The organism is Pseudomonas sp. Z8(2022) (assembly GCF_025837155.1).
Classification (GTDB): Bacteria; Pseudomonadota; Gammaproteobacteria; order Pseudomonadales; family Pseudomonadaceae; genus Aquipseudomonas.
In genome coordinates, this window is sequence record NZ_CP107549.1 from 113,077 (window position 1) to 170,747 (window position 57,671).

42 protein-coding genes and 1 pseudogene (2 of these 43 only partly in view) are annotated in these 57,671 nt (G+C 62.5%); 22 read left to right on the top strand and 21 right to left on the bottom strand.

Annotated elements, in window-relative coordinates:
* The 16 genes and pseudogenes from tssH to OEG79_RS00595 all read left to right on the top strand — a co-directional run.
* Positions 1-2,335, top strand: partial view of a type VI secretion system ATPase TssH gene (gene tssH / locus OEG79_RS00520; protein ID WP_264146960.1) — the 3' portion only. The gene continues 266 nt to the left of window position 1, outside the view; 2,335 of the gene's 2,601 nt are visible here — the last part of the coding sequence; the start codon falls outside the window, past its left edge; it ends in the stop codon at positions 2,333-2,335.
* Positions 2,336-2,345: 10 nt separating this feature from the next.
* Positions 2,346-3,875 carry a sigma 54-interacting transcriptional regulator gene (locus OEG79_RS00525; protein WP_264146961.1) on the top strand — a complete coding sequence of 510 codons (1,530 nt, stop codon included), beginning with the start codon at positions 2,346-2,348 and terminating at the stop codon, positions 3,873-3,875.
* Positions 3,876-3,922: 47 nt separating this feature from the next.
* Positions 3,923-4,057, top strand: coding sequence for a type VI secretion protein (locus tag OEG79_RS00530; protein WP_264146962.1), 135 nt, complete (start codon positions 3,923-3,925; stop codon positions 4,055-4,057).
* Positions 4,058-4,077: 20 nt separating this feature from the next.
* Complete coding sequence (gene tagH, locus OEG79_RS00535; protein ID WP_264146963.1) at positions 4,078-5,274, top strand: type VI secretion system-associated FHA domain protein TagH; 1,197 nt, start codon at positions 4,078-4,080, stop codon at positions 5,272-5,274.
* Positions 5,275-5,279: 5 nt separating this feature from the next.
* Positions 5,280-5,762 carry a type VI secretion system lipoprotein TssJ gene (tssJ, locus tag OEG79_RS00540; RefSeq protein ID WP_264146964.1) on the top strand — a complete coding sequence of 161 codons (483 nt, stop codon included), beginning with the start codon at positions 5,280-5,282 and terminating at the stop codon, positions 5,760-5,762.
* Positions 5,759-7,090 (top strand): type VI secretion system baseplate subunit TssK, encoded by a 1,332-nt coding sequence (tssK, locus tag OEG79_RS00545; protein ID WP_264146965.1) that lies wholly within the window; start codon positions 5,759-5,761, stop codon positions 7,088-7,090. The genes tssJ and tssK overlap by 4 nt, the downstream gene beginning before the upstream one ends.
* 2 nt (positions 7,091-7,092) lie before the next feature.
* Positions 7,093-7,974 (top strand): type IVB secretion system protein IcmH/DotU, encoded by an 882-nt coding sequence (gene icmH / locus OEG79_RS00550; RefSeq protein WP_264146966.1) that lies wholly within the window; start codon positions 7,093-7,095, stop codon positions 7,972-7,974.
* Positions 7,971-11,510, top strand: a complete 3,540-nt coding sequence (gene tssM, locus OEG79_RS00555; protein ID WP_264146967.1) for a type VI secretion system membrane subunit TssM — start codon at positions 7,971-7,973, stop codon at positions 11,508-11,510. The genes icmH and tssM overlap by 4 nt, the downstream gene beginning before the upstream one ends.
* Entirely contained in the window at positions 11,510-12,238 is a 729-nt protein-coding gene (locus OEG79_RS00560) for a PP2C family protein-serine/threonine phosphatase (protein WP_264146968.1), read from the top strand. The genes tssM and OEG79_RS00560 overlap by 1 nt, the downstream gene beginning before the upstream one ends.
* Positions 12,235-13,206, top strand: a complete 972-nt coding sequence (locus OEG79_RS00565; RefSeq protein ID WP_264146969.1) for a serine/threonine-protein kinase — start codon at positions 12,235-12,237, stop codon at positions 13,204-13,206. Before OEG79_RS00560 ends, OEG79_RS00565 begins: the two co-directional genes overlap by 4 nt.
* Positions 13,207-13,244: 38 nt before the next feature.
* A complete protein-coding gene (tssI, locus tag OEG79_RS00570) occupies positions 13,245-15,332 on the top strand; it encodes a type VI secretion system tip protein TssI/VgrG (RefSeq protein ID WP_264146970.1) in 2,088 nt (695 codons plus the stop codon).
* Positions 15,333-15,391: 59 nt separating this feature from the next.
* Complete coding sequence (locus OEG79_RS00575) at positions 15,392-17,710, top strand: pesticin C-terminus-like muramidase (protein WP_264146971.1); 2,319 nt, start codon at positions 15,392-15,394, stop codon at positions 17,708-17,710.
* Positions 17,711-17,720: 10 nt separating this feature from the next.
* Positions 17,721-18,122, top strand: coding sequence for a lysozyme inhibitor LprI family protein (locus OEG79_RS00580; protein WP_264148760.1), 402 nt, complete (start codon positions 17,721-17,723; stop codon positions 18,120-18,122).
* Positions 18,123-18,314: 192 nt separating this feature from the next.
* A pseudogene (gene tssI / locus OEG79_RS00585) lies at positions 18,315-20,558 on the top strand (type VI secretion system tip protein TssI/VgrG); the annotation flags it as partial.
* A gap of 12 nt (positions 20,559-20,570) precedes the next feature.
* Positions 20,571-22,322, top strand: coding sequence for a peptidoglycan-binding domain-containing protein (locus OEG79_RS00590; protein WP_264146972.1), 1,752 nt, complete (start codon positions 20,571-20,573; stop codon positions 22,320-22,322).
* A 2-nt stretch (positions 22,323-22,324) separates the two neighbouring features.
* The gene (locus tag OEG79_RS00595) at positions 22,325-22,831 is read left to right on the top strand and encodes a hypothetical protein (RefSeq protein ID WP_264146973.1); all 507 of its coding nucleotides are present in this window, start codon (positions 22,325-22,327) and stop codon (positions 22,829-22,831) included.
* On the opposite strand, the gene OEG79_RS00600 is transcribed toward OEG79_RS00595, so the two are convergent.
* The 6 genes from OEG79_RS00600 to zwf form a co-directional block, all read right to left on the bottom strand.
* A protein-coding gene (locus tag OEG79_RS00600) for an IS5 family transposase (RefSeq protein ID WP_264145361.1) occupies positions 22,828-23,681 on the bottom strand; the annotation gives its coding sequence in 2 pieces (ribosomal slippage) (positions 22,828-23,339 and positions 23,339-23,681; 855 coding nt in all). The genes OEG79_RS00595 and OEG79_RS00600 overlap by 4 nt on opposite strands.
* 201 nt (positions 23,682-23,882) lie before the next feature.
* On the bottom strand, positions 23,883-25,106 hold the full coding sequence (locus OEG79_RS00605; protein WP_238338882.1) for a hypothetical protein: 1,224 nt from the start codon (positions 25,104-25,106) through the stop codon (positions 23,883-23,885).
* The gene (locus OEG79_RS00610) at positions 25,103-28,306 is read right to left on the bottom strand and encodes a hypothetical protein (protein ID WP_182369264.1); all 3,204 of its coding nucleotides are present in this window, start codon (positions 28,304-28,306) and stop codon (positions 25,103-25,105) included. Before OEG79_RS00610 ends, OEG79_RS00605 begins: the two co-directional genes overlap by 4 nt.
* Positions 28,303-30,417, bottom strand: a complete 2,115-nt coding sequence (gene tssI / locus OEG79_RS00615; protein WP_264146974.1) for a type VI secretion system tip protein TssI/VgrG — start codon at positions 30,415-30,417, stop codon at positions 28,303-28,305. Before tssI (OEG79_RS00615) ends, OEG79_RS00610 begins: the two co-directional genes overlap by 4 nt.
* Before the next feature lie 186 nt (positions 30,418-30,603).
* Positions 30,604-31,122, bottom strand: a complete 519-nt coding sequence (locus OEG79_RS00620) for an Hcp family type VI secretion system effector (protein ID WP_003241180.1) — start codon at positions 31,120-31,122, stop codon at positions 30,604-30,606.
* A gap of 283 nt (positions 31,123-31,405) precedes the next feature.
* Positions 31,406-32,830: a glucose-6-phosphate dehydrogenase gene (gene zwf / locus OEG79_RS00625; RefSeq protein WP_264148761.1), complete on the bottom strand. Its 1,425-nt coding sequence runs from the start codon at positions 32,828-32,830 to the stop codon at positions 31,406-31,408.
* 291 nt (positions 32,831-33,121) lie between these two features.
* On the opposite strand from zwf, the gene hexR reads away from it, so the two are divergent.
* The 4 genes from hexR (at position 33,122) to OEG79_RS00645 (ending at position 37,212) form a co-directional block, all read left to right on the top strand.
* Entirely contained in the window at positions 33,122-33,988 is an 867-nt protein-coding gene (hexR, locus tag OEG79_RS00630) for a transcriptional regulator HexR (RefSeq protein WP_264146975.1), read from the top strand.
* A gap of 96 nt (positions 33,989-34,084) precedes the next feature.
* Entirely contained in the window at positions 34,085-34,288 is a 204-nt protein-coding gene (locus OEG79_RS00635; protein WP_264146976.1) for a PA3496 family putative envelope integrity protein, read from the top strand.
* 213 nt (positions 34,289-34,501) lie between these two features.
* Positions 34,502-34,960 carry a (2Fe-2S)-binding protein gene (locus OEG79_RS00640; protein WP_264146977.1) on the top strand — a complete coding sequence of 153 codons (459 nt, stop codon included), beginning with the start codon at positions 34,502-34,504 and terminating at the stop codon, positions 34,958-34,960.
* Between the two features lie 14 nt (positions 34,961-34,974).
* Complete coding sequence (locus tag OEG79_RS00645) at positions 34,975-37,212, top strand: xanthine dehydrogenase family protein molybdopterin-binding subunit (RefSeq protein ID WP_264146978.1); 2,238 nt, start codon at positions 34,975-34,977, stop codon at positions 37,210-37,212.
* Between the two features lie 271 nt (positions 37,213-37,483).
* On the opposite strand, the gene OEG79_RS00650 is transcribed toward OEG79_RS00645, so the two are convergent.
* Complete coding sequence (locus OEG79_RS00650; protein ID WP_264146979.1) at positions 37,484-38,671, bottom strand: XdhC family protein; 1,188 nt, start codon at positions 38,669-38,671, stop codon at positions 37,484-37,486.
* 71 nt (positions 38,672-38,742) lie between these two features.
* Positions 38,743-39,717, bottom strand: a complete 975-nt coding sequence (locus OEG79_RS00655) for a LysR family transcriptional regulator (RefSeq protein WP_318840826.1) — start codon at positions 39,715-39,717, stop codon at positions 38,743-38,745.
* A 153-nt stretch (positions 39,718-39,870) separates the two neighbouring features.
* Here OEG79_RS00655 and OEG79_RS00660 point away from each other — a divergent pair, with 153 nt between their 5' ends.
* Together OEG79_RS00660 and oadA are read left to right on the top strand one after the other, a co-directional pair.
* Positions 39,871-41,286 carry an acetyl-CoA carboxylase biotin carboxylase subunit gene (locus OEG79_RS00660; RefSeq protein ID WP_264146980.1) on the top strand — a complete coding sequence of 472 codons (1,416 nt, stop codon included), beginning with the start codon at positions 39,871-39,873 and terminating at the stop codon, positions 41,284-41,286.
* Between the two features lie 8 nt (positions 41,287-41,294).
* Positions 41,295-43,100, top strand: coding sequence for a sodium-extruding oxaloacetate decarboxylase subunit alpha (gene oadA, locus OEG79_RS00665; protein WP_264146981.1), 1,806 nt, complete (start codon positions 41,295-41,297; stop codon positions 43,098-43,100).
* A 251-nt stretch (positions 43,101-43,351) separates the two neighbouring features.
* On the opposite strand, the gene OEG79_RS00670 is transcribed toward oadA, so the two are convergent.
* The 13 genes from OEG79_RS00670 to OEG79_RS00730 all read right to left on the bottom strand — a co-directional run.
* Positions 43,352-44,080, bottom strand: coding sequence for a carbonic anhydrase (locus tag OEG79_RS00670; protein WP_264146982.1), 729 nt, complete (start codon positions 44,078-44,080; stop codon positions 43,352-43,354).
* A 160-nt stretch (positions 44,081-44,240) separates the two neighbouring features.
* Positions 44,241-45,905: a glucose-6-phosphate isomerase gene (gene pgi / locus OEG79_RS00675; RefSeq protein WP_264146983.1), complete on the bottom strand. Its 1,665-nt coding sequence runs from the start codon at positions 45,903-45,905 to the stop codon at positions 44,241-44,243.
* A 13-nt stretch (positions 45,906-45,918) separates the two neighbouring features.
* Complete coding sequence (locus tag OEG79_RS00680) at positions 45,919-46,872, bottom strand: carbohydrate kinase family protein (RefSeq protein ID WP_264146984.1); 954 nt, start codon at positions 46,870-46,872, stop codon at positions 45,919-45,921.
* A 29-nt stretch (positions 46,873-46,901) separates the two neighbouring features.
* The gene (gene xylB / locus OEG79_RS00685) at positions 46,902-48,401 is read right to left on the bottom strand and encodes a xylulokinase (RefSeq protein ID WP_264146985.1); all 1,500 of its coding nucleotides are present in this window, start codon (positions 48,399-48,401) and stop codon (positions 46,902-46,904) included.
* Position 48,402: 1 nt separating this feature from the next.
* Positions 48,403-49,365 (bottom strand): transaldolase, encoded by a 963-nt coding sequence (tal, locus tag OEG79_RS00690; protein WP_264146986.1) that lies wholly within the window; start codon positions 49,363-49,365, stop codon positions 48,403-48,405.
* 16 nt (positions 49,366-49,381) lie between these two features.
* A complete protein-coding gene (locus tag OEG79_RS00695; RefSeq protein ID WP_264146987.1) occupies positions 49,382-50,857 on the bottom strand; it encodes a mannitol dehydrogenase family protein in 1,476 nt (491 codons plus the stop codon).
* A 26-nt stretch (positions 50,858-50,883) separates the two neighbouring features.
* The gene (locus OEG79_RS00700; RefSeq protein ID WP_264146988.1) at positions 50,884-51,987 is read right to left on the bottom strand and encodes an ABC transporter ATP-binding protein; all 1,104 of its coding nucleotides are present in this window, start codon (positions 51,985-51,987) and stop codon (positions 50,884-50,886) included.
* Positions 51,988-52,002: 15 nt separating this feature from the next.
* Complete coding sequence (locus OEG79_RS00705) at positions 52,003-52,836, bottom strand: carbohydrate ABC transporter permease (protein WP_264146989.1); 834 nt, start codon at positions 52,834-52,836, stop codon at positions 52,003-52,005.
* Between the two features lie 10 nt (positions 52,837-52,846).
* A complete protein-coding gene (locus OEG79_RS00710) occupies positions 52,847-53,779 on the bottom strand; it encodes a carbohydrate ABC transporter permease (RefSeq protein WP_264146990.1) in 933 nt (310 codons plus the stop codon).
* 79 nt (positions 53,780-53,858) lie between these two features.
* Positions 53,859-55,169: an ABC transporter substrate-binding protein gene (locus tag OEG79_RS00715; RefSeq protein ID WP_264146991.1), complete on the bottom strand. Its 1,311-nt coding sequence runs from the start codon at positions 55,167-55,169 to the stop codon at positions 53,859-53,861.
* Positions 55,170-55,396: 227 nt separating this feature from the next.
* Positions 55,397-56,302: an AraC family transcriptional regulator gene (locus OEG79_RS00720; protein ID WP_264146992.1), complete on the bottom strand. Its 906-nt coding sequence runs from the start codon at positions 56,300-56,302 to the stop codon at positions 55,397-55,399.
* Positions 56,303-56,363: 61 nt separating this feature from the next.
* The gene (locus OEG79_RS00725) at positions 56,364-57,425 is read right to left on the bottom strand and encodes a PA0069 family radical SAM protein (RefSeq protein ID WP_264146993.1); all 1,062 of its coding nucleotides are present in this window, start codon (positions 57,423-57,425) and stop codon (positions 56,364-56,366) included.
* Between the two features lie 211 nt (positions 57,426-57,636).
* Positions 57,637-57,671 carry the 3' end of a bile acid:sodium symporter family protein gene (locus tag OEG79_RS00730; RefSeq protein WP_264146994.1) on the bottom strand. The gene runs 961 nt beyond the window's last position, so 35 of the gene's 996 nt are visible here — the last part of the coding sequence; its start codon lies off the right edge, out of view; it ends in the stop codon at positions 57,637-57,639.

Consider the following 57,671-nt stretch of genomic DNA (forward strand, 5'->3'; position numbering starts at 1 on the left):
GGTGCAGTGGCTGCAGGACGCGCTGCTGGTGGCCAACCTGGAACTGGGTGCCAGCCAGATCGATCAGGCTGCGCTGATCCTCGCCCTGCTGCGCAACCCCATGCGCTACGCCGGTAGCCGCTATCAGGCGCTGCTGGGCAAGCTCAACGCCGAGCGCCTGCGCGACTTCGCTCTCAGCCAGCAGCCGCAGAGCGCGGGCGGCAAGCCGGCGGCCGGTGGTGAATCGAACCTGGCGCGCTTTACCCACAACTTCACCCAGCAGGCCCGTGACGGCAAGCTCGACCCGGTGCTGTGCCGCGACGGCGCGATCCGCCAGATGATCGATATCCTCGCCCGCCGCCGCAAGAACAACCCCATCGTGGTTGGCGAGGCTGGTGTCGGCAAGACCGCCATCGTCGAGGGCCTGGCCCTGCGCATCGCCACCGGCGAGGTACCGCAGGTGCTCAAGGGCGTCGAACTGCTGTGCCTGGATCTCGGCCTGCTGCAGGCCGGTGCCAGCGTCAAGGGCGAGTTCGAGCGCCGCCTGCAGGGCGTGATCGACGAAGTGAAGGCCTCGCCCAAGCCGATCATCCTGTTCATCGACGAAGCCCACACCCTGATCGGTGCCGGTGGCCAGGCCGGCAGCGGCGACGCCGCCAACCTGCTCAAGCCGGCTCTGGCCCGTGGTGAGCTGCGCACCATTGCCGCCACCACCTGGAGCGAATACAAGAAGTACTTCGAGAAGGACCCGGCCCTGGCCCGCCGCTTCCAGCCGGTGCAACTGCACGAGCCTACCGTCGATGAGGCGGTGACCATCCTGCGTGGTCTGGCACCGGTGTACGAGAAGAGCCACGGCATCTACCTGCGTGACGACGCCGTGGTCGCCGCCGCCGAGCTGTCGGCGCGCTACCTGGCCGGGCGCCAGCTGCCGGACAAGGCGGTGGACGTGCTCGACACCGCCTGCGCCCGCGTGCGCATCAGCCTGGCTGCCGCGCCCGAAGCGCTGGAGCGCCTGCGCGGCGAAATCGCCGAGGGCGAGCGTCAGGGCGAAGCCATGCGTCGCGACCTGGACGCCGGTCTGAATATCGACCACGAAGCGCTGGATGTGCTGGAAAGCCGCCTGGTCGCTGCCCGTGCCGAGCTGGAGCAGGTGGAAACCCGCTGGGCGGTGCAGCGCGAACTGGCCGAACGCCTGCTGGAGCAGCGCAAGGAATGCGCCGCCGCGCGTCTGGGCAGCGATGAAGACAGCAGCGACGAACCACGCCCGACCCTGGAGGAACTGGAAGCCGAATTGCGTGCCATCCAGGCCGAGCTGGCTGCGGCTCAGGCCGGCGAGCGCCTGGTCAGCTTCGAGGTCTGTCCGCGCCTGGTGGCCGAGGTGATCAGCCACTGGACGGGCGTGCCGCTGAGCCAGCTGGCGCGTGAGCACAACACCAAGGTCATTACCTTCGCCGACGACCTGCGCCAGCGCGTCCGCGGTCAGGAGCAGGCGATCCAGGCGCTGGACAAGGCCATGCGCGCCACCGCCGCCGGCCTCAACAGGCCCGATGCGCCGGTCGGCGTGTTCCTTCTGGTCGGCCCCAGCGGTGTTGGCAAGACCGAGACTGCCCTGGCTCTGGCCGACCTGCTGTATGGCGGCGAGCGCTTCCTCACCGTGATCAACATGTCCGAATTCCAGGAGAAGCACACCGTCTCCCGTCTGATCGGTGCGCCGCCCGGCTATGTCGGCTACGGCGAGGGCGGCATGCTCACCGAGGCGGTGCGGCAGAAGCCCTACTCGGTGATTCTCCTTGACGAAGTGGAGAAGGCCGATCCGGACGTGATGAACGTCTTCTACCAGATCTTCGACAAGGGCGTGGCCAACGACGGCGAAGGGCGCGAGATCAACTTCCGCAACACCCTGATCCTGATGACCAGCAACCTGGCCAGCGAACGCATCGCCAGCCTCTGCGCGGGTGGCCAGCGACCGGCCGCCGAGGATCTGGAGCTGGCCATCCGTCCGCAGCTGTCGCAGCACTTCAAACCGGCGCTGCTTGGGCGCATGCGCGTGGTGCCCTACTACCCCATGGACGGCGATCTGCTGCGCCAGCTGGTCGGCCTCAAGCTGGCCCGCTTCGGCGAGCGCCTGGGGCGTCGCCAGCTCGCCTTCAGCCACTGCGACGGTCTGGTCGAGCATCTGGCCGAGCGCTGCACCCATGGTGAAAGCGGTGCGCGGCTGATCGATCATCTGATCGACCAGCACCTGCAGCCGCTGGTGGTCGATCGCCTGCTCGATGCCATGGCCGCCGGCGAAAGCCTGCAGCGCGTGCATGCCACGCTGGACGCCGATTCGGCAGTGACCTGCGAGTTTGCCTGAGGTGCTGCCGATGTTCGCCGAAGTCCCGCAACCGCTGCGCTACGCTGAAGCCCTGCTCGGCCGTTACGCCGAACTGGCAGGCGCTGCCAGCGCCGAGCGCCTGCTTGCCGATCTGGTGCGTGCAGCTGCCGAACTGGCCGACTGCGCGCTGGGCCAGCTGTACCTGCTGGACCACACCAATACTCGCCTGACCCTGTCCGCCGAATGGCTCGACGGCCTGCTGCAGCCGCGCGAGGCTGCCAGCCTGCCGAGCGACTACGACGGCGAACAGCTGCTGCAGTACTGCCTGTGCCAGAACCAGGTGTTGTGCATCGACGAGCTAGACCGTGGCCTGCACAGCATTGCCTGCCTGCCGGAAGACAAGGGCTCCTGGCGCAGCCTGCTGTGCCTGCCACTGCATGACGGCGCCGGTCATACCCGCGGCCTGCTGCTGGTGGCCAGCCACGAGCGTCGTACCCTGCAGGGTTTCAGCGCTTCCTTCACTCAGCTCGGTGGTTTTGCCCTGGCCCAGCTGCAACTCCTGCAGCGCCTGCGCGCCCCGGCCGCCGAGGGCGAAGGTGAGGCCGAAGCGGTTGCATCCGCACCCGGTACGCCCTGCGCCAGCGGTTACGGCCTGCTGGGTCAGAGCCAGGCCATGCGCCGCGTCTACCAGTTGATCGGCAAGGTGCTGCACAGCCCGGTCAGCGTGCTGCTGACCGGTGAGACCGGTACCGGCAAGGAACTGGTAGCCCGTGCCATTCACGATTGTGGCGCACGGCGCAGCAAGGCATTCATCGTGCAGAACTGCGCGGCGCTGCCGGAGAACCTGCTGGAGAGCGAACTGTTCGGCTACCGCAAGGGCGCCTTCACCGGAGCCGACCGCGACAAGCCCGGCCTGTTCGATGCGGCCGATGGCGGCACGCTGTTCCTCGACGAGATCGGCGACATGCCGCTGACGCTGCAGGCCAAGCTGCTGCGCGTGCTGCAGGAAGGCGAAGTGCGCCCGCTGGGCAGCAGCGAGACGCACAAGGTCGACGTGCGCATCGTCGCTGCGACTCATCAGGAGCTGCGCAAGCGTGTCGAGGAAGGGCGTTTCCGCGAGGACCTGTTCTATCGCCTGTCGCACTTCCCCATCGAACTGCCGGCCCTGCGCGAGCGCGATGAGGACATCCTGCTGCTCGCCCGCCACTTCGCCAGCACTGCCAGCGGCCTGCTGCAGCGTGACGCCTGCCGCTGGAGCGACGCCGCGCTGGAGCATCTGGCCGGCTACGCCTTCCCCGGCAACGTCCGTGAGCTCAAGGGCCTGGTCGAGCGCGCCGTGCTGCTCTGCGAGGGCGGCGAACTGCTGCCCGAGCACTTCAACCTGGAGCAGACGCAGAGCGAGGGCAGCGCACCGCTGAGCCTGCGTGAGCGCATGGATCGCCTCGAACGCAACCTGCTGCTCGACTGCCTGCGCAAGAACCGCGGCAATCAGACCAATGCCGCCAACGAGCTGGGCCTGCCCCGGCGCACCCTGCTGTACCGCATGCAACGGCTGAAGATCAGTCCGAGCGAGGTTTGAGCATGCCTACCCATCTTCCATCCACTTTCACCCAAGGAGCGCCTTCCATGCTGCAACGCTACCGGACCGCCGCCCTGCTGGCGCTGGCCATCGCCCTGGCCGGTTGCACGGGCAACTACAAGTTCAGCGACGACCAATACCGCCCGCTGGGCGACCCGCAAGCCGAAAAACGCGGCCACTGACTGCAAGGAGTAGGTTCACCATGGAACTGGTATTCGATGTGGTCAGCGCGCAGCAGTTCGTGCCAGGTCTGTTGACCACCAAGACCTTCAAGCAGGCCGGCGGCGTGATCGGCCGGTCCGAGGATTGCGACTGGGTGATCCCTGATCGCAAGCGCGTACTGTCGAGCCGGCATGCGGAGGTGAGCTATCGCGATGGCGCCTTCTATCTGACCGACACCAGCAGCAACGGCATTCAGCTCAAGGACAGCGGTGCCAGCCTGGCCAAGGGCAGCCCGCAGCGCATCGAGCACGGCAGCGTGTACTGCCTGGGCGACTTCGAGATCCGTGCGCGACTGGTGCGCGACCCGGCCATGTTCGAGGGTGACATCGGCTTGCCACAGGCAGCCGGCAGCATCATCCCCGACGATGCCTTCCTCGACCTCGACCCGCTCACCGCGCTGGATCAGCAGGAGCGTGTGTACGCCGAAGTGGACGATCTGACCGCCGTGCTGCGCCCCAGCACCGCCCAGGCGCAGCAGCGCGACTACGCGCAGATCGACGAGGAGAACCTGCTGGTGCCCGAGCTGGTGGTGCCGCCGCCCGCGCCGCAGCCCAAGGCCGCGCCGGAGCCCGAGCGCCTGCCGCCGACTTTCTGGGAGAAGTTCTCCGATGCCCTCGGCGTGCGCCTCGACGATCTCGACGACGACGCCCGTGAAGCCCTGGCGCTGAATGCGGCCAGGCTGCTCAGGCAGAGCGTGGGCAGCCTGCAGCAGGCCCTGCGTACCCGTAGCGAGCTGAAGAACGAGCTGCGCCTGGCCCTGACCACGGTACAGAGCACCGGCAACAACCCGCTCAAGCACGGCATGGACACCAGCGAGACGCTGACCGCCCTGCTGCGTGGCGGCAAAGCCGGGCAACTGCCCGCCGAGCAGGCCATCAGCCGCAGCTTCCGCGACCTGCAGGCCCACCAGGTGGCGTTGCTCGCTGCCAGCCGCGCCGCAGTTCAGAGCGTGTTCGAGCAGTTCTCTCCGGAGCAGTTGACGATGCGTTTCGAACGCAGCGGTCGCAAGCCGTTGCTGTCGACCGATGGCGGCCGCTGGCGCGCCTATCGCCGCCTGCATGCCTCGCTGGAGGAGAACGACGACTGGAGCGATCGCCTGTTCGCGCGTGATTTCGCCAGTGCCTACGAAGAGCAGGTTCGCCTGATCGCCACCCTCAATACCGACCTCCAAGGATGAACACCATGCCTCGCCTGCTTTCCCTGGCCCTGTGCACCGTGCTGCTGACCCTCGCCGGATGCGCGGCTCTGTCGCCCTACTCGACCATGACCAAGCTGGATCTGAGCCTGGTCGGCAGCGACCAGCTCAACCCGGACCTCAACGGCCGCCCGTCGCCCATCGTCATTCGCCTGATGGAGCTCAAGCACCCGGTAGCCTTTGAGAACGCCGATTTCTTTTCGCTCTACCAGCGCCCCAAGGAAGCCCTGTCGCCCGACCTGGTGGCATTCGAGGAACTGGAGCTGCGCCCGGGCGAAACCCGCGACCTGAAGCTCTCGGTGCAGGACGGCAGCCGTTACGTCGGCGTGCTTGCCGCATACCGCGACCTGCCGGAGGCCAACTGGCGCTATGTGATCCCGGTCGAGGCGGTACAGCGCAACCGCGCCCGCCTGAGCCTGAACGAGCGTGGCATCCGCAACTTCGCTGACCTCCAGGAGCAGGATCAATGAGCCAGCATAAAGTCGTCTGGCAGGAAGGCATGCTGCTGCGCCCGCAACATTTCCAGCAGAACGATCGCTACTTCGATCAGCAGCTCAAGGTGCGCACGCAGAAGCTGGCCAGCTACGCCTGGGGTTTCTTCGAGCTGGAGATCGACCGCCAGTTCCTCAACATGGGCAAGCTGGTGGTCAGCAAGGCCAGCGGCGTGCTGCCCGATGGCAGCCTCTTCGACCTCGGTGCCGAGCGTGAACCGCTGGGCCTGGATGTGCCGCCAAACACCGGCAACGTACCGGTGTACCTGGCTCTGCCACTGGTCACCGGCAACCACATCGAGAGCCGTCGCCCGGAGCAGAAGGACGTGCTGGCGCGCTATGTCGCCTTCGACGAGGAAGTTGCCGACTCCAACGCCGGCGACAGCAGCGTCAGCCAGGTGAGCACCGGCCGTCAGGACTTCCGTCTGCTGCTCGGCGAGCAGCAGAGCGATCAGGGCTACGTGAAGATCAAGCTGTGCGAGGTGCTCGACACCACGCCGGACGGGGTGATCAGCCTCGACCCGGAATTCAGCCCGACCTACGTGAACTTCCAGGCTTCCGGTTATCTGCTGTCGTGCCTCAAGGAAGTCATCAGCATGCTCGCCCACCGCGGCGACATCCTTGCCGAGCGTATTCGCGCCACCGGCAAGGTCGGCGGCGCCGAGGTCGGTGACTTCATGATGCTGCAGCTGATCAACCGCTACGAACCGATCCTGCGCCACCACCTGGGTGTCGAGCAGGTGCATCCGGAGCAGATCTACCGCGAGCTGGTCGGCCTGCTCGGCGAGCTGGCCACCTTCTCCAGCGAGACCAAGCGCCCGCGCCTGGAAGGTCGCTACCTGCACAGCGACCAGGGCATGAGCTTCCGCAAACTGATGGACGCCATCCGCCAGGTGCTGTCGATGGTGCTCGAACAGCACGCCATCGAGCTGCTGCTGCAGCAGCGCCAGTACGGTATCCAGGTCTCGCCGCTGCACGACCACAAGCTGCTCGGCACCTCCAGCTTCGTGCTCGCCGCCAGCGCCCAGTGCGACTCCGAGGAACTGCGCCAGCGCCTGCCGGCGCACCTCAAGGTCGGCCCGGTCGAGCGCATCCGCCAGCTGGTCAACCTGCACCTGCCGGGCATCAAGGTCAAACCCTTGCCGGTGGCACCGCGGCAGATCCCCTTCCATTCGGGCAAGACCTACTTCGCCTTGGAGCTCAGCTCCGAGGAGCTGGCGCAACTGGAGCGCTCCGGCGGCTTTGCCTTCCACGTGTCCGGCGAGTTCACCGGGCTTGAGCTGAAATTCTGGGCGATCAGGAACTGACCATGACAACCAAGGAAATGGAATACGGCCAGGATGACAAGACGGTCATCCTCAACCGCAAGGGTGAATCGCGCGCAGAAAGCCCGCTGACCGATTTCAGTGCGCCGCCGAAATTCGAGCAGCTCGAAGAACGCATGATCTTCGCCGCGCGCCTGCGTCCGGCGGAGAGCTTCAACATCAGCCTCAATCCGCTGGTGGCGGCCGCCTCCGACCTGCTTTCGGAAGTGGTGCGCCTCAAGCACAGCTTCGAGAGCGAGGATCTGGACGCCCTCAACCAGCGTCTGAGTCGCGAGATCAAGCTGTTCGAACATCGCGCCCTGCATGAGGGCGCCGAGAGCAGCCAGGTGATGGCCGCGCGCTACGTGCTGTGCACTGTGGTCGACGAGGCCGTGGTGACCACGCCCTGGGGCAACGAGAGCCAGTGGTCGCAGATGAGCCTGCTGTCTTCGTTCCACAACGAGACCTTCGGCGGCGAGAAATTCTTCCAGCTGCTCGAGCGTCTGTCGCGCAACCCGGTCAAGCACCTGCCGATGCTGGAGCTGATGTACCTGTGCCTGTCGCTCGGCTTCGAGGGCAAGTACCGCGTGCTGCAGCGCGGCATGCTCGAGCTGGAAGCGGTGCGCGACAGCCTCTACCGGCAGATCCGCCAGTTGCGTGGCGATGTGCCGCGGGAAATCTCGCCGCACTGGCAGGGGTTGAAGGACACCCGCCGGCGTCTGGTGCGCATCGTGCCGTGGTGGCTGGTGGCGCTGTTCACCCTGATGTGCCTGGTGATGATGTACGCCGGCTTCGCCTGGGTGCTCGGCGAGCAGCGCGACACCATCCTCAAGCCGTATCAGCAACTCGACCCGGCCTCGGGTGTCAGCATGGATGACGTGAAATGAAGAGCTTCTTCGCCAAACTTGGCGCCTTTTTCCGCAAGACCTGGGTCTGGAGCCTGTGCCTGGTTCTGATCCTCGCGCTGCTGGTGTGGTTCGCCGGCCCGCTGCTGGCCGTCAACGACTACAAGTTCTGGGAGTCGTCCACCAGTCGACTGCTGACCATCAGTCTGATCTTCCTGCTCTGGGGCCTGGCCATGGTCTTCGCCAGCTGGCGTGCCACTGCCCGCAAGAAGGCCGAAGAGAACGACGCCGACGCCCAGGAGCGCCTGCGCCGCGAGGAGCAGATCAACGAGGAGCAAGCCGAGCTGCGCCATCGTTTCAAGGACGCCCTGCGCACCCTCAAGCGCTCCAGCCTGTATCGCGGGCGCAGCGAGAAATGGCGTAACGATCTGCCCTGGTACCTGCTGCTCGGCCCGCAGGGCAGCGGCAAGACCAGCCTGCTGGATTTCTCCGGTCTGGACTTTCCGCTCAACCGTGGCGACAACCAGCGCCTGACCAAGGATGTTTCCGGTACCCGTTATGCCGACTGGTATTTCGCCGACCACGCGGTGCTGATCGACACCGCCGGCCGTTACCTGACCCAGCCTGACGCCCAGGTCGACGGTCGTGCCTGGGGCACCCTGCTCGGCCTGCTGCGTCAGCGCCGGGCCCGCCCGCTCAACGGTGTGCTGGTGAGCATTCCGGTCGAGCAGTTGCAGGGTGGCAGCGAAGTGGAGCTGGAAGCCCTGGCTCGCCAGACCCGTCAGCGTCTGCAGGAAATCCATCAGCGCCTCGGCGCCGATGTGCCGGTCTATCTGGTGCTGAGCAAGGCCGACAAGGTGCTGGGTTTCGACGAGTTCTTCGACCAGCTGTCGCGCGAGGAAAGCGAACAGGTACTCGGCGCCAGCTTCCGCAAGGATCAGAACGCCACCGAGGTGGCCGTTGTGCGCCAGGAGTTCGAAGAGCTACTGCGTCGCCTCAACAGCCAGGTGATCCTGCGCATGCACCAGGAGCGCGATACGCAGCGCCGCGGCCGCATCCTCGACTTCCCGCACCAGCTCGGCCAGATCGGCGAGCGCCTGTGCCTGTTCGTCGAGCTGGCCTTCGCCGGCAACCGCTACCAGCGCGCCAGCAAGTTGCGCGGTTTCTATCTGACCAGTGCGCCGCAACTCAGCGAACAGCTCGATCCGTTGACCGCCGGTATCGGCCGCAACCTCGGCCTGGCCGGCAGTGCGCTGCCAACCTTCCGCAGTGGTCGCTCGCGCTTCATCAATCACCTGCTCAGCCGGGTGATCTTCCCCGAGGCGGAGCTGGCCGGTCTGGATCAGAAGGAAGTGCGTCGCATCGACTGGGGCCAGCGTGCCATGTACGCCACCGCCTTCGCCGTGCTGGCGCTGTTCGGCGTGCTCTGGGCCACGGGCTTCTCGGCCAACCACGGGCGCCTGGAAGAGCTGCGCGAGATCGCCCAGAAGCTCACCCGCGAGCACGGTGCGATCAATCCGCAGGATGATGCCCAGCAGGTGCTCAAGGCCTTGGACAGCAGCTATTCCGCCACTCAGGTATTCCCGCCCAAGGACGACGTGTCCTACCTGCAGCGCACCGGTCTGTTTCAGGGCGAGGCGGTCAACCCGGCGGTTAATTCGACCTACCGCGCCGAGCTGGAAAACCTGCTGCTGCCACGCGTGGCCCGTCAGCTGGAAGCGCAGATCCGCGCCAACCTGGGCGACCGCGAGCGCCTGCTCGGCAGCCTGCGCGCCTACCTGATGCTCAATCTGGAAGAGCGCCGCGATGCCGATTTCCTCAAGGAGTGGGTCGCTGCCGACTGGTCGCTGCGCTATGCCGGCAACAGCCCGGCCCAGCACGGACTGAATACGCACTTCGCACGACTGCTCGACGAGTCGTTCGCGCCCTATGCGCTCAACGCCCAGCTGGTCGCCCAGGCGCGTCAGGTGCTGCGCAGCGAGTCGCTGGCCAATGTGGTCTACCGCATGCTGCGTGAACAGGCACGTAACCTGCCGGAGTATCGTCTGAGCCAGAAGATCGGCCCGCAGGCCGGGGTGATCAACGGCAGCGATTACGCCATCCCCGGGTTCTACACCCAGAGTGGCTACAGCAAGACCTTCCTCGCCCAGGGCGGCAATCTGGTGCGCGAGATCCTGCGTGACAACTGGGTGCTGGGCGAGGGTGAAACCCTCAGTGCCGGTGACCTGGGGCGCCTGATGGTGGAGCTGGAGCAACTGTACTTCCGCGATTACGGCAACTACTGGGGTGAGGCCATTGCCCAGCTCGGCGTGGGGCCCATCGGCAGCGCCGGTCGCGGTGCCAGTCTGCTGAGCAGCCTGACCGCTGCCAACTCGCCGCTGCTGCAGCTGCTGGTGGAAGTACGCGACAACACCCGCTTCAAGGGCCTGGCCGAGGCGGCCGATGACGTAGGCGGCGCTGCCGAGGCGCTGGAAGGCGCCAAGGGCAAGCTGGGCAAGGCCGCCAAGCTGGCCAGCGCTGCCGCCGAACAGGCGCAGCAGGCCCTGGCCAAGAATACCCCGGACACCGCGCGCAAGACCCTGGAACGCCGCTTCGAGAGCCTGCACAAGCTGCTCGACGACAACGGCGGTGCTGGAGTCGACCTGGCCGCCGGCATGCAGGCGCTGGATGAACTGCAGCGCCAGTTGGCCAGCCTGGCCAATGCCGGCGCCAGCGACCAGGCCGCGTTCGAGATGGCCAAGGCGCGCATGGCCGGTAAGCGCGATGCGATCAACCAGGTGCGCAGCGCTGCGGCACGCTTGCCGCAGCCGGTGGGCAACTGGCTGGCGCTGCTGGCCGAGGACAGCTGGACCTTGGTGCTCAACGACGCCTACCACTTCCTCAATCAGCGTTATCAGAGCGAGCTGTACGCGGCCTACGACAACTCGCTGAAGCAGCGCTATCCGTTCTCCGCGCACAGCGAGAGCGACGTGGCGGTGGCTGACTTCCGCGAGTTCTTCAAGGCTCAGGGCATTGCCGAGCGCTTCTTCGACCAATACCTGCGGCCCTTCGTCGCCGGCAGCGCCGACGAATACCGTCTGCGTCGCGTCGATGGCCGTGGCCTGCCGCTGTCGCGCGAGTTCCTGCTGCAGATGAGTCGCGCCCAGGTGATCCGTCGCAGCTTCTTCGCCGAGAACCCGGCCGAGCCGCAGGTGCTGTTCAAGCTCGAGCCCTACTCGCTGGACTCCAGCCTGAGCCGCGCCGACTTCCGCTTCGGCAAGCAGCAGATGGAATACCGCCACGGTCCGATCGTCGCCACCGCGTTCCGCTGGCCGGCAGCGAGTGACGAAGACCGCACCAGTCTGGTGGTCGAGGAACTGGGTGGTCGCCGCGTCGGCATCGAGAAGAACACCGGCCCCTGGTCGCTGTTCCGCCTGCTCGACCTGATGGACGTCGACTACCACAGCGGGCGTGACGTGCTGATCCTCAAGGCCAACCTCGGTGGCCTGCACGCCAACTACCTGCTGCACAGCCAGCGCTCGCCGAACCCGTTCGACATCGGCCTGCTGCGCAGCTTCAAGCTGCCGGCGACGCTCTGATGACGACAGTCGCCAACGCCTGGCGCAGCGCCGCGCGCACCGACACCGGCAAGGTGCGGGCGCGCAACGAGGACGCCTTCCTGGCCCTGCCCGAGGAGGGCCTGTGGGTGGTGGCCGACGGCATGGGTGGGCACCAGAACGGCGCTCTGGCCAGCCGCCTGATCGTCGAGCAGCTGGCCGAATTGCCGGAGGGCAGTCTCGACCAGCGCCTGGTGGATTTGCGTCAGTGCCTGCACCGGCTCAACCATCGCCTCGGCCAGGAACTGACCGTTACCGCCGATCGTTCGGACACGGTGATCGGCAGTACCGTGGTCGCCCTGTTGCTCGACGGTGAACGTGCCGTCTGCGTCTGGGCCGGCGACAGCCGCTGCTACCTGTGGCGTGGCTCGCGGCTGTATCAGCTCAGCCGCGACCATTCGCTGGTACAGCAACTGATCGACGAGCAGGGCCTGGCGCCGCAGGAGGCTGCGCGCCATCCGGCGGCGCACGCCCTGACCCGCGCCGTCGGTGCCAGCGAAACCCTGCAACTGGACATCCTCGAACTCGACGTGCTGCCCGGCGATGTCTTTCTGCTGTGCAGCGACGGGCTCTACCAGGGCGTTCCTGCCGATGAACTGGGGGCCTGTCTCAACCTGCCTTCGCCGCACCTGGCCGTGGAGCGCCTGTTTCAGCGCGCGCTCGATGGCCCGGCCCGTGACAACCTCAGCGCCGTGGTGATCCGTCGATGAGCGAAATCGCCGAAGCCAGTGACCTCACCTACTTCGCCCTGGCCGCCACCGCCGCCAGGGAGCCTGTGCGCGAAGTACAGCGTCGTGCCCCGGGCGAGCTGCCGGACGTGCTCGGTGGCCGCTACAAGATCGAGCGTCTGCTCGGCGTCGGCGGCATGGGGGCGGTGTATCGCGCACGCGACCTGCTGCGCGAACAGTTCGGCGATCCCGAACCCTATGTGGCACTGAAGACCCTCAGCGACGACTTCGCCGAGTACCCGGACGCCAACGCCCTGCTCTATAGCGAATTCGCCCTCACCTCACGGCTCAACCACCGGCACGTGGTGCGCCTGTTCGGCTTCGAGGTGGATACCAGCTGCGAACGCGCCTTCATCACTCTGGAGCTGCTGCGCGGCCTGACCCTCGATCAGCTGCTGTGCGAGCGTCCCGAGGGGCTGAGCTGGGAGGAACTACGCGATATCGCCATTCCGCTGCTCGACGCCCTCGTCTATTCCCATGATCTGGGCGTGCTGCATGGCGACCTGAAGCCCAGCAATGTGATGTTGGCCGACGACGGCCTGCGCCTGTTCGACTATGGTCTGGGCCAGCCCGTGGAAGGCCTGCTGCCGGGCCTGCCGCGCCTGTGCCGCAACCGCATTGCTGCCTGGACGCCGCGTTACGCCGCCCTGGAGCTACTCGAAGGCTCTGCGTTGTCAGCCGCCGCCGACGTCTACGCGGTGGCCTGCGTGCTGGTCGAGCTGGCCAGCGGGCAACACCCGTTTCGCCGGCTCAGCGCCAAGCAGGCCAAGAACATGGAGCTGGACAAGCAGCTGCAACGTCCGGCGCAGGTGCCGCTGCACTGCTGGCAGGCGCTGCGTACGGCACTGGCCTTCGAGGAAAGCCAGCGGCAGATCGACTGCCGTGAACTGCTCGATGCGTTTCGCCGGCCACCGGCTTCGCGCCTGCAACGCTGGCTGGGCAAGGCATGACAGGCTGTTGAAAAGGACTCTTTCGAAAGGATACGCATATGTTCAACCCGGCCAACGAAACCCATTTCAGCCTGAGCATCGAGGGCGTCGAGCATGACCTGCAGGTGCTCGAGTTCAACGGCCGCGAGGCCATCAGCCAGCCCTATCGCTTCGACGTCGAGCTGATCAGCGAGCGTCCGGATCTCGATCTGGCCAGCCTGCTTCACCAGCGTGCCTTCCTCGCCTTCAGCCCCAACGGCGACGGTATTCACGGTCTGATCCATCGCGTCGAACAGGGTGAATCCGGCAAGCGCCTGACCCGTTACCGCCTGGCCATCGTGCCGCAGCTGGCCTATCTGGCGCACCGCACCAACCAGCGCATCTTCCAGCATCTCACCGTGCCGCAGATCGTCGCCCAGGTGCTCGAAGAGCACGGCATTGTCGAAGGCGGCTACCAGTTCCAGCTCGGCCCCACCGTCTACCCCGAGCGCGACTACTGCGTGCAGTATGACGAGACCGATCTGCACTTCATCCAGCGCCTGTGTGAAGAAGAAGGCATCCACTACCACTTCCAGCACAGTGAAGGCGGCCACGTGCTGATCTTCGGCGACGATCAGACCGCCTTCGCCAGGCTCGGCCGGCCAACACCTTACATTCAGGACAGCGGCATGACCGCCGATGATCCGGTGATCAAGCGCCTGGCCCTGCGCCTGGAAACCCGCACCCGCCGTACCACACGCCGCGACTACGATTTCGAGCAGCCGCGCCTGCTGCTGGAAGCGGCCTACCAGGGCGAACAGGCCGGTGAGAACGACGGCCTGCCCGATCTGGAGGACTACGATTACCCCGGTCGCTACACCGACCGCACGCGTGGCAAGCACCTGGCCAAACGTGCCCTGGAGCGCCACCGCGCCGACTATCGTCAGCTCGACGGTCAGAGCGACCAGCCGCGCCTGGTCAGCGGGCACCTGCTGGAGATTTCCGAGCACCCGCGCAGCGACTGGAACGACCTCTGGCTGCTCACCGAAGTGCTCCACGAAGGCAAACAGCCGCAGGTGCTGGAAGAGTCGGTGCTTAATCTCCCTTCTCCCATTCATGGGAGAGGGGCCGGGGGAGAGGGTTCATCGGGCGACACCGACTTCACCCAAGGCTACCGCAACCGCTTCCTCGCTACGCCTTGGGACGTGCCGTACAGACCTTGCCTGTCTCACCCGAAACCTCGTGTTCTGGGTAGCCAGCGCGCCGTGGTCACTGGTCCAGCCGGCGAGGAAATCCACTGCGACGAATATGGCCGGGTCAAGGTGCAGTTCTTCTGGGATCGCGAAGGCCAGGCCGACGAGAAGACCAGCTGCTGGCTACGCGTCAGCTCCAGCTGGGCCGGTGATCGTTACGGCGCCATCACCATCCCGCGCATCGGCATGGAAGTGCTGGTCACCTTCCTCGAAGGCGACCCCGATCAGCCGCTGATCACCGGCTGCCTGTACCACGCCGAACACGTGGTGCCCTACGACCTGCCGGCGAACAAGACCCGCAGCGTGTTCAAGACCCTCAGCAGCCCCGGCGGTGGCGGTTACAACGAACTGCGCATCGAAGACCGCAAGGGTGCCGAACAGATCTACATTCACGCCCAGCGCGACTGGGACGAGAACATCGAGCACGACCAGAAGATCCGCGTCGGCTTTGAGCGCCACGATACCGTGGAGAAGAACAGCTACACCGAGCTGATGGCTGAGGAGCACCTGACTGTCACCGCCGACCGCAAGGTCGAAGTCAAACCGCAGGATCACCTGACGGTGGGCATTGATCAGCACATCAAACTCGGCACCGCGCAACTGACCAAGGCCGGCCGCGAGATACATCTGAAGGCCGGGCAGAAAATGGTCATCGAAGCCGGCATCGAACTGACCATCAAAGCCGGCGGCAGCTTCATCAAACTCGACCCCGGCGGCATCACCATCAGCGGCCCACTGGCCCGCCTCAATGCCGGCGGTGCGCCGGGCAAGGGTTCGGGTATCGGCATCAAACCGCCGGTATTGCCGGGGGTGGCGGATAGCGACAAGGCCGGGGAGGTGCTGGAGCAGGGGCAGCCGGGTGAGCCGGTCAGTACGCCGACGAAGCGTAAACGGACGCTCAACTTCTCCGGTTAAGACAGGGATAAACGCCGGTCGTCAGACTGCCGGCAGTCAAGGTACAGGACACATTGAAGATGGCCGAAAACAAACCGATCAACTGGGCTTATCCGTTCCCCAGCAAGGAAACGAACAGCAATCCGCTGCAGCTTCTGACCCATATGGCCAAGGCCAAGGGCGGCTACTACCCGACCGGCGAGAATGGCCTTTGGCACGGCGGCGTGCATTTCGACGACGGCACTGCAGCCGTATTCGATCAGTCGAGTGTGCGCTGTATCGCCGATGGCGAGGTAATTGCCTATCGTATCGACGAGCGCTATCCGGTCAGCGAGTTCATCGATGAGGTTCCTCGCATCAAGCGAGCGTCATTCTCTACGGGGTTCGTACTGGCCAAGCACAGTCTGTGTCCGCCGCCGCTCGACAATGCAGCCGGTGCATCTTCCAGCGAACAATCGCCGCCTGCGCTGACGTTCTACAGCCTGTATATGCACCTGCAGGACTGGGCTGGCTATCAGGACAAGCCTGATCTTGCCCGTCCCGCATTCTGGGCTGGCGATACTTATATCGTCGATACGCAGGGTGATGAGCTGCTGGTCCGTAGCCAACCCAACCGAGGCGGAGCAGAGCTGGCCAGGTTGGCCAAAGGCACCCAGGTCAGAATCAGAACCCTGGATGGCGAGTACTGCAAGCTGGTAGCGGTGCTGGGCGCCACTACGAATCCTGCGCTTGTCGCCGGGGAGGATGAGGAGCTTCCGGGCTATGTCGCCTTTAAATATCTCAAGGCGCAAAAAGAGCCTCAGACCAAGGATCAAGTGGTCATTCTTGAACAAGGTATCCCTATCAAGGCTGGTGAGCTGATCGGCCACCTGGGGACATACCAGAATCACAACAGTGCCGCTCACCCTCTGGTTCACCTTGAGGTATTCAGTTGCGACGACGTGCCCGGCTTCATTGGCAGAAGCCGAGCCTGGGCCAGCAGATTGCCGGACAGCCAGAAGACCTTGCTCAAGGTCTATAAAGGCGCCAGCAAACTGATTGCTCATCGCGACGATATCAAGGCAGACAACCCGCCCAAGCTAAGCGACAGCGGCAGCCAGATCGGTGTCGACCTGATCATCCCCCAGGCTCTGTTGGATGGCTTGCCGGCAGCGAGCAAGATCCAGGTCAAAACTCCAGTCGAAGGCAGTGGCACACCGAGTACAACCTACTGGTGGCGGCTGGATGGACTATTCGCCGACGAAAACGGCAATGCCATCGATGGCTGGCTCGCCGAGCAGGAACTGATCACCACCCGCCATAGCCCCTGGGAATGGCTGGATTTCCAGTGCATCGAAGACACCGGCACCCCCTTGGAAAAACTGGCCTATACCTTCAACGCCAGGGGCATGTTGAGTGCAGACGAACAGCACAACTATCGCGCCCAGATCAGCAAGGCCGATGGCGGCCCCATCGTGGCGCTTGCCCGGCTCTACGACATTGTCGATACCGACGAGGATGGCGTACTGACCAGCAAGGAAATCCAGGCCGCCCTGGCAAAGCCCTGGCACGCTCAGGTGCTCGGACAGCTGATTACCCGTTACGAAAGCGAATGGTTCTGGAACAAGGCCAAATGGGATGAGCTTGATCTACTGCTAGCAGACGAGAACGGCCAGAAGAGCCCGGCCTGGGAAGTGGAAAAACAGCGGATCGAAACGTTGAGTTGGTGGAAAGAGTTGGCGGGGAAGCATGGGATTAGTGGGGATGGGAAAGCGTGGTATCTGCAACCGCTAGCTCTTACCGGGGTATTCAGTTCAGCGACTAAGGTTGATCCCACTATTAAAGAAGGACAAATTACATTTGACGCTGAAGGGAATAACATTCCCACCTCCCCATTCTTTAGTCGTGTCATTCACTGGCCAGGAAATGATCTTTCAGGGGTTACGTTGGGTCGCGGCTATGATATGGGTTCCAGAAGCGAATCAGAAATTTATAATCATATGAGAAATGCCGGAATCGAGCACGATCAGGCAACCAAGATTGCTCAGGGGTATGGGAAAAAGGGCACGACTGCGCAGCAATTTGTAAGAGACAATAAAACAAATATTGGGGAGATTTCCACCGAGCAGGAAATAATTCTTTTCAATACTATCTACCCAGACTACGTAGAGCGTGCTGTTAAAAACTACAATCACTGGACTGCGAGCGAGCCTGATAGAACCGAATGGAGTGCCCTTGATCAGGTTATCAGGGATGTGCTGGTAGATTTTGTGTATCAAGGCTTCACCAAGGGGCCAAATCCAATGAAGGCCGGGATGAGAAATGATAAGGAAGAATTGATACGCTATATAGAGAATACACCTGCTATTAGCCAATACGAGCTAGGTCGAAATAGAGCTCGCTACCTCAGGAGCAACTAGAGTGTTCGGTATGAAAAAAATATGTCCATTTTCCTTGCTCTTTCTTGCACTTCCAGTATTCGGCGGCGCTGCTGGGGATCCATGTGAAAGAATTGAAACGTCCCAGCAGGTAGCACAATGCGCAGAATATAAAAAAGATCAGTCGGATAAGCTTCTGAATTTATCGTACAAAGCAACCCTGGATCGAATCAGGCACCAGTACGAAAAAGCCCCCTCGTTGGCGGATCAATACATTTCTCTGTTGAGAGGGGCGCAGCGAGAGTGGATCAAACTACGAGGCGCCGATTGCAAGCTCGAAGCTTTTGAAATAGAAGAAACCGCAGAGGCGTATCAGGTAACGATTAATAATTGTATTTCAAGGATGAGTAGTGATAGGGCGAGTTATTTGGATCGCATTGCTCCTGATATATGAATACCTCCCGGTGTGAATAAATTTAGCCCATTTTTTCTTTTTGGGCGTCAACACATAATGTGCTGTCGGATAGGTTCATTGAAAATCAATGGGGTCAGTGTCATTGATGCTTGGAAATTCCGACCCTTTCGCACTCGGCACCGCAACGTACTTGGCGTCATCTGACGCCAAGTACGAGGCCATCAGTCAGCTTACCGCTTCGATGTGGAATTGATCAGCGAGCGCCCGGATCTCGACCTGGCCAGCCTGCTGCACCAGCGTGCCTTCCTCGCCTTCAGCCCCAACGGCGACGGTATTCACGGTCTGATCCATCGCGTCGAACAGGGCGAATCCGGCAAGCGCCTGACCCGTTACCGCCTGGCCATCGTGCCGCAGCTGGCCTATCTGGCGCACCGCACCAACCAGCGCATCTTCCAGCATCTCACCGTGCCGCAGATCGTCGCCCAGGTGCTCGAAGAGCACGGCATTCACAGCGAAAGCGGCCATGTATTGGTGTTCGGCGACGATCAGACCGCCTTCGCCAGGCTCGGCCAGCCCACGCCCTATATCCAGGACAGCGGCATGACCGCCGATGATCCGGTGATCAAGCGCCTGGCCCTGCGCCTGGAAACCCGCACCCGCCGTACCACGCGCCGCGACTACGATTTCGAGCAGCCGCGCCTGCTGCTGGAAGCGGCCTACCAGGGCGAACAGGCCGGTGAGAACGACGGCCTGCCCGATCTGGAGGACTACGATTACCCCGGTCGCTACACCGACCGCTCGCGTGGCAAGCACCTGGCCAAACGTGCCCTGGAACGCCACCGCGCCGACTATCGTCAGCTCGACGGTCAGAGCGACCAGCCGCGCCTGGTCAGCGGCCATCTGCTGGAGATTTCCGAGCACTCGCGCAGCGACTGGAACGACCTCTGGCTACTCACCGAAGTGCTCCACGAAGGCAAACAGCCGCAGGTGCTGGAAGAGTCGGTGCTTAATCTCCCCTCTCCCATTCATGGGAGAGGGGCCGGGGGAGAGGGTTCATCGGGCGACACCGACTTCACCCAAGGCTACCGCAACCGCTTCCTCGCCACCCCCTGGGACGTGCCCTACCGCCCAGCTCTCGCCCATCCCAAGCCAAGAATTCTAGGCAGCCAGCGCGCCGTGGTCACTGGTCCAGCCGGCGAGGAAATCCACTGCGACGAATATGGTCGGGTGAAAGTACAGTTCTTCTGGGATCGCGAAGGCCAGGCCGACGAGAAAACCAGCTGCTGGCTACGGGTCAGCTCCAGCTGGGCCGGTGACCGCTACGGCGCCATCACCATTCCGCGCATCGGCATGGAAGTGCTGGTCACCTTCCTCGAAGGCGATCCCGATCAGCCTTTGGTAACGGGCTGCCTGTACCACGCCGAACACGTGGTGCCCTACGACCTGCCGGCGAACAAGACCCGCAGCGTCTTCAAGACCCTCAGCAGCCCCGGCGGTGGCGGCTACAACGAACTACGCACCGAAGACCGCAAGGGCGCCGAGCAGATCTACATCCACGCCCAGCGCGACTGGGACGAGAACATCGAGCACGACCAGAAGATCCGCGTCGGCTTTGAGCGCCACGATACCGTGGAGAAGAACAGCTACACCGAGCTGATGGCCGAGGAACACCTGACCGTCACCGCCGACCGCAAGGTCGAGGTCAAACCGCAGGATCACCTCACGGTGGGCACCGACCAGCACATCAAACTCGGCACCGCACAACTGACCAAGGCCGGCCGCGAGATACATCTGAAGGCCGGGCAGAAAATGGTCATCGAAGCCGGCATCGAGCTGACCCTCAAGGCCGGCGGCAGCTTCATCAAACTCGACCCCGGCGGCATCACCATCTCCGGCCCGCTGGCCAGGATCAACGCTGGTGGCTCGCCAGGCAAGGGCTCGGGGCTCAAGATCAAGCCGCCGGTACTGCCGGGCGCGGCCGATAGTGACAAGGCGGGGAGTTTGTTGGAGCAGGCAGCCGGAAACTTGGCTGCCTCCCAACCCACGAGGGAGCTAGGTAACCGATTGCGAGTACAACTCAAGCGACCATTTGAGAAGGAAGGCATAACTGGTCAGCCATACACATTGAATGTGGATGGGATTGAATATAAAGGTACCACTGCCAAGGGCGGATACGTTGACCACCCGCTACCGGATGGAACCCAAAAAGCTACTCTGACGTTCTATCCATTCGGGCAAGAGCATCAGGCATGGACATGGGAATTAGAGATTAATAAGCAAGCTCCTGCGAACGACGTTATTGGTCGGCAATCTCGGTTGAAAAACTTGGGTTTCTACGGTGGTGCATTAGATGGAATCGATGGCCCAAAGACTCAGTATGCAACACGTTGTTTCCAACGGGCATGTCAATTAACTGATAAAGATCACATAACAGTGCCTGAACAGGATCTTTTAATTAAGCAGCACAACGTGTAGGAAAGCAGCAGTATGAAATACGGAAATTTCGATCTTCGTCGAGGTGATCATGATGGAAATTCACAGCAAAATACGCCTCCATGTTGGGGGGGCGTAGACAATCCTGCTATACAGCAAGAGGCCGCAGAAACAGGGGCTGTAGGTGATGCTGGTAGTGCCGTATCACTCACGATTCCACAGCATGTTAGGCATCTACAAGAAGACTTGCGAACTCTCGGATTCGCTATTGTTGGCACCCCCGACGGGGGATTTGGTAAAGCGAGTGAGTGGGCGGTTAGGGAATTTCAGATATACGCCAGAATGTCTCATGTAGCACGAGTTAGAGAGAACAGAATTGGCCAGTTGTTGCTAACGTCCATAGGAGCGCCGAAATTAATAAATAATAGTGAGCTTTATTATGATAGCTCCGCTCACCTTGTCGTTCAGGCCGGGCAAGCGCCTAGTGGGGACGCTGATGAGCTGAAATCGTATTATGTGGATTCTCTAGAGCAAGTAGTCAATGGTCATTTGTATGCTGGCCCAGTAAGTGGAGTAGTTGATTCAGGTACTAGGTCGGCTATTGAGTTCTGGTTGGAGAATAATTACAGATGTCCAGTTGTGATTGAGGCTTGGTCGGTCAACCAGTCAGGCGCGAGGACTGCTTTGTCCAACGGCGGTTCAAATCTATGGAAGCATAATAGCTTTACAAGCAGTGCTCCGCGCATTTTTGCTCGGGATTTCACTCAATATTATATCTATCCTGCCGCTAGGCCTGCATCCCAGTATCACGCTATAGGTTACTACGATACTAAAGGTGGCCCCAATGCGACCCCAAAGCATAGTTGGGCCCCAGAGGCGGAAATGACAGTTGAAAACATACTCGGAACTCCAGTAAATCCACAGCAATTGAATACGGCTCCACTGTCTATATATCGTGTAATAAGAGTCGTTGCCGAGGCTGAATGCTATGGGCGGTTTGATGTAATCAATGCTTGGGATAATTCCTTAGTTTCTGCCGGCCCATGTCATTGGACAATGGGAGCTTCTAACGGTAGCGAATACGCTAGAGCAGAGTTTCCGGCATTCATTGCATATTTGGCTGGTCGCAGTGAGACAGGTTTTAGCAAGGCATTCGGGGATTTCGGTCTTTATCCTGAGTATGAGTGGGGTAGCGAAGATATTTATTCGTCCAGCACGAAGACATATAACTCGTGGCTCAAGTTGACTAATGAGACTTATTTGCCCTCGCAATCAAGTCACGCCGAGTCTGAGTTCAGCCAGCTTTTGAAGGCAAAGACAGAGGCGGCCTACTTGAAGAGCTGGCATTGGTTCTACAGAATCAGCATGGCTGGTAGAACTATTCCTGAATATCGGCAGGCGATGTGGGAAATGGCCAAGCAGAGAATCCGGGATATTCGAGCTAGGAGTGTTAGCTTTCAAGTTGGTACAAACACAATAAATAGCACTTTAGGTGAGATTTTTACCTCTGAAAAAGCTGTTGCTATACTTCTGCGCTGGCATGTATTTAGGCCGTCTCATGTTGTAAATCCGGCTTATGATCGTGTTACTGCAGCAATTCAAGATGCGATAGATAGCAATCCATTGATTAATTGGCAATTACAGACTTCAAATTGGGTGGACGCTCATGAGTCTGCATTGACAGAGCGTCTTCTTACTGCCGCGGTAGCTGTAAACAATACTGTGTCAACGAGTATTTTGTTCGGGGCTAACCAGCCGCAAGGGGCGGTACGTAGCGGCAGAAACACCTTCTTAATGGATGTTTAATTATGAAACTTCTAATAATTATATTGGTTCTCGCTAGCTTCACTATCAACGCGGTGGCTGGCGAAGCTGAAGCTTGCAAGGGAAACAAGGGGGTTAGGAGTTTCCTTTCCGAGTGGCATGAGAGTGGCAGTGTTACTAATATTTTGACTACTATTCAGGGCGCTGAGCTTTTAAGGGAGCGAGGACGTATTGCCTATCAAGCCGATCTTAATGGTGATGGTAATCAGGACTACATATTCGAGTCATTTGATAGTCAGGGGTCTGCTGGAGATAGGACTTTTGGGGTTTTCGTTCAATGCAAAGGATTTCTTCAATTTATAGGGGGGGATTATTTCGCAGGCGTAGAAGGGGGTGGATCGAAAAATAATGGCTACAATGATGTGATATTTTTCTCTTATCAGCGAGATAAATCGGGTGAAGTTATATATGCAGAAGGTAAGGCACTTACCAGATCGCATGTGTGGAGTTTCAATCCGAGCACTGGACGATACGAGGGTGGCATGGACTAGGTTCTGTACGAAAAGTACTGTCGTAGGCACCGCAGCGTGCAAGCCAGCGTGACCATTGCGGCAAAACTTCTTGCCAGCTTGTCGTAGCGAGTGCCGATTCTGCGGCTCTCCTTCAGCCAGCCGAACATCCGCTCGATAATGTTGCGCTGTCGGTATTTCGGGCGGTCGAACAGCCTTGGTAGTCCCGGCTTGGGCTTGCGTTTCATGGTTCGCAGCGGAATCACAGGCTGCATCCGGTAACGGTCGCAGTACTGACGCAAGTGCTCGGCATCGTAGCCCTTGTCTGCCAACAGCCAGCGGCAGCGCTTGCGAGGTCGGCCTGGCTTGCCGGGGATACGAACCTGATCCAGGAGTGCCTGAGCATTCGAGATGTCGCTGGCCTGGCCCGGCGACAGCAAAAAGCGCAGAGGCACGCCGTTGGCATCGCAGAGCATATGAATCTTGGTGGTCAGGCCACCTCGGCTACGTCCCAACGCATGGTCTACCGGCTCTTCTGGCCCCCCTTTTTCCCGGCGCCAGAAGAGGCTCGGGTTGCTCGTACCGCTGTCGAGTCGATCATCCAGGTATCCAGATCAATCAGTCCTTCCTGATTCAATCGAATCTGCAAACGCTCAAGAACTTGGTCGAACGTACCGTCATCCCGCCAGTCACGAAACCGTTGATACACCGTCGACCATGGGCCAAACCGCTCTGGCAGGTCACGCCAAGCTGCGCCTGAGCACAGGATCCAGAGGAGGCCGTTGAGCATCAGCCGGTCATCACTGCGAGGTCGCCCCATTTTCTGCTCGGGGGAAACCAGATCCGCGATCAGCTCCCAAGCTGCATCCGGGAGTTCGTAACGCTTTGCCATGCGGGCCTCCAGCCGGTCATGGCGCCGATTCTACCCGTTCGGACTTTTCGTACAGAACCTAGTGCCAAGCGCAATTGTGCGCGTACTCGCCATTCATGATGCAGGCGTGCTGTCACGCAGATTCCCCGTCCATTATCTGGCTGGTGGTGTGTTCATATACAGTTCGCGGCTATCGGGCAAATTACAACTGATGTGCTTCCCCTACCCTCGATGAACGGCATCGAAGTCATCGGCTTTGGGAGTGGCTGTTATGCCCCTGGCTTCCTGGCTGCGGTAATAGGCTTCGATGCTTAGGCGGGGATCGATCTTTGCCTGCAGGATGCAGGGCTGCTGTTGCCATTTGTGGTCGCGATTACGGGCCATGGTCTCGGCCCTGCCACGACGCTCCCACGCACGATAGGGCATGTCACGCCAGCGACGGGGTGGGCGGCCTTGCTGTTGATCATGGGCAGCGGTAACCGGATCCAAGTGGCGAAACTGTTCGAGTAGAGGCAGATCCGGCAGGGGCTGGGTGGCGTCCATGTAGCGCTGCAAGCTGTCCCAAAATGCCAGGGATTCTTCGAGATTCATGCCCAGCGACTGGAGCTTGCCGCCCAGTGCGACCTGGACATCACAGTAACGGTGATGCAACCAGATGGCGAAACCGCTGTTGCCATGAGAACCTGGACGAAATTCCAGGGTGGCGTCGAACTCGTAGAGTGGCGCCGAGAAGGGTTTGCGCCAAAAGCGACCTATGGTGAGCATGCCGGTCTGACGATTGAAACCACTGCCATCATGGGCAAAGAGACGCAAATAAAGATCCTGCAGGTAATCCCAGCCGATCAGCCCCATAAAGACGCTGAAGGCCATGGCTGCGCAGGCCAAAAACAAATTTGCTCCATGCTGGGACGTTTGGAATGTCAGTATTGATGCAGTAAGTGCAATAAAAAAGCCGATTCCTACTTGGGCCAGATAAGCTCTGGATTTTGGTGTGTCTCGCCACATAAGCCAACTACTCACACCTATCATGCATATGGAAAGAAAAACCAGTATGATTTCGGCTGTGATTTTTAATGACTCATTGCTAAAACTGGGTGTTGGAATGGTAAGCATCCAAAAAAACCACGGAGCAAATAAAATCGACCACCATTTTAAATATGGGATCAAGATCATCCACTTGCTGGAGTTTTCGAATTTCCAGCGTTTATGGTTGATATAAAGATCGTCCTCTCCCTTGCCATCGAGGAAGTTACGCATACCGGGTTGAAGTTGTGCATCGATATCCTGCCAGGGCTCCAGATGGGCATAGTGTCCCCAGCGCAGTGGTGTGCGAGTGGGGCCGTTGCGGTTGGCATCCTGCGGCCATTTGTGTGGCGGCTGGGCAGGGATAGCCGTGCTGCGGTAGGCGGACGGGGCGTAGTGATCAGATGGGGCAGGCGCATTCATTGGTCGGCGAAGTCTCGTTTGCTGATCAGCCAGTAAGCGGCTTCAACACGGGTTTCCAGATCGGCAGGCAAGCCTGGGGAGTAGGGCTGCCATTGACGTGGCGTGGGTTGCGGCAGGGTGATGCGGTTATAGCCGGGGAAGGGGTCGTTGGCATAGCACATGGCTTCCCCCAGGTGGAATTGAGCGCAGACCTTCAGGCCGTATTGGATGGTTTGCAGATTACGGCGTGGATCGCGTTGGGCGATCATCTGGTGCATGGCCGGCAACACGAACAGTAGGCGGTTGTCTTTCAGCAGCACCGCTCCCAGCTTCTCCTTATCGATCTTGATGGGGCGCTGGTTGTTCCAGCCTGAAAAATGGCTACGGGTGCGCAGGCGCTCCCAGGCAAGCAGGTTGAAATCCAGGCCATTACGAAACTGGCCGAGCAGTGGGCTGGCAATCTCCACTGCCCAATCTTCTGTGCTGAGTACGACACGCTGCTCCTGCTGGCTCACTTGTAGGCGCTGGCGGTCATCTTCGCTGGCTTGTTCTCGCCACTGCGCCATGCGTTCGATACGGACGACAGGAGCGCCCATGATACCGAGCAGTTGCTGGTAGGCCTGAAGAGGGTCATTCATTTGCTCCAGACGCTGCTGGCGACCAAACGGCCCGTGCTTGATAGCCTGCTCCAGCGGGCTGGCTGCCATCAGCACAGTGCCGACTACGCCGGCCAGCAGTAGGGTTACCCCAATACCGAGCAACCAGGGACTGGCGATAATGCCAATGGTATAGAGCGCCCATACTCCCGCGCCGCTGGCGGCCACCATATTGGCGATGGCAACTTCGTTATCGCCGTCACGAAAAGCACGGTAAGCGTCCCACGCGAATAGTGTAGCGGTGACAGCCATGGCGGCAGCGGAACCGATGCGCGATAAGTTGAGCCAATGGTTGCCCGTACGTTTCATCAGGTTTTTGGCCCAGAAACCCGAGGTGTTAAATCGTCCGCGCTCCCAGAAAACATGCCAAGGATGAGCTCCTCGTTTTGCATCCGTTAATAGTTTCAGCGCAAGATTATTGGCGGCTAAGCCAAGGTCAATGAGCGCTCCACCTGCTCCGACTCGAAATCTCCATGCTTCACTATTAATTAACTCTTTCGTCCCAACTGTATTCGCATAAAGACTATACGCTGCACACACCGTCGCCAGTATTGGGATCGTTTTGCTATTGGCCAGCGCTTTGGCCGTATCTAGTCGTGGTGCAACGCTGCGCCACTGTCTGAAATCCTCCACCAATGGATCGTTGGCTTCGGCCACTACGACCATGACCTTGCCCAGATCCTTGCTGGCGAAGCCGAGACGCTCGGCTGCCTTGGCGCTACTGGTGGCCACCGTTCTGCCTCGATTGGTCAGATTGGCGTAGTAGTAGTTGTTTCGGGTTAGGGTGAGGCGCTCGGCCGCGGTGATACCGAAGCTGACACCGCCACCGTGTACGCCCAATACCACTTTATGCTCTAGCAGTGCCTTGCCTTGAGGTAGCAATTCCAGGCCCTTGGCCTGGCTATGCAGGTGCTTGAGGGTCTTGAAGGTTGGCAGGAAGCTGCGGTGCAGTTCGACTTGGGTTACGTTCGGGCTTTCTGTTATGCGCTTGATCGCTAGCATGGTGGCGGTCGCCACATGGTTGAGCACTTCGTCAGTTGCCGCTGCCATGTTCTGGGCGATATAAGCGCCGTTTAGGAAGCTGAGGGCGCTGAGGCCGAGGCGCTCGGGGCGTATTGGCTGGCCGCTGGCAAGGTGCTGCTCCAGGCGCTCCAGGGCTTTGGGAAGCTTATCGGCCTGGGGCAGCAGGTCGCGGGTCAGCGCATGGGTGGCTTGCACCAGTTGTTTGCTGAGTTTTTCCACATCTTTGGCGACCTTGGTGTCCGCCGGCTCGATGCAGCGAGGATCACAGCTCTTGGGCGAGCATGTCAGTACCTCCAGTAGCTCTACAAGTTGCACATACGGCTCCAGCAGGCGTTCGTCCTTGCTATGCACGTAGTCCTGCCAGGCAGGTTGTAGCTGTTGCGTTAGGGCGAGTAAGCGCTCTTGTTGGCGGTAGAGTTGCTCGCGGGCTTGTTCCCGCTCGTCGTGGAGGGTGGCCTTCTTGAGTGCGGCCAAATCGACATGGTCGCGGAACTCCTTGAGCGAGCCGGCAGGCGTGAGCATTTCCTGATATAGCACTTCGGCATAACGACCAAACGACTGATGGGGAACCAGGGCATTGAGTGTTTGCAGGAGCTCTGTGCATAGCTTGGTCTGAGCGACGGCATGGCGAAGGGCGAAGATTGGGTCGTGAAGCATGATGCCGACTAGGCGTGGATAGCCACGTAGTTGATATTCGTTCAGTAGATCCTTGTTCTCAGGCAACGGCGGCAATGGCTCTGGTGCAGGTCCTTGAGTCTTGGCAGCCAATTCCTGATGGCGTTGTTGTAATTGGTTGACCAGTGAGTTGACCGGTAGCTCCGTCAGGCCAGAGGTGTAGATCAGTGGATCTTCGAGGAGCGTTTCGAAATGCAACTCGCGAGCACAGAGCCCTTTGCTGAGGCGGGTGAGTGGGATGATTGGCATGGCTTGTGTAGCTTTCCACTGCTCGGGGCCGACCACGGCAGCCGACCATGCCGGCGCGACATTCTGGCAGCGCTGCTTGATGCGACCGCTACTGGCTTCCAGCCACTCGATGTATTCCCACGTCCAGGGCAATTCGCTGTAAGCCATTTCATACTGGTCACCTACAAAGCGCCCTTGCAACAACATTGGCAGCAGCAACAGGTATTGCTTGGCGCCGACAGGTTTACGTTCATCTGCTTCGCCCCCTGCTTTGGCGATTTTGCGCCAGTGCGGCACATCTACTTCGAATAGCTGACCCTGACCGTCACTTTCCAGCTCGCGCCATAGTTTGCCTTGACAAAAAACATACAACCTGCCTGGGCGCAGCACAGCGCCTTTTGGCGCTTCTCCAAGCTTGTCGTAGCCAGGCAGTCGTCCCATGGGAACAACGGCGAGAAAGGTATTCTGTTGAATGTTTTCCTCTTCCTCGTGGCTACGCATCTGCTGCTCCACGGGAATGCGCAAGGTGCCACCGTCCTGGCGTGGCACATTCAATGCCATAGAGGCACGGCGTGAATTGTCATAGTCCGTACGCTTGCGAACACCTTGCTCGATAGGTTGATCCTTCAACTCGCTCATGCTTCTTCCTCCGGGTCGAGCAATTCAACTTGTCCGCCTTGCTCCGGGTCACCCCAGACGTCCACGATCAATTGTTGCGGCCCCGTAGCCCCTTTTTCAGTTGGAGCCGGCAACTGGTTGATATTGGCAGTGCCGGTTTTCTCGCCTACTGGTGCGGTATCGGCAGGCTTGGGCAATGTCGGCAAGATGGGCGCCGCCTCCGAGCCACTGCCCGGCGCACCGCCAGAGTTGATCTTGATCACCGGCCCCACCAGGGTCACGCCGCCGCCGTCGAGTTTGATGAAGCTGCCGCCACCTTTGAGGGTCAGTTCGCTGCCGGCTTCGAGTACGACTTTCAGGCCGCTGGAGAGGTGGATTTCCTGGCCGGCCTTGATGAATTGGCCATTGCCGAGCTTGATGTGCTGGCTGTCGCCAACGGTGAGGTGATCGTTGGCCTTGATCTCGGTCTTGCGGTCGGCGTGGGTGGTGCGGTGTTCTTCGGCCTTGAAGTGGCTGTAGGCATTGGCCTCGACCGTGTCGTGGCGCTCGTTGCCGACGCGGATCTTCTGGTCGTGTTCGATGTTCTCGTCCCAGTCGCGCTGAGCGTGGACGTAGATCTGCTCGGCGCCCTTGCGATCTTCGATGCGCAGTTCGTTGTAGCCGCCACCGCCGGGGCTGCTGAGGGTCTTGAATACGCTGCGGGTCTTGTTCGCCGGCAGGTCGTAAGGCACCACGTGTTCGGCGTGATACAGGCAGCCGGTTACCAGGGGTTGGTCGGGGTCGCCTTCGAGGAAGGTGACCAGCACTTCCATGCCGATACGCGGGATGGTGATGGCGCCGTAGCGGTCACCGGCCCAGCTGGAGCTGACGCGTAACCAGCAACTGGTTTTTTCATCCGCCTGGCCCTCGCGATCCCAGAAGAACTGCACCTTCACCCGGCCATATTGGTCGCAGTGGATTTCTTCGCCGGCAGGACCCGTGACCACGGCGCTCTGGCTGCCGAGGATACGCGGCTTGGGATGGGCCAACTGGGGGCGGAAGGGCACGTTCCAGGGGGTGGCGGTGAAGCGGTTGCGGTAGCCTTGGTGGAAGTCGGTGTCGTCCTTCCCCCCCTCTCCCCGGAGGGGCGAGGGGAGATCAAGCACCGACTCTTCCAGCACCTGCGGCTGCTTGCCTTCGTGCAGCACTTCGGTGAGCAGCCAGAGCTGGTTCCATGCCTCGCGCGGATGGTCGGTCAGGTCGAGGAAGTGGCCGCTGACCAGGGTCGGCGAGTCGCCGTCGCCCTGTGCCAGTTCGAAGTCGTGACGGTGGCGCTCCAGGGCGCGTTTGGCCAGGTGCTTGCCGCGCTCGCGGTCGGTATAGCGGCCCGGGTAGTCGTAGTCTTCCAGCTTGGGTTGGGCATCGCCGTCGGCCTTGGCTTCCAGCTGCAGGCGCGGCTTCTCGAAGTCGTAGTCGCGGCGGGTGACCTGGCTGGTGCGGGTTTCCACGCGCACGCCGAAGTGTTTGATCACTGGGTCATCGGCCACCAGGCCGGTGTCCTGCTGGTAGGCCAGCGGTGCCAGACGCGGGAACACGGTCTGGTCGTCGCCGAAGGTCAGTACATGGCCTTCGCTACTGTGCTGGAAGTGGTAGTGGATGCCTTCTTCCTCGCACAGGCGCTGGACGAAGTGCAGGTCGCTCTCGTCGTACTGCACGCAGTATTCGCGCTCGGGGTAGAGCGAGCCGAGTTGGAATTGGTAAGCGTCGGCCTGGATGCCGTGCTCTTCGAGCACCTGGCCGATGATCTTCTCCACCGTCAGGTGCTGGAAGATGCGCTGATTGGTGCGGTGTGCCAGGTAGGCCAATTGCGGCACCAGGGTCAGGCGGTAACGCGTCATGCGCTTGCCGGATTCGCCCTGGGCGATGCGGTGGATGATGCCGTGGATGCCGGCGCCGTTCTGATCGAAGGCGAGGAAGGCGCGCTGATGCAGCAGGCTCTCCAGATCGAGGTCGGGGCGTTCGCTGATCAGTTCCACGTCGAAGGCGTAAGATTGGCTGATCGCCTCGCGCCCTTTGAACTCGAGCACCTGCAGGTCGTGTTCGACACCGTCGATGCTGAGGCTGAAATGGGTCTGGTTGGCCTGGGCGAACATTCGTTGTTCCTCTCGATCATTCCATGATGGGCGCGTGGCGCGCTCCAGGTTGTAACCGAATCGGCCGCCGCGCGCTGGCAACGGTCGAGGTTTTCGGCGATTGGCCAGCGCTTTGTGCGCAGCCTGCCGAAACGCAACGGCCAGGACGATGCCTGGCCGCTGCGGTGACGCTGATGCGATCCCGGCTTACGCGGAGATCGGGGTGCGCCAGTCGTCGGAGCCGGAAGTGCCGGAGACTTCGTGGGTCCAGACGATCTTGCGATAGGTGAAGTAGACGTCTTCCAGGTGAGTGAAGTGCGCCATGTTCGGGTCCTGGCAGTTCGGCATGCGCGACTGCACGTCGACGATCACGGCGTCTTCCAGTTCGATGGTGAAGTAGTGCTCCTGGGTACCGGTGGAGGAGGTGCGGTACCACTCCAGACGGCACTTGTTCAGACGCTCGCCGGAAGTCAGGGCGTTGAAGATCAGCGGCGAGGACTTGTCGAAGACCTTGGTGATCATCAGCGGCTTGTGTACGCGCTGGCCGGTCGGCTGGCCGGACTGCGGGTCACGCGGGATGATGACCTGGTGGTTGTAGGCTTGAACCAGAATCTGGTCTTCATGACCTTCCTGGAAAATGTTGCCGACCGAGTCCTCGGTGAAGGTGCCAGCGGTGATCAGACCTTGCTTGGTGCCTTCGAGGGACAGATACGCGGGTGTTGGCATGAGTGCTCTCCTTGCCTGGGTCATGGATCGTGTTCGATCCGGGAGCCTGGGTTAAAGCGAGCGCCATGCCAGAAAGTTAAAACTCAATAAAAACAGTTAGTTGGCGTGACCGTGAGAGTGGTAATGGTCATGCTGAGTGTTAGGTCACGCTAAACTGTGCAGGTTGTTGCGCAGTGCTGCGCAGGTTATTGCGCAGCCAGCTGCAAGGCGCGTTATGACTGGGCTGCAGCGCAGCGGATGAGGGTTTATCCACAGCGCTCTGCGCAAAAACCTGCCAGGCGCATCACTCTGCCCAGTGTCGCCCGTGACGCTCCAGAAGATGCTGCAACTGCTCCGGTCCGTCGCTGCCGGCCGGGTAGGGACGGGGGCTCTGGTAGTGCTGGTGCCAACCCTGCAGGATCGGATCGACCCATTGCCAGGCCGCTTCGACTTCATCGCGGCGCATGAACAGCGTCGAGTCGCCTTCGATCACGTCCAGCAGCAGGCGCTCGTAGGCGTCCCAGCGGCGCTGCTGGTTGAAGGCATTGGCCAGGTTGAGGTCCAGCTCCACGGGTTTCAGGCGCATGCCCTTGCCGGGGTTCTTGGCCATCAGCTGCAGGCTGATGCGCTCTTCCGGTTGCAGGCGGATCAACAGCTGGTTGGCTTCGCCACCGTTGAACAGGCGGTGTGGCACCGGCTTGAACTGGATGAGAATTTCCGAGGTCTTCTTCGCCAGGCGCTTGCCGGTGCGCAGGTAGAAGGGCACGCCGGCCCAGCGCCAGTTGTCGATTTCCACCTGCACGGCGACGAAGGTTTCGGTGTCGCTGTCGTTGTCGACGTTCTTCTCGAAGTAGTAGGCCGGCACGTCATGGCCGCCGATCTTGCCGGCGGTGTACTGGCCGCGCACGGTCTTGTCCTGCACGTCGAGACCGGAGATGGGTTTGAGCGCCTCGAGTATCTTCACCTTCTCGTTGCGCACCGCTTCGGCGTCGAAGCGTACCGGTGCTTCCATGGCCACCAGGCAGAGCAACTGCAGCAGGTGATTCTGGACCATGTCGCGCATGGCACCGGCCTTGTCGTAGTAGCCGCCGCGGTTTTCCACGCCCAGGGTCTCGCATACGCTGATCTGCACATGATCGATGTGTCCGGCGCGCCAGACCGGCTCGAACAGGGCGTTGGCGAAGCGCAGCGCCATGAGGTTCTGCACGGTTTCCTTGCCCAGGTAGTGGTCGATGCGAAACACCCGCGCCTCGTCGAATACCGCGCCGATGGCGGCATTGATCGCGCGCGCCGATTCCAGCGAGTGGCCGATGGGCTTTTCCAGCACGATGCGTGCTGCCGGGCCGGCCAGGCCGGCGTTGGCCAGGTGCGCTGCGATGTCCTCGAACAGGCTCGGTGCGGTGGCCAGGTAGTAGACCCGCACGCGCCCCTCATCACGCCCCAGGCGCTTGGCCAGGCGGCCGAAATCGGCGCTCTGCGCGGCGTCCATGGCGAAGTAGTCGAGGCGTGCTGCGAAGCTTGCCCAGGTGTCGTTGGTGAAATCGGCGCGGGCGACCTGGGCACGGCAGTGACGCTCGGCCAGGGCCTGGTAGGACTCGCGGCTGTGGCTGCTGCGGGCCAGGGCGAGGATGCGCATATCGCTGTGCAGACGCCCTTCGCGGTGCAGGTGATAGAGCGCCGGCAGCAGCTTGTGCAGGGCCAGATCGCCCGTGCCACCGAAAACCAGCATGTCGCAGGGAATACTCAAGGGAAACACTCCGACTCGTTTGTGGCCAACCCTCGCAACGTACCTGCGTTTGCAGGAAAGAGGCAGGGAAGATGCTCTGAAATGTGCTTGCAGTCCGGGGCGCGTGCTCGCACCTGTGAGGGTGTTCAGCTAATTGGCAGCCGCTTGGCTGTGCGCGGGCGCGAGCTATGTAGTATAACTACAAGGTCACTACATCCGCCGACCGCCGATCATAACCGAGCCATGACTCGCCGAGCGCCGCGGTAGACCCTTTTCTGCATAGAGCCTATCTCAGTGAATCTGTTGCAACACATCGCCCAGTCGCGCCACCTGCTGCGCAAGTCCGAGCTCAAGGTGGCCGATCACGTCCTGCTCGATCCTGCATCGGTGATGCACAGCTCCATGGCCGAGCTGGCGCACAGCGTCGGCATCAGCGAGCCGACCATCGTGCGTTTCTGTCGCGCCATCGGTTGCAGCGGCTTCCAGGACCTCAAGCTGAAGCTGGCGCAGAGCCTGGCCGCCGGTGCCAGCTTCGGCCAGTTCGCGATTCACGAGGATGACTCGGTTGCCGACTTCAGCCTGAAGATCTTCGACACCACCCTGCATACGCTGATGGAAGTGCGCGAGAAGCTCGATCCCGAGGCGCTGCAGCGTGCCATCGCCGCCTGCGCCCAGGCGCAGCGCGTGGAGTTCTACGGCTTCGGTGCATCCGGCGCGGTGGCGGCCGATGCCCAGCACAAGTTCTTCCGCCTGCTGCTCAACGCAGCGGCCTATTCCGATCCGCACATGCAGGCGATGAGTGCGGTGACGCTCAAGCCTGGCGACGTGGCCATCTGCATCTCGCAGTCCGGTCGCTCCAAGGACCTGCTGATCACCGCCAATCTGGTGCGTGAGTCCGGCGCCAGCCTGATTACCCTGTGCCCGAGCCAGACGCCCCTGGCCGACCTTGCCACAGTGAATCTGGCCATCGACGTGCAGGAAGACACCGAGATCTATACCCCGCTGACCTCGCGCATCGCTCATCTGGTGGTGATTGACGTGCTGGCCATGGGCGTAGCCATGGCGCGCGGCCCGAGCCTGGTCAACCACCTCAAGAGCGTCAAGCGCAGCCTGCGCAGTCTGCGCCTGTCGCCGAAGTCGCTGCGTAGCAACGAGGATTGAGCACGCGGTTTCATCGCCTGTTCATCTGCCTGCCGTCAAAGCGTCATCTCCCGGGGCGAAGCTGGGTGCTCCAGTCCTCGTTCCGGGAGAACCGAGATGCCTCGTATCTTCGATGATGCGCAACTGCACGACCGGCCCGACGCCAAGACCCGGCGCAAACTGCAGGACCAGCGCCGGATGGCCTATCGTCGGGCCATCGAACACTATGCCGAGCAGTGTCAGCTGCAGCGCGAGCTTGCCGATTTCCCCGAGTTGCTATCTTCCGGCTATCTGCAGCAGGCCAAGCGCCGCGCCGCCTGACTTCTTTCGCCGCCCGGCCTGCCGGCAGGGCGGTCAGCTTGCCCGATTCTACGAACTTATTGCCCGGTTCTGCCGATCTCGGCGGCCGGTGGCGACAGCCACTTTTGCGCTCACTACAGTGGTGATCTGGCCCCCCTTTGTGCGGGGCGGACCGTGACTACCGGCAGCTCATGCCGGAACCATCAGACACCATCAGAACAAGGTGGGCAGACCATGATTACCCTCAATCTCAATGGCAAGGACCATGAGCTGGATGTGGCCGATGATATGCCGCTGCTCTGGGCCTTGCGCGATGTTGCCAATCTCACCGGCACCAAGTACGGCTGCGGCATGGCCCTGTGTGGTGCCTGCACGGTGAATGTCGACGGCCAGCCGACCCGCTCCTGCGTCACGCCGGTATCGGCGGTAGCCGGCAAGCGCATCAGTACCATCGAGGCGGTCGGCGAGGATGCCGTGGGCAAGGTCGTCCAGGAAGCCTGGCGTCAACTCGACGTGGTGCAGTGCGGCTATTGCCAGTCCGGTCAGATCATGGCGGCCACTGCGCTGCTCAGCGCCAACAAGGCGCCGAGCGATGCCGATATCGACGCGGCCATGAGCGGCAATATCTGCCGCTGCGCCACCTATGTGCGGATTCGTGCCGCGATTCATCAAGCTGCCGAACAACTGGCCTGAGGAGGCGCGTCATCATGGGCAAGATCGAAACCCCCGATAGCACCACGCGCGGCATTCTCAATCTGAGCCGGCGCAGCCTGCTCAAGGGCACCGGTGGCCTGGCGCTGGGCATCTTCTTCGCACCGCTGCTGCGCGGTATGGACGCGCTGGCGGCAGGTGGCCCGCTGGAGCCGAACGCCTTTGTGCGCATCGACCTCGACGGCACGGTGACCGTGCTGGCCAAACACCTGGAAATGGGCCAGGGCAGCTACACCGGCCTGGCCACCCTGTTGGCCGAAGAGCTGGATGCCGACTGGGACAAGGTGCGCGTCGAAGGCGCGCCGGCCGATGTGAAGCGCTACAACAACCTCGCCTTCGGGCCGATGCAGGGCACGGGCGGCAGCACCGCCATGGCCAACTCCTGGGAGCAGATGCGCAACGCCGGTGCCACCGCCAGGGCCATGCTGGTGGCCGCAGCAGCACAGCGTTGGGGCGTCCCGGCGAGTGCAATCAGTGTCGACAAGGGCGTGGTCAGCCACGCCGGCTCCGGTCGCAGCGCCGATTTTGGCGAACTGGTCGAGGCAGCGGCCTCGCTGCCGGTGCCCGAGCAGGTGCGGCTCAAGGATCCGAAGGATTTCAAGCTGATCGGCAAGCGCGAGCTGCGCCGCAAGGACAGTCAGGGCAAGACCGATGGCAGCGCCGTCTTCACCCAGGACTTCAAGCTGCCCGGCATGCTGGTGGCCATGGTCGCCTACCCGCCGCGTTTTGGCGGCGTGCCGCGCAAGGTGGACAGCAGCAAGGCCAAGGCTGTGCGGGACGTGGTCGAGGTGGTGGAGTTTCGCGATCTGCCCCATGGCCGTTCGGGTGTCGCCGTGCTGGCGAAGAACACCTGGGCGGCGCGGCAGGGGCGTGACGCGCTGGTGATCGAATGGGACGAGAGCAACGCCTTCACCCTCGGCAGCGAGGAGATTCTCGCCCAGTACCGCGACAGCGCCGGCAAGCCGGGGCGGCCGGCGGCGAGCACGGGTGACGCCGATGCGGCCCTGGCCAGGGCGGCAAGAACCATCGAGGCCGACTACGAGTTCCCCTATCTGGCCCACGCGGCGATGGAGCCGATGAACTGCCTGGTGAAGCTCTCCAGCGACCGCTGCGAAATCTGGAACGGCGAGCAGTTCCAGACCGTCGACCAGGCCATCATCAGCAACTATCTGGGCTTCAAGCCCGAGCAGGTTTCCCTGACCCAGCTTTATGCGGGCGGCAGTTTCGGCCGTCGCGCCAGTTCGCTGTCGGACTATCTGCTGGAGGCGGTGGCGATCACCAAGGCCGCCCGCGAGAAGGGTACGGATGCGCCGGTGAAGATGGTCTGGACGCGTGAGGACGACACCCGTGGCGGATTCTTCCGTCCGCTGTACCTGCATCGTGTGCGCATCGGTCTGGACGAGGCCGGCAAGCTGCAGGCCTGGCACAACCGCATCGTCGGCCAGTCGATCATGACCGGCACCTCGATGGAGCCGTTTATGGTCAAGGAAGGTGTCGACCATACCTCGGTCGAGGGGCTTTCCAACCTGTCCTATGCGGTACCCAATCTGCAGGTGGAGCTGAACACGCCGACCAACATCAGGGTGCCGGTGCTGTGGTGGCGCTCGGTCGGCCATACCCATACCGCCTATGTTGCCGAGACCATGATCGACGAGGCCGCTGTCGCTGCCGGGCAGGACCCCTACGCCTTCCGCCATGCGCTGCTGGAAAGCCACCCGCGTCATCGCGGCGTGCTGGAGCTGGCCGCCAGGCAGGCCGGCTGGGACAAGCCGCTGGCCGCAGGTGGAGAAGGCGAGAAGCGCGGCCGAGGCATTGCCGTGCATGAGTCGTTCGGCTCGTTCGTGGCGCAGGTCGCCGAGGTAACGGTGACGGCCGACGGCAGCTACAGGCTCGATCGCGTGGTCTGCGCGGTGGACTGCGGTATCGCCATCAACCCGGATGTGATCAAGGCGCAGATGGAAGGAGGCGTCGGCTTCGCTCTTGCCGCTGCACGGCACAGCGCGATCACCCTGAAGGAAGGACGGATCGAGCAATCGAATTTTCACGACTTCCAGGTGCTGCGCATGAACGAGATGCCCAAGGTCGAGGTGCATATCCTGCCGTCCGCCGAGAACCCGAGCGGCGTCGGTGAGCCGGGTGTGCCGCCGCTGGCGCCCGCCCTGGCCAACGCCCTGTTCGCGGCCACCGGTGTGCGTCTGCGCAAGCTGCCGTTCCCGGCGCAGATCAAGGCCTGAAGTCGGTTGCGGTAAACGAGGCGCCCGGGCAAATGCCCGGGCGTTTTCATTTGGGATGTTTATATGGGCGATCCTTGGGCGGTTGATCGCGGCTGAAGCCGCTCCTAGCGAATTACGCCAGGGGCAGATTTGAGGCCATTCGCGGATCGCTCTGCGTAGGAGCCGCTTCAGCGGCGAGCTTTTCAGGTGTGGATCGCGGCGAAGCGGAGTGCCGGCCAACCGCTCCTGCGAAGTTGCAGGTCCGTAGACCGGGCGCAATCCGGAGTTTCTATCAGGAGGCGGTCAGTCTGGCCGCGCTTTCGAGCTCGCTGCTGTCCTGCGGTGTTGGCGTATGGATTGCCGTCTGGCGATGCTTGAGCATGCCGCCGTTGCGCTGGTTGATGGCGGCCGTCATCTCGGCCAGGATCGCCGTGGCCACGCTTTCAGGCGTGTCACCGCCGATATCCAGGCCGATGGGGTAGTGCAGGCGCTCCAGCGCCGGCAACTGCTCGGTGTGCTGGCAAATTTCCTCCAGCAGGCGTTCTGTGCGGTCACGCGGACCCAACTGGCCGATATAGGCGGGCGAGCCCTGCAGTACGCTGCCCAGCCAGTGACGATCCTGGCTGTAGCTGTGGCTCATGATCGCCACCATGGCGCCGTTGGTGAGCGTGTGCAGGTCATAAGGCGGCTGTGCATCGACCTGCAGCACGGCGTCGGCGTCGGGAAAGCGCTCGGCGCGAGCGAAATGGGCGCGGCCATCGACCACTGTGACGTGCCAGTCCAGCAGTCTTGCCATATGCGTCAGCGGCTGGGCGTCATGCCCGGCGCCGAAGATCACCAGGCGTCGCTGCGGCGCCAGGTATTCGCAGAACACCTCGATCTCGCCACGTGCGTCACGGTAGTTGCGCAGTGAGGAGTAGCCATCGGCCAGGGTTCGCTGCAGGTCGGCGCGCACCTCGGCGTCGAGTTCCGGGTCGAGCAGGCGGCCGCTGTCGCCGAGCGATGGGTGCAGGGACAGGCGATCGCCGACACGCACGCGGGCGTTGCGGTAGCTGCCGATCACCGTGGCGAGCGCACCGGCCTGGCCGCTTGCGCGCACCTGGCGCAGCAGTTCGAGCACGGCCAGCGGCCTTTGTGCGCTGTGGCGTTCGAGCAACACATGCACGGTGCCGTTGCAGCCGAGGCCGAAGGTCAGGGCGGCGTCCTGGTCGTCATCGTCTTCCTCGGTCGCTGTGCTGTAACGGCGGATCACGGCTTCTCCGCCGTCGGTCAGCCACCACGCCTTCTTCGCCACTTCGGACTCCAGGCAGCCGCCGCTGATTGTGCCTACCGTGCCGCCAAACAGCGGGATCAGCATGCGCGCGCCGGGGCGGCGATAGGCCGAGCCTTCGACCTTGACCACCGTGGCGAGCACGGCCTGGCCATTGTCGCGTTCGAGCGTGCGGACGGCATCGAGCAGGGCGCTGATTCCCGACAGCATAGGTTTCTCCCAGGCAGGTTTTGGTGAAGCGATCCCAGGATGGCAATGTCCCGCATCCCGGGCAGGGTGGGTTAGGCCGATCCTGCGAGATCCTTGCCCGATCCTGCGCTGCCGGCCTGAAAACGCTCGGCCAGCTTGACGATATGCGCGCGCTCGGTGCGGATGAAGTCGACGAAGGCCTGCGCTACCGGTGACAGGCGCCGGCCACGGATATTCACCACGCACCAGCTGCGCTGCAGCGGCAGTTCGGCCACTGGCAGCTCGCGCAACAGGCCGTACTGCAGCTCAAGGCGCACGGCATGGCGTGGCAGCAGGGCGATGCCCAGCCCTGCCAGGGCCGCTTCGCGTTGTGATTCCAGCGAACCGATCTCCAGCGTAAGCGGGAAATGTGCACGTTTCTGATGACAGTACTCCTCGCAGGCGCGGCGCGTTCCCGAGCCGCTTTCGCGAATCAGCAGCGGATAGGCTGTGAGGTCCTGCAGCTGCAGGCTTTCCGCCTGGCACAGCGGGTGATCCGGTGGCGCCACGGCGATGATCGGGTTGTTGAGAAAGGGCATGAAATCCAGCGCCATGTCCTGTGGCACCTGGCTCATGATCATCAGGTCGTCGCGGCTCAGGGTCAGGCGGCGCACCACCAGGGCGTGGTTGACCACCGTGAGGTTGAGGCTGACTTCCGGGTAATTGCGGCGAAAATCGGCGAACAGGTGGGGAATGAAATACTTGGCGCTGGACTCAACGCACAGGTTGAGCTGCCCCTGCAGTGAGCCCTGCAGGTCGGAGAGCTGCATGTCCAGGCTTTCCAGGCGGCCGAAGATATCGCCGCTGGCGCGGCGTAGCGCTTCGGCGGCTTCGGTGAGGTAGAGCTTCTTGCCGACATACTCGAACAGCGGCTGGCCCACCAGATCCTCCAATTGGCGAATCTGCAGGCTCACGGCCGGCTGGGTCAGCGCCATTTCTTCGGCAGCGCGGCTGTAGGAGCCGTGCTCGCACACGGCCCGGAACACCTGAAGCTGACGCAGGGTCATGCGCAGCAGGGTCTTACGCACGTTTTCATCCTCGGTTGATCGGTGCATAAGTAATTACTTATGCACGATCTAATAATTATTCATTTTTGTTAATTCGTATAGCCGGCTAGGGTTTCACCACGTTTTGCAACCAACTGTTGCAGCGACCTTGCAGCTCTGGCTGAGGACTGGATCGTGATACGAAAGATACTGATCGCCAACCGTGGTGAAATTGCCGTCCGCATCGTGCGGGCCTGCGCCGAAATGGGCATTCGCTCGGTGGCTATCTATTCCGAAGCCGACCGCCATGCATTGCATGTGAAGCGTGCCGACGAGGCACACAGCATTGGCGAAGATCCTTTGGCCGGTTATCTGAACCCGCGCAAGCTGGTCAATCTGGCGGTTGAAACCGGCTGCGATGCGCTGCACCCCGGCTACGGTTTCCTTTCCGAAAACGCCGAACTTGCAGAGATCTGCGCCGAACGCGGGATCAAGTTCATTGGTCCGAGTGCGGAAGTCATCCGCCGCATGGGCGACAAGACCGAAGCGCGCCGCAGCATGATCGCCGCTGGTGTGCCCTGCACCCCCGGCACCGAAGGCAATGTCGCCGACCTCGCCGAGGCCCTGCGCGAAGCCGAGCGCATCGGCTATCCGGTGATGCTCAAGGCCACCAGCGGTGGTGGCGGCCGCGGCATTCGTCGTTGCAACAGCCGCGAAGATCTGGAGCAGGCCTACCCGCGGGTGATCTCCGAGGCGACCAAGGCCTTCGGCAGCGCCGAAGTGTTCCTGGAAAAATGCATCGTCAATCCGAAGCACATCGAGGCGCAGATCCTCGCCGACAGCTTCGGCAACACCGTGCACCTGTACGAGCGCGACTGCTCGATCCAGCGCCGCAACCAGAAGCTGATCGAGATCGCCCCGAGCCCGCAGCTCACCCCCGAGCAGCGCGCCTATGTCGGCGACCTGGCGGTACGTGCCGCGCAGGCGGTGGGCTACGAAAACGCCGGTACCGTGGAGTTCCTCCTCGCCGAGGGCGAGGTGTACTTCATGGAGATGAACACCCGGGTGCAGGTGGAGCACACCATCACCGAGGAAATCACCGGTATCGACATCGTTCGCGAGCAGATCCGCATCGCCAGCGGCCTGCCGCTGTCGGTCAAGCAGGAAGACATCCTCCACCGTGGCTTCGCCCTGCAGTTCCGCATCAACGCCGAGGACCCGAAGAACAACTTCCTGCCCTCGTTCGGCAAGATCACCCGCTACTACGCCCCCGGCGGCCCAGGCGTGCGTACCGACACGGCGATCTACACCGGCTACACCATTCCGCCCTTTTACGACTCGATGTGCCTGAAGCTGATCGTCTGGGCGCTGACCTGGGAAGAGGCGATGGACCGCGGCCTGCGCGCGCTGGACGACATGCGCGTGCAGGGTGTGCGAACCACCGCGCCCTATTACCAGGAAATCCTGCGTAATCCGGAATTCCGCAGCGGCCAGTTCAACACCAGCTTCGTCGAAAGCCACCCGGAACTGACCCAGTACTCGATCAAGCGCAACCCGTCGCACCTGGCCATCGTCATCGCCACCGCCATCGCCGCCCACGCGGGCCTGTAGGGGACATCATGAGCAAGAAGATCACCGTTACCGACACCGTCCTGCGCGATGCCCACCAGTCGCTGCTGGCGACCCGCATGCGCACCGAGGACATGCTGCCGATCTGCGACAAGCTCGACCGCGTCGGCTACTGGTCGCTGGAAGTCTGGGGGGGCGCCACTTTCGATTCGTGCGTGCGCTTCCTCAAGGAAGACCCGTGGGAGCGTCTGCGCCAGCTCAAGGCGGCGCTGCCCAACACTCGCCTGCAGATGCTGCTGCGCGGGCAGAACCTGCTCGGCTACCGTCATTACAGCGATGATGTGGTCCGTGCCTTCGTTGCCAAGGCGGCGGTCAACGGCATCGACGTGTTCCGCATCTTCGATGCGATGAACGACGTGCGTAACCTGCGCGTGGCCATCGAGGCGGTGAAGGCCGCCGGCAAACACGCCCAGGGCACCATCGCCTATACCACCAGCCCGGTACACACCACCGACGCTTTCGTCGCTCAGGCCAAGGCCATGCAGGCCATGGGCATCGATTCCATCGCCATCAAGGACATGGCCGGTCTGCTCACGCCGTACGCCACCTTCGAACTGGTCAAGGCGCTGAAGAGCGAAGTCGATTTGCCGGTGTTCATCCACAGCCACGACACCGCTGGCCTCGGCGCCATGTGCCAGCTCAAGGCCATCGAAGCCGGTGCAGACCACATCGACACCGCCATCTCCAGCCTGGCCTGGGGCACCAGCCACCCGGGCACCGAGTCGATGGTCGCCGCGCTCAAGGGCAGCCAGTACGACACCGGCCTGGACCTGGAGCTCATCCAGGAAATCGGCATGTACTTCCATGCCGTGCGCAAGAAGTACCACCAGTTCGAGAGCGAGTTCACCGGCGTGGACACCCGCGTGCAGGTCAACCAGGTGCCGGGCGGGATGATTTCCAACCTGGCCAACCAGCTCAAGGAGCAGGGTGCGCTGAACCGCATGAACGAGGTGCTGGAAGAGATTCCGCGCGTGCGTGCCGACCTCGGCTACCCGCCGCTGGTGACGCCGACCTCGCAGATCGTCGGCACTCAGGCGTTCTTCAACGTGCTGGCCGGCGAGCGCTACAAGACCATTACCAACGAAGTGAAGCTGTACCTGCAGGGCCGTTACGGCAAGGCGCCGGGCAAGGTCGACGAGCAATTGCGCAAGCAGGCCATCGGCAGCGAGGACGTTATCGACGTGCGCCCGGCCGACCTGCTCAAGCCCGAGCTGGCGCGCCTGCGTGAAGAGATCGGTAGCCTGGCCAAGTCCGAAGAGGACGTGCTGACTTATGCCATGTTCCCGGACATCGGCCGCAAGTTCCTGGAAGAGCGCGAAGCGGGTGAACTCAAGCCTGAGCCTCTGCTGCCGATCCCGAGCGGCAAGGGTGTGGCGGTTGCCGATGAAGGCGTGCCGACCGAGTTCGTGGTCGACGTGCACGGCGAAACCTACCGTGTGGATATCACCGGTGTCGGCGTCAAGGGTGAGGGCAAGCGTCACTTCTACCTGTCGATCGACGGCATGCCGGAAGAAGTGGTGTTCGAGCCGCTCAACAGTTTCGTTGCCGGAGCCGGCGACAAGCGCAAGCAGGCCAGCGCGCCGGGCGATGTGTCCACCACCATGCCGGGCAACATCGTCGATGTACTGGTCAAGGAAGGTGACACGGTCAAAGCCGGTCAGGCTGTACTGATCACCGAAGCGATGAAGATGGAAACCGAAGTGCAGGCGCCGATTGCCGGCAAGGTCAAGGCCGTTCACGTGGCCAAGGGCGACCGCGTCAATCCGGGCGAAGTGCTGGTGGAAATCGAAGGTTAACCTCTATGGAGCCCGGCCTGTTGGATGGGCAAGTTTGACGGGGCGTAACCCGGGCTCCTTTTTTATTCGTCGGCGTCCCTGAGGGGGCGCCCAGGGTTTGAGAACCGGGAGCCGCAAGGCTCCTTTTTTGGCGCTTTTCCACGGCCATGCCCCGCGTGCGCGAGCACGACGCCGGGTGATCAGCACCACCGGGTGCGGGGTATGGTCTTTTCCTTTGCGGCCGGGGCGCGATGCGCCCCGGCCGTCTCGTTTCAGGCCTGTGGATAACGCGCGCGTGGGGTGGCCATGGGCACCTTGTCGCCGTCGAGGGGCAGGAAGTTGCCCGACTCGGCGTCGTAGGCGCGGATCTGGCTGGTCTCGATGTCATACACCCAGCCATGGATGAACAACTGACCGCGGGCCAGTTTCGAGGCAACCGAGGGGTGGGTGCGCAGGTGGTCGAGCTGAGCCACCACGTTTTCCTCGGTAAGCACCGCCAGGCGCTCCTGGTCGCTGTCGCAGTTGCAGTTCTCCGCGACCACGGTGCGCGCCACTTCGGCATGGCGCAACCAGGCCTTAACCGTCGGCATGGCTTCCAGCGACGCCGGGTTGAGCACCGCCTTCATCGCCCCGCAATCGGAGTGGCCACAGATCACGATGTGCTGCACACCCAGGGCCATCACCGCATATTCGATGGCGGTGGATACGCCACCCATCATCTGCCCGTAGGCGGGTACCACGTTGCCGACGTTGCGGTTGACGAACAGGTCGCCCGGCGAGCTCTGGGTGATCAGTTCGGGCACCACGCGCGAGTCGGCGCAGGTGATGAACATGGCGCGCGGGTTCTGTGCAGTTGCCAGCTTTTTGAAGAGTTCTTCCTGCTGCGGGAAGATTTCACTGCGAAAGCGTTTGAAGCCGTCGACGATGCTGCGTAGCGCCTGGTCGGCGGTTTCGTTGCCCTCGTGTGCCTGAAGCGGAATCAGCTGGTGTTTGTAAGGCATGCCCTGAACCTCTGTTTACCTGAAAAGACGCCGTTAAAACGACAGCAGCGGCGGGTGTCGAGTCACACGACAAGTGTCGCCTCCGCCAGACGGCAGGACAACCTGCAGAGCTTCCATTTGACACAAGACGCCAGCGACCGGGCCGGCCGCTGGCGTGAGGTCAGCCGCGGTGGCGACTGCGGAAGAAATCGATCAGGCCCTGGGTGGAAGCGTCTTCGGCGCCGCTGGGGTCGCTGCCGACCATGCGCGAGTAGACGCCCTTGCCCAATTCCTTGCCCAGTTCCACGCCCCACTGGTCGAAGGCGTTGATCCCCCAGATCACGCTCTGCACGAAGACCTTGTGCTCGTAGAGAGCGATCAGTGCGCCCAGGCGACCGGGGCTGACCCGCTCCAGCACCAGGGTATTGCTGGGGCGGTTACCGGGCACCACCTTATGCGGCGCCAGGCGCTGCACTTCGTCTTCGCTCAGACCCTGGACGCGCAGTTCGGCCTCGGCTTCCTCGCGGCTCTTGCCGAGCATCAGCGCCTGGCTTTGCGACAGGCAGTTGGCGAACAGCCATTGGTGGTGATCGGCCACCGGGTTGTAGCTGCTCACCGGGACGATGAAGTCGGCCGGGATCAACAGCGTGCCCTGGTGTAGCAACTGGTGGTAGGCGTGCTGGCCATTGCAGCCGACACCGCCCCAGATCACCGGGCCACTGGCTATCTGCAGCGGGCTGCCATCCTGTCGCACGCGCTTGCCGTTGGATTCCATGTCCAGTTGCTGCAGGTGCTTGGTGATGTTTCGCAGGTAATGGTCGTACGGCAGGATGGCGTGGCTCTGCGCGCCCCAGAAGTTGCCGTACCAGACGCCGAGCAGGGCCAGCAGCACAGGCATGTTGCGGTCGAAAGGTGCGTTCTGGAAATGCAGGTCCATGCGATAGGCCCCGGCGAGCAGCTCCTTGAAATTGGAGATGCCGATGGACATGGCTATCGGCAAGCCAATGGCCGACCACAGAGAGTAGCGCCCACCGACCCAGTCCCACATCGGCAGGATGTTCTCCTCGCGAATGCCGAAGGCTCGTGCTGCCTCGACATTGCTCGACACGGCCATGAAGTGCCGGTGCAGTTCTTCCTCCGAGCCGCCCTGGGCGAGGTACCAGTTGCGCGCGGCCTGGGCGTTCTTCAGCGTTTCCAGGGTGCCGAAGGTTTTCGACGAGACGATGAACAGCGTGGTTTCCGCGCTCAGTCTGGCGGCCAGCTCCTGAAACGAGCTGCCGTCGATATTGGCCAGGTAGTGGCAGCGTACGCCGCGCTGGGCGAAGGGCAGCAGTGCTTCGGAGACCAGCTGCGGGCCGAGGAAGGAACCGCCGATGCCGATATTGACCACGTCGGTGATGGGCTTGTCGCTGTAGCCGCGCCACAGGCCGTGATGCACGCGTCCTACCAGCTCGCTCATGCGCAGCAGGGCGCTGTGCACCTGTGGCATCACGTCAACACCGTTGACCAGCACACGATCGCCCAGCGGCCGGCGCAGTGCAGTATGCAGGGCCGGGCGGCGCTCCGAGCCGTTGACCTGTTCGCCCCCGAACAGCGCTGCGATGGCCTGTGTCAGGCCGGTTTCTGCGGCCAGCTCGACCAGCAGGCTACGCGTGCGCTCGTCGATGAGGTTTTTCGAGTAATCGAGGAACAGGCCGCAGTCATCCAGGGAAAAGCGGCTGAAACGCTGCGGGTCGTCGGCGAACGCCTGGCGCAACGTGAAGCCATCCAGCGACCGGCGATGTTCGTTCAGCGCCTGCCAACTGGGCAGTTGGGTGATGTCCAGGGCGGACGGGGCATAAGGCATCGGACGATCCTCTTCAGCGTGCTGCCAGGTGATGGCGGTCGAGTTCGTGCAGATAGGGCAGGTCGGGGCCGACCCGCGAGCAGGTCAGCGCGGCGGCCTCGATGGCCAGACGCAGCATGTCGTCGATCTGCTCGCGGCTTAGCGTCGCCAGCGCCTCGGGGGTGTCCAGGTGGTGGCGGGCCAGGTAGCTGAGCAGCGCGGCCTGGAAGGTATCGCCGGCGCCGACGGTGTCGCGGGTGAGTACAGCTACCGCTGGCGCCGTCCAGTGCCCGTGACGGCTGTGGACGCTGGCGCCTGCGCTGCCGTGGGTGAGAAATACCAGTTGGCAGCGTTCATTGAGCCAGCTCGCCGCGACCTGCTGCGGGTCGCGTTCGGGATACAGCAGCTGCAGGTCCTCTTCGCTGACCTTGATCAGGTGAGCGTAGCGAGCGAAGGTCTCGACGCGCTCGCGCCAATGGGCGATATCCGGCGCCGGGCCGAGGCGCACGTTGGGATCGAGGCTGATCAGGCGTTGCTGATGCTCACGCGCCACCAGCTGCAGCAGTGTGCTGGCCACCGGTTCCACCACCAGGGAGAAGGAACCGACATGCAGACCGCGCACGCGCGCATCCAGCGCTGGCAGATGCTCGACACGCAGCAGGCGGTCGGCGCAGCCTTCCCCGCGGAAGGAGTACTGGGGCGAGCCGTTGGCGTCCAGACCGACCATCGCCAGGGTGGTCGGCGCATCGCTGGCGACCAGGTAGGCATCGCTCACACCCTCGTCACGCAGCACCTGGCGCAGGCGCTGACCGAGGCTGTCCGAGGATATGCCGGTGAACAGCGCCGAATCGGCGCCCATGCGCCGCAGGCCCAGCGCCACGTTGAACGGCGACCCACCGGCTATGGCCTTGAAGGTCATTTCGTTGCCGCGTGCGCCGTCGCTCTGGATGAACACGTCGAACAGCGCTTCGCCACAGACCAGGTACATGTTCGTCTCCGTAAAGAATCAAGGCGTGTTCACGCCGGTTTGCTCCCGGCCAGCAGGCTGACCTGCTCACGGTAGCGTTGATAGACCTTCTCGTACCGGGCCGTGCGGGCCGGGTCCGGCCGGGTTTGCGTGCTGGTGTCGAGCTGCACGCAACGCTCGCACAGCGCGGCCAACTGCGCCTGGCGGTCGTCACCTGCCGTCAGGCACCAGGCTGCCTGGATTGCGGCGCCCAGTGCTGCGGCTTCGGTGTGCTGCGGGCAGACCAGCGGCGTGCCCATGATGTCGGCGATCACCTGGCGCCATACCGGGCTTTTCGCCGCCCCACCGATCAGGCGGATGGTCTGGCTCTGCAGGCCGCTGGCTCGCAACAGGTCGAGACCGTAACGCAGGCCGAAACTGGTGCCCTCGACCACCGCGCGACACAGATTGGCACGGGTCAGGTTGTCACTGTCCATGCCCAGCAGACTGGCGCGTGCGCTGGGCAGCGCCGGCACTCGTTCGCCGTTGAAGAACGGCAGCATCAGCAGTCCCTCGGCGCCGATGGGCGATTGCTCGACCAGTTCGCCGAACGACTGGATGTCTAGCTCCAGCAGGTTCTGGATCAGCCCGGTGGAGCTGGTCAGGTTCATGGTGCAGATCAGCGGCAGCCAGCCGCCGGATGACGAGCAGAAGGTCGCCACCTGCGCGTGCGGGCTGATCATCGGCCGGTCGCTGTAGGCGTAAAGGGTGCCGGAGGTGCCCAGGCTCATGGTGATCGCGCCCGGGCGGATGTTGCCGGTGCCAATGGCGCCCATCATGTTGTCGCCGCCGCCGCTGGCCACCACGGCCTCCGGGTTCAACCCCAGTTGCCGGGCGATCTGTGGGCGGATGCGGCCTACCGGCTGGTCCGGCTCCAGCATTTGCGGCAGCGCGCGCTGCAGACGACCGCTGGGGTCGATGACATTCAGCAGCGCACCGTCCCAACTGCGCGTGCGCACGTCGAAATAGCCGGTGCCGGAGGCATCGCCGTACTCGCTGCAGGCACGCCCAGTGAGCCAGTAGTTGAGGTAATCGTGCGGCAGCAGGATATGTGCGATGCGGGAGAACAGATCAGGATGCTGCTCCTTCGTCCAAAGCAGCTTGGACACCGTGTAACCGGGTGCGATGGCCACGCCCAGGCGCTGCAGCGAGCCGGTCTCGCCACCAAGATGGTCGAGCAGGCGCTGGTTCTCGGGGGTCGATTCGGTGTCGCACCAGAGCTTGGCCGGGCGGAGCACCACGCCTTGTTCATCGAGTAGCACCAAGCCGTGCTGCTGGCCGGAGACGCCAATGCCGAGAATCTGCTCACCGCTGACCCTGGCTGCGGTCAGTGCCTGCCGGGTCGCCTGCTCGAAAGCATCCAGCCATTGCTGCGGCTGTTGCTCGCGTCGGCCATTGGCACCGCTCTGCAGCGTATGGCTGGCGCTGCCGGCGCCCAGCACCTGGCCGCCGTCGGCATCCAGCACCAGAGCTTTGGTGCCCTGCGTGCCGCAATCGATACCGAGGTACATGTCAGAGCTCCTGCATGCGTTCGATCAGTAGCGCTTCCAGGGCGAGCTGATCGGCATGGAACTGGCGAATACCCTCGGCGAGTTTCTCCGTGGCCATGGGGTCCTCGTTCATCTGCCAGCGGAACTGCGCCTCGTCGAGGCAGCTCGGCGCCTGCACTCGGTGGCCGTCGTCCGCCAATGCCGGTTGTAACCGCCCACTGGCTTGCTCCAGCTCGGCGAGCAGGACAGGGCTGATGGTCAGGCGGTCGCAACCGGCCAGGGCAAGTACTTCTCCGACTTTGCGAAAGCTTGCCGCCATCACCACCGTGGCGTAGTCGTGCTGCTTGAAGAAGCGATAGACCTGGCGCACCGACAGCACGCCAGGGTCGTTCTCGGCGTCGAAGCTGGCGTCCGGGGTTTGCCGTTTGTGCCAGTCGAGGATGCGCCCGACGAAGGGCGAGACCAGATAGATGCCGGCCTCGGCGCAGGCCCGCGCCTGGGTCAGGTTGAAGATCAGCGTGAGGTTGCAGTGGATGCCTTCGCGCTCCAGCTGCCGCGCGGCCTGAATTCCCTCCCAGGTGGCGGCGATCTTTACCAGCACGCGTTCGCCGGGTACGCCCAGTTGCAGGTAGCGGTTATGCAGCGAACGCGCCCGCGCCAGTGTGGCCGCCGTATCGAAGGACAGTGCCGCCGGCACTTCGGTGGAAACCTTGCCGCTGATCGCCGTGAGGATCTCCACGCCCATGCTCACCACCAGCCGGTCGCAGGCTTCGGCGATGATCTCCGGGGTCGAGGCGCTGCAGTCCATCGCCTGGCGCAGGGCATCGTCCACCTGGCGCTGGTACTGCCCGGCCTGCAGTGCCTTGAGAATGATCGACGGGTTGGTCGTGGCGTCTTCAGGCTGGAAACGAACGATGGCGGAGAGGTCGCCGGTGTCGGCGACCACGACGCTGTGTTGCTTGAGTTGCGCGAGCAGGCTGGGCATGTGCGTCTCCGAGCTTTCAGATGTGCAACAGGGTGTGCAGGGTCTGGCTCACGCCGTGCTCGCGCAGGCTGGCCAGGCAGCGTTCGAAGGCGGCGACGAACTCGGCCGAACGCCCCGGTGCGCTGCCGAAGATTGCCTCTTCGCCGAGCACTCGAGCGGTGATCTGCGCATCGTCGGCCACCAGGGCCTGGCAGTGTGCAGCACGCGGGTCGGGGATGCGGTAGCTGGCGCCGGTTTCGTCCACGCCCTTGAGATACAGCGCCCAGGCGGCGACCACCAGCGCCACGCGATCCAGCGGTTTGCCGTCGGCGATCAGGCGATGAAGGGTAGGCACGATGAACTTGGGAAATTTCGACGAACCGTCGGAGCAGACGCGCTCCAGCTGGTCGGCGATGGCCTGGTTGGAAAAGCGCTCGATCAGCGTGTTCTTGTAGTCAGTCAGGTCGATGCCTGGCACCGGGGCCAGCTGGGGTGTCACGTCGAGGTCCATGAACGTACGCACGTACTGGCATATCAGCGGGTCGTTCATGGTCTCGTGAACGAAGCGATAACCCTTGAGAAAGCCCAGATAGGTCAGCGCCAGATGGCTGCCGTTGAGCAGCTTGATCTTCATTTCCTCGTAGGGCGTCACGTCATCGGTGAACTGCACGCCGACCTCTTCCCAGGCAGGGCGGCCGCTGACGAACTTGTCCTCCAGTACCCACTGCACGAAGGGCTCGCAAACTACCGGCCAGGCGTCCTCGACGCCGTGCCGCTCGGCCAGTTGCTGACGGTGGGCGGCGCTGGTCATGGGCGTGATGCGGTCGACCATGGCGTTGGGAAAGCTCACGTGATGTTCGATCCAGCTGGCCAGCTCGTGGTCGGCCAGGTGGGCGAAGGCCAGCAGCGCCTTGCGCGTGACATCGCCGTTGTGTGGCAGGTTATCGCAGGACATCAGGGTGAAGGCCGGAATGCCGGCGGCGCGCCGCCTGGCCAGGGCCGCGCAGAGGAAGCCGAACACGCTGCGCGGCGCTTCAGGGTGGCGCAGGTCATGGGCGATGTCTGGCAGTTCGGCAAGAAATTCGCCGGTGCTGTCGTCGATGCAGTAGCCGCCTTCGGTGATGGTCAGCGAGACGATGCGAATCGCAGGGTCGGCCAGTTTGTCGATCAGCGCCTGCGGCGATTCCTCGGCCAGGAGCATGTCGTTGATCGCACCGATCACCCGTACCGGCAGATTCGGCTCGTCACCCAGCTCGACCAGGGTGTAGAGGTAGTCCTGACTGGCCAGGGCATCGCGCATTGCGCGGTCCTCGCCGCGTACGCCGACCCCGCAGATGCCCCAGTCCAGCGCCAGACCCTGATTCATCAGGGCATCGGTATAGACCGCCTGGTGGGCGCGGTGAAAGCCGCCGACGCCGAAATGGGCGATGCCGGTTCGGATCATCTGGGCGGAGTAGCTGGGCAGCGCGACGGCGCCACCGAGCAGCGGGAGCTGCTGGCGATTGAGTTTCATCTGGAATTTCCCGTGATCGAGCGGCGTCAGGCGGCCTGCTGCAGAGGTTTGGCGACGGCCTGGCCGTCGGCGTCGAAGAGGTGGCAATGCGCGGTGTCGAAATCCAGCGTCAGGGCATCGCCATAGCGCGGTGCGAAGTCACCGCGTACGCGCACCGTGAGCATCTCGCCCGAGGCACAGCGCACGTGACAGAAGGTATCGCTGCCCAGGCGCTCGCTGACGTCGGCGGTGACCTGCATGCGACCGTTGCCGGCGCTTACCACGTTGAGGTGTTCCGGGCGCACGCCGAGGGTTACGTTGCTGCCGACGCCGAGGCCGGCGGCGGACAACGGCAGTTCCAGGTGCGTGCCGCACTCCAGATGCACCGTGTAGTGGTCGGCCCCGACCTTGTTCAGGATGCCGCGCAGGAAACCCATTTTCGGCGTGCCGAGGAAGCCGGCGACGAACAGGTTGGCCGGGTGGTGGTACAGCTCCAGCGGTGAACCGACCTGCTCGACGCGTCCGCCGTTGAGTACCACCACCTTGTCGGCCAGGGTCATGGCTTCGACCTGGTCGTGGGTCACGTAGATCATGGTGGCTTGCAGGTCCTTGTGCAGTCGTGCCAGTTCCAGACGGGTCTGCACGCGCAGGGCTGCGTCGAGGTTGGACAGCGGCTCGTCGAACAGGAAGATCTTCGGGTTGCGCACGATGGCGCGGCCGATGGCCACGCGCTGGCGCTGGCCGCCGGAGAGCTGCTTGGGCTTGCGTTCGAGCAGCGCGTCCAGCTGCAGGATGCGCGCTGCGTCGGCTACCTTGGCCTCGATCTCCCGTTTGCCCACGCGGGCCAGGTCGAGGGCGAAGGACAGGTTCTTGCGCACGGTCATGTGCGGGTACAGCGCGTACGTCTGAAACACCATCGCCAGGTCGCGACGTGCCGGCGCCATGTCGGTGATGTCCTGGCCATCGAGTTCGATATGCCCGCTGCTGACCTCTTCGAGCCCGGCGATCAGGCGCAGCAGGGTGGATTTGCCACAGCCCGAGGGACCGACGAAGACCACGAATTCACGATCGCGGATGTCCAGGTCGACGCCCTTGATGATTGCAGTACCGTCGAAGCCTTTTTGCAGATTGCGGATCTTCAGATCAGCCATGTGGAAGGTCTCCCGTTATTTCACCGCGCCGAAGGACAGGCCGCGTACAAGTTGTTTCTGGCTGATCCAGCCAAAGATCAGGATGGGCGCGCAGGCCAGGGTCGAGACGGCGGAGAGCTTGGCCCAGAACAGGCCCTCGGGGCTCGAGTAGGAGGCCACCAGGGCGGTCAGTGGGGCGGCGGCGGAGCTGGTCAGGTTGAGTGACCAGAACGCTTCGTTCCAGCACAGGATCAGCGACAGCAACATGGTCGACGCCAGGCCGCCGCGGGCGATCGGCAACAGCACGCGTACGATCTCCTGCCAGGTGGTTGCGCCATCCAGGCGCGCTGCTTCGAGGATGTCGACGGGGATGTCCTTGAAGTAGGTGTAAACCATCCACACGATGATCGGCAGGTTGATCAGGGTGTAGATGGTGATCAGCGCCAGGCGTGAATCGAGCAGGCCGAACTGCTTGGCCAGCAGGTAGATCGGCACCAGTACGCCGACCGGGGGCAGCATCTTGGTCGACAGCATCCACAGCAAGGTGCGCTTGGTGTGGCGGGTTTCGAAGAAGGCCATGGAGTAGGCGGCCGGTACGGCCAGGCACATGCACAGCAGCGTCGCGGAGACGGAGATCAGCACCGAGTTCCAGGCGAAGGCGAAGTAGTCGCTGCGCTCGTTGATGTGCAGGTAGTTCTCCAGCGTCGGGGTGAAGATGAACTGGGGTGGCGTGGCGAAGGCGTCGATCTCGGTCTTCAGGCTGGTCAGCACCATCCAGAGGATCGGGAAGAAAATCACCGCGGCAATCGCCCAGGCCAGGGCGCCGATGAGCAGGCTCTGCAGGCGACGGGATTGTTTCAGTGTCAGCATCTCGGTGCCCTCACTGCTTGTCGGTCAGGTTCTTGCCGATCATGCGGATCAGCACAATGGCAGCGATATTGGCGATGACCACCGCGATCAGGCCGCCTGCCGAAGCCATGCCGACATCGAACTGCAGCAACGCCTGGTTGTAGATCAGGTAGGCGAGGTTGGTGGACTCGTAGCCAGGGCCGCCGCTGGTGGTGGTGTAGATTTCGGCGAACACCGAGAGCAGGAAGATCGTTTCGATCATTACCACCACGGCAATCGGCCGGGCCAGGTGTGGCAGGGTCAGGTGCCAGAAGATGGCGATGGGCCCGGCACCATCGAGACGCGCGGCTTCCTTCTGCTCCTGATCCAGCGACTGCATGGCGGTCATCAGGATCAGGATGGCGAACGGCAGCCATTGCCATGACACGATCATGATGATCGAGAACAGCGGGTGATGCGCCAGCCAGTCCACCGGCTGGGCGCCGAAGAACTGCCAGATGGCAGCGAGAATCCCTGAGACCGGATGGAAGATCAGGTTCTTCCACAGCAGCGCGCTGACCGTGGGCATGATGAAGAACGGCGAGATCAGCAGCACCCGCACGATGCCGCGACCGAAGAATTCGCCGGCCTCCAGCAGGGCGGAGATCAATACGCCGAAGACCACGCTGATCAGCAGCACGCTGCCCACCAGCAGCAGAGTATTGCCGGCCCCGGAGAGGAAGGCGGCGTCGGTGACGAAATACTCGAAGTTCTCCAGACCGACGAAATCGTTCTCGCCGGGGTAGAGCAGGTTGTAGCGGATCAGCGAGAAGTACAGGGTCATGCCCAGCGGTACGATCATCCAGATCAGCAGCAGGGCGACCGAAGGGCTGACCAGAAACCAGCCGGGCGCCAGGCGCCGCGGTTTGCGCCCGCCTGGCGTGGCAACCTGTGCAACAGGGGTGTCGATGGCCTGAGTGTTCATCATGCCTCCGAGGACGGAATGAGGGATGTAAGCCGAGTTGCCGGTTCCCGTGCGCCGCACGGGAACGAGCACAGTGCCGCTACTTCGGATAGCCGGCGCGCTTCATTTCCCGCGAGGTGCTCTGCTGTGCGGCCTGCAGGGCCTGCTCGGGCTGCATCTGGCCGGTCAGCGCGGCAGTGAACAGCTTGCCGACGCTGGTGCCGATGGCCTGGAACTCGGGAATGGTCACCAACTGAATCCCCACGTAAGGCACCGGCTTGGCGCTGGGGTTGGCGGGGTCGGCCTTCTTGAGCGAATCCAGGGTGACCTTGGCGAACGGCGCGGCCTGCATGTAGGCATCGCTGTAGGTCGAGGCGCGAGTGCCTGGAGGTACGTTGGCGACGCCATCCGTCTCGGCGACCAGCTCGGCATAGGCCCTGGAAGTGGCCCAGGCGCTGAAGGTCTTGGCGGCATCCTTGGACTTGGAGCTGGTGGGGATTGCCAGCGCCCAGGAATACAGCCACGAAGCACCCTTGTCGGTGGCCTGAGTGGGGGCGAAGGTGAAGCCGACCGCATCGGCGACCTTGCTCTGCGACTTGTCGGTGACGAACGAGCCGGCCACGCTGGCATCGACCCACTGCGCGCACTTGCCGCTGTTGAACAGCGCCAGGTTTTCGTTGAAGCCGTTGCTCGAGGCGCCGGGCGGACCGTACTTCTTCATGTTGTCGACGTAGAAGTTCAGCGCGTTCGTCCATTCCTCGCCAGTGAATTCAGGCTGCCACTGTTCGTCGAACCAGCGTGCACCATGGGCGTTGGCCAGGGTGGTGATCAGCGCCATGTTCTCGCCCCAGCCAGCCTTGCCGCGCAGGCACAGGCCGTACACGCCCTTGTCCGGCTGATGCAGTTTGCCGGCAAATTCGGCCATCTGCTCCCAGGTGGGTTGTTCGGGCATGCTCAGACCTGCCTGTTCGAACAGATCCTTGCGGTAATAGGTGATCGAGGCTTCGGCATAGAACGGCAGGGCGTACAGCGTGCCCTTGGCGGACAGGCCTTCGCGTACCGACGGGAAGACATCGTCGAGGTCGTAGTCGGCCGGCAACTCGGTCATCGGTTCCAGCCAGCCTTTCTCACCCCATAGCGCCGCTTCGTACATGCCGATGGTGAGCACGTCGAACTGGCCGCCCTGGGTGGCGATATCGGTGGTCAGGCGCTGACGCAGTACGTTTTCCTCGAGTACCACCCACTTCAGGCGGATGTCGGGGTTCTGTTCTTCGAAGGTCTTGGCGAGCCGCTGCATGCGGATCATGTCGCTGTTGTTGACCGTGGCGATGGTGAGGGTTTCGGCGCCCTGGGCGACCACTGCGAGGGACAGGCAGGAGGCTGCGACGAGTGCTTTGATCGAGTTGTTCATGCTTGTGAACTCCTCTCCCGCGCCGGTGCGGCAACGGAAGAACGTTATTGTTTTTGTTTCGCTCGGGCCGGATTACACCCCCACAGGCGCGAGTGGACAAATCCTTGAGTGCACACGGGTCGATACTTTTTTGCACGCCTCTGACGAGTAGAAACACGCCAGACTGCCAGGGAAATGGCCTGGCGTAAGGGATGCGGAGGATATTGATGGGGAGTGGTGCAGCAGATTCAGTACAGGTTTTGCTCGGTCAGCCGCTGGACCACGAGCTTGCGATAGCCCGAGGGCGTCATGCCCTTGAGCTGCTGGAAACGGCGGTTGAAGTTTGAAATGTTGCTGAAGCCGGACTCGAAGCACACATCGGTCACCGGCTTGTCGCTCTTGCTCAGCAGCTCGCAGGATTTGCTCACGCGCAGACGATTGACGAACTCGACGAAGCCCCGCCCGGTAGCCTGCTTGAAGAAGCGTGAAAAGTAGGTGGTGGTCATGCCCAGATGCTCGGCGACTTCTTCCTGACAGATGCCGTGGGCGTAGTGCTGGAAGATGTAGTCCACCGCTCGGTTGATGCGCTCGACATGCTGTTCGTCGGCCAACTCCGAAGAGGTCACGGCCGAGAGCAACTGGTAGTCATCGCTGCCCGCGAGCAACTCCATGAGAATGAAGAAGTGGCCCAGGCGAGTGATGCCGCGGCTGCTGGCGATTCTGCCCATCAGCACACCGGCTTCGCGAATCAGCTGTGGATCGCGGAACTCGATGCCGAATTGCGCACGGGCCAGCAGGGGTTGCAATGTCTTGAGTTCGGCGAACACCGCTGTGCCGCTTTCCAGCACCTCGTCGGTGAAGTTGACCAGCATGTCGCGGGTTTCCACCACCTCGCCTTCCTCGACCTGGCTGATCCAGTTGTGTGGAAGTCCCGGGCCGGTGAGGAACAGGGTATAGGGGGAGAAATTGCCGATGTAGTCGCCGATGAAAACCTTGCCGGAACTGGCAACGATCAGGTGCAGCTCGTATTCCTTGTGAAAGTGCCAGCGCACCAGCGGCGAGGGAAAGCCATGCTGACGATAGATCAGTGAATGGCCTTCATGGTCGTCCATCAGCTCGTAGGACGGGTCGGCTACGCGGGATGTACGGGTCATGGGCTGCGCCGGTCAATGCCTCGATGGGTCACGTTTTAACATATCGAGACGCGATGCCAAGTCAGAGCAGGCTCAATTGCGCACCGGGCGGGCAGAACTGCGAGCAGTCCAGGGCGAAGCTGTCGCGGCGGTCCAGACCGAGCTTGCGCCGCGCCAGACGGAAACGCTGCTGCAGCAGATCGGCGAACTGGCCCTCGCCACGCATGCGGCTGCCAAAGCGGCTGTCGTAGTTCTTGCCGCCGCGGCTCTGGCGGATCAGGCTCATCACGTGTTCGGCACGCTCGGGAAAATGCACTCGCAGCCACTCTTCGAACAGATCGGCGATTTCCAGCGGCAGGCGCAACAGCACGTAACCCGCTGAACGCGCGCCGGCGTCGCGTGCGGCTTCGAGCAGCTGTTCGAGCTCCATATCGTTGATCATCGGAATCATCGGCGCGCACATCACGCTCACCGGTACGCCGGCCTCATGCAGCGTGCGCATGGCACGCAGGCGTGCGGCGGGCGCGGCGGTGCGCGGTTCCATGATGCGTTTCAGCTCGTCGTCCAGAGTGGTCAGGCTGAACGCCACGCTGACCAGGTTATGGCTGGCCAGTTCGCCGAGCAGATCGAGGTCACGCAGGATCAGCGAGCCCTTGGTGATGATGTGCAGCGGGTGCTTGTAACGCAGCAGGATTTCCAGAGCCTGACGGGTCAGGCGCAGCTCGCGCTCGATCGGCTGATAGGCATCGGTATTGATGCCCAGGGCGATCGGCTGCGGCACGTAACCGGGTTTCTGCAACTGCTCTTCGAGGCGCTCGGCCAGATTGGTCTTGGCGATCAGGCGGGTTTCGAAGTCGATGCCCGGCGACAGGTCCCAATACGCATGAGACGGTCTGGCAAAACAGTAGATGCAGCCGTGTTCGCAACCCCGGTAGGGGTTCACCGAGCGGTCGAAGCCGACATCCGGCGAGCTGTTGCGAGTGATCGCCGTTTTCGCCTTTTCCCTGCGTACTTCGGTAGCGCGGCTCAGCGGCGTTGCGTCCTGGTACCAGCCGTCGTCTTCCTGCTGCGACCGGGTCGGGGCGAAACGGTTGTGCGGGTTGCTGGCGGTGCCGCGGCCGCGTGGAGGAATGGGGGCAGGCATGGCATTGGTCCAAAATACTGTATGTATGAACAGTATATGGATTGTCTGGAGTGCGCCAGTGCCGGATGTCATTCAGTCGCCGTCGCCGACGGGTGGGGGCATGAAGGCAAGCCCGTCTGCAGCACCTGTTGCTAGCTGTCAGTCCCCTAACGGGCCTTCCAGGCAGCAGGCGCGGCGCCGTGGGCCGCGCCTATCAGGTTTGCGGGCCTGCTCAGGAAACCGTCTGGCCGCTGATCACCTCGGCCT

What these genes read in the sequence shown, in the direction of transcription:
- OEG79_RS00605 (WP_238338882.1), bottom strand. Translation starts at nt 25,106, where the DNA reads ATGAATGCGCCTGCCCCATCTGATCACTACGCCCCGTCCGCCTACCGC.
- OEG79_RS00640 (WP_264146977.1), top strand. Translation starts at nt 34,502, where the DNA reads ATGATTACCCTCAATCTCAATGGCAAGGACCATGAGCTGGATGTGGCC.
- OEG79_RS00595 (WP_264146973.1), top strand. Translation starts at nt 22,325, where the DNA reads ATGAAACTTCTAATAATTATATTGGTTCTCGCTAGCTTCACTATCAAC.
- tssJ (WP_264146964.1), top strand. Translation starts at nt 5,280, where the DNA reads ATGCCTCGCCTGCTTTCCCTGGCCCTGTGCACCGTGCTGCTGACCCTC.
- OEG79_RS00650 (WP_264146979.1), bottom strand. Translation starts at nt 38,671, where the DNA reads ATGCTGTCGGGAATCAGCGCCCTGCTCGATGCCGTCCGCACGCTCGAA.
- OEG79_RS00580 (WP_264148760.1), top strand. Translation starts at nt 17,721, where the DNA reads ATGAAAAAAATATGTCCATTTTCCTTGCTCTTTCTTGCACTTCCAGTA.
- OEG79_RS00725 (WP_264146993.1), bottom strand. Translation starts at nt 57,425, where the DNA reads ATGCCTGCCCCCATTCCTCCACGCGGCCGCGGCACCGCCAGCAACCCG.
- OEG79_RS00525 (WP_264146961.1), top strand. Translation starts at nt 2,346, where the DNA reads ATGTTCGCCGAAGTCCCGCAACCGCTGCGCTACGCTGAAGCCCTGCTC.
- tssI (WP_264146974.1), bottom strand. Translation starts at nt 30,417, where the DNA reads ATGTTCGCCCAGGCCAACCAGACCCATTTCAGCCTCAGCATCGACGGT.
- zwf (WP_264148761.1), bottom strand. Translation starts at nt 32,830, where the DNA reads ATGCTGGTTTTCGGTGGCACGGGCGATCTGGCCCTGCACAAGCTGCTG.
- OEG79_RS00645 (WP_264146978.1), top strand. Translation starts at nt 34,975, where the DNA reads ATGGGCAAGATCGAAACCCCCGATAGCACCACGCGCGGCATTCTCAAT.
- OEG79_RS00715 (WP_264146991.1), bottom strand. Translation starts at nt 55,169, where the DNA reads ATGAACAACTCGATCAAAGCACTCGTCGCAGCCTCCTGCCTGTCCCTC.
- OEG79_RS00565 (WP_264146969.1), top strand. Translation starts at nt 12,235, where the DNA reads ATGAGCGAAATCGCCGAAGCCAGTGACCTCACCTACTTCGCCCTGGCC.
- OEG79_RS00670 (WP_264146982.1), bottom strand. Translation starts at nt 44,080, where the DNA reads ATGCCTTACAAACACCAGCTGATTCCGCTTCAGGCACACGAGGGCAAC.
- OEG79_RS00720 (WP_264146992.1), bottom strand. Translation starts at nt 56,302, where the DNA reads ATGACCCGTACATCCCGCGTAGCCGACCCGTCCTACGAGCTGATGGAC.
- OEG79_RS00620 (WP_003241180.1), bottom strand. Translation starts at nt 31,122, where the DNA reads ATGCCAACACCCGCGTATCTGTCCCTCGAAGGCACCAAGCAAGGTCTG.
- OEG79_RS00560 (WP_264146968.1), top strand. Translation starts at nt 11,510, where the DNA reads ATGACGACAGTCGCCAACGCCTGGCGCAGCGCCGCGCGCACCGACACC.
- OEG79_RS00575 (WP_264146971.1), top strand. Translation starts at nt 15,392, where the DNA reads ATGGCCGAAAACAAACCGATCAACTGGGCTTATCCGTTCCCCAGCAAG.
- xylB (WP_264146985.1), bottom strand. Translation starts at nt 48,401, where the DNA reads ATGTACCTCGGTATCGATTGCGGCACGCAGGGCACCAAAGCTCTGGTG.
- OEG79_RS00610 (WP_182369264.1), bottom strand. Translation starts at nt 28,306, where the DNA reads ATGAGCGAGTTGAAGGATCAACCTATCGAGCAAGGTGTTCGCAAGCGT.
- tssM (WP_264146967.1), top strand. Translation starts at nt 7,971, where the DNA reads ATGAAGAGCTTCTTCGCCAAACTTGGCGCCTTTTTCCGCAAGACCTGG.
- OEG79_RS00590 (WP_264146972.1), top strand. Translation starts at nt 20,571, where the DNA reads ATGAAATACGGAAATTTCGATCTTCGTCGAGGTGATCATGATGGAAAT.
- OEG79_RS00680 (WP_264146984.1), bottom strand. Translation starts at nt 46,872, where the DNA reads ATGTACCTGGTCTGTGGCGAAGCGCTGTTCGACGTGTTCATCCAGAGC.
- OEG79_RS00710 (WP_264146990.1), bottom strand. Translation starts at nt 53,779, where the DNA reads ATGAACACTCAGGCCATCGACACCCCTGTTGCACAGGTTGCCACGCCA.
- OEG79_RS00635 (WP_264146976.1), top strand. Translation starts at nt 34,085, where the DNA reads ATGCCTCGTATCTTCGATGATGCGCAACTGCACGACCGGCCCGACGCC.
- tssI (WP_264146970.1), top strand. Translation starts at nt 13,245, where the DNA reads ATGTTCAACCCGGCCAACGAAACCCATTTCAGCCTGAGCATCGAGGGC.
- OEG79_RS00705 (WP_264146989.1), bottom strand. Translation starts at nt 52,836, where the DNA reads ATGCTGACACTGAAACAATCCCGTCGCCTGCAGAGCCTGCTCATCGGC.
- tssK (WP_264146965.1), top strand. Translation starts at nt 5,759, where the DNA reads ATGAGCCAGCATAAAGTCGTCTGGCAGGAAGGCATGCTGCTGCGCCCG.
- OEG79_RS00700 (WP_264146988.1), bottom strand. Translation starts at nt 51,987, where the DNA reads ATGGCTGATCTGAAGATCCGCAATCTGCAAAAAGGCTTCGACGGTACT.
- icmH (WP_264146966.1), top strand. Translation starts at nt 7,093, where the DNA reads ATGACAACCAAGGAAATGGAATACGGCCAGGATGACAAGACGGTCATC.
- OEG79_RS00695 (WP_264146987.1), bottom strand. Translation starts at nt 50,857, where the DNA reads ATGAAACTCAATCGCCAGCAGCTCCCGCTGCTCGGTGGCGCCGTCGCG.
- tagH (WP_264146963.1), top strand. Translation starts at nt 4,078, where the DNA reads ATGGAACTGGTATTCGATGTGGTCAGCGCGCAGCAGTTCGTGCCAGGT.
- oadA (WP_264146981.1), top strand. Translation starts at nt 41,295, where the DNA reads ATGAGCAAGAAGATCACCGTTACCGACACCGTCCTGCGCGATGCCCAC.
- pgi (WP_264146983.1), bottom strand. Translation starts at nt 45,905, where the DNA reads ATGCCTTATGCCCCGTCCGCCCTGGACATCACCCAACTGCCCAGTTGG.
- OEG79_RS00530 (WP_264146962.1), top strand. Translation starts at nt 3,923, where the DNA reads ATGCTGCAACGCTACCGGACCGCCGCCCTGCTGGCGCTGGCCATCGCC.
- tal (WP_264146986.1), bottom strand. Translation starts at nt 49,365, where the DNA reads ATGCCCAGCCTGCTCGCGCAACTCAAGCAACACAGCGTCGTGGTCGCC.